The organism is Brevundimonas guildfordensis (genome assembly GCF_014836405.1).
Classification (GTDB): Bacteria; Pseudomonadota; Alphaproteobacteria; order Caulobacterales; family Caulobacteraceae; genus Brevundimonas; species Brevundimonas guildfordensis.
In genome coordinates, this window is record NZ_JACSQU010000003.1 from 167,013 (window position 1) to 221,086 (window position 54,074).

General features: G+C 68.7%; 57 protein-coding genes (2 of these 57 cut by a window edge). 32 read left to right on the forward strand and 25 right to left on the reverse strand.

Features of this window, described 5'->3' with window-relative positions; genetic code table 11:
* The 7 genes from rho to H9656_RS12380 form a co-directional block, all read left to right on the forward strand.
* On the forward strand, positions 1-704 hold the end of the coding sequence (gene rho, locus H9656_RS12350) for a transcription termination factor Rho (protein ID WP_191744567.1). It extends 793 nt beyond the left edge of the window; 704 of the gene's 1,497 nt are visible here — the last part of the coding sequence; its start codon lies off the left edge, out of view; the stop codon is at positions 702-704.
* A 127-nt stretch (positions 705-831) separates the two neighbouring features.
* The gene (locus H9656_RS12355) at positions 832-1,071 is read left to right on the forward strand and encodes a DUF6489 family protein (protein ID WP_003166554.1); all 240 of its coding nucleotides are present in this window, start codon (positions 832-834) and stop codon (positions 1,069-1,071) included.
* Between the two features lie 136 nt (positions 1,072-1,207).
* Entirely contained in the window at positions 1,208-2,521 is a 1,314-nt protein-coding gene (mnmE, locus tag H9656_RS12360) for a tRNA uridine-5-carboxymethylaminomethyl(34) synthesis GTPase MnmE (protein ID WP_191744568.1), read from the forward strand.
* A gap of 63 nt (positions 2,522-2,584) precedes the next feature.
* A complete protein-coding gene (gene mnmG / locus H9656_RS12365) occupies positions 2,585-4,498 on the forward strand; it encodes a tRNA uridine-5-carboxymethylaminomethyl(34) synthesis enzyme MnmG (RefSeq protein ID WP_191744825.1) in 1,914 nt (637 codons plus the stop codon).
* The gene (gene rsmG / locus H9656_RS12370) at positions 4,498-5,118 is read left to right on the forward strand and encodes a 16S rRNA (guanine(527)-N(7))-methyltransferase RsmG (protein WP_191744569.1); all 621 of its coding nucleotides are present in this window, start codon (positions 4,498-4,500) and stop codon (positions 5,116-5,118) included. The genes mnmG and rsmG overlap by 1 nt, the downstream gene beginning before the upstream one ends.
* A complete protein-coding gene (locus tag H9656_RS12375; protein WP_191744570.1) occupies positions 5,108-5,944 on the forward strand; it encodes a ParA family protein in 837 nt (278 codons plus the stop codon). Before rsmG ends, H9656_RS12375 begins: the two co-directional genes overlap by 11 nt.
* Positions 5,945-5,974: 30 nt before the next feature.
* Positions 5,975-6,862 (forward strand): ParB/RepB/Spo0J family partition protein, encoded by an 888-nt coding sequence (locus tag H9656_RS12380; protein ID WP_191744571.1) that lies wholly within the window; start codon positions 5,975-5,977, stop codon positions 6,860-6,862.
* A 291-nt stretch (positions 6,863-7,153) separates the two neighbouring features.
* Here H9656_RS12380 and holA read toward each other — a convergent pair whose 3' ends face one another.
* From holA to H9656_RS12400, 4 genes are all read right to left on the reverse strand, one after another.
* The gene (holA, locus tag H9656_RS12385) at positions 7,154-8,206 is read right to left on the reverse strand and encodes a DNA polymerase III subunit delta (RefSeq protein WP_191744572.1); all 1,053 of its coding nucleotides are present in this window, start codon (positions 8,204-8,206) and stop codon (positions 7,154-7,156) included.
* A gap of 10 nt (positions 8,207-8,216) precedes the next feature.
* Complete coding sequence (gene lptE / locus H9656_RS12390; protein ID WP_225212505.1) at positions 8,217-8,681, reverse strand: LPS assembly lipoprotein LptE; 465 nt, start codon at positions 8,679-8,681, stop codon at positions 8,217-8,219.
* 20 nt (positions 8,682-8,701) lie between these two features.
* Positions 8,702-11,281, reverse strand: a complete 2,580-nt coding sequence (gene leuS, locus H9656_RS12395; RefSeq protein WP_191744574.1) for a leucine--tRNA ligase — start codon at positions 11,279-11,281, stop codon at positions 8,702-8,704.
* A gap of 86 nt (positions 11,282-11,367) precedes the next feature.
* The gene (locus H9656_RS12400) at positions 11,368-11,820 is read right to left on the reverse strand and encodes a DUF3576 domain-containing protein (protein ID WP_191744575.1); all 453 of its coding nucleotides are present in this window, start codon (positions 11,818-11,820) and stop codon (positions 11,368-11,370) included.
* A gap of 351 nt (positions 11,821-12,171) precedes the next feature.
* On the opposite strand from H9656_RS12400, the gene H9656_RS12405 reads away from it, so the two are divergent.
* On the forward strand, positions 12,172-12,576 hold the full coding sequence (locus H9656_RS12405) for an NtrZ family periplasmic regulatory protein (protein ID WP_191744576.1): 405 nt from the start codon (positions 12,172-12,174) through the stop codon (positions 12,574-12,576).
* Positions 12,577-12,579: 3 nt separating this feature from the next.
* Here H9656_RS12405 and H9656_RS12410 read toward each other — a convergent pair whose 3' ends face one another.
* Positions 12,580-13,227: a thiamine phosphate synthase gene (locus tag H9656_RS12410; RefSeq protein WP_225212506.1), complete on the reverse strand. Its 648-nt coding sequence runs from the start codon at positions 13,225-13,227 to the stop codon at positions 12,580-12,582.
* Between H9656_RS12410 and H9656_RS12415 the strand changes: the two genes are divergently transcribed.
* The 4 genes from H9656_RS12415 (at position 13,226) to H9656_RS14235 (ending at position 15,863) form a co-directional block, all read left to right on the forward strand.
* The gene (locus H9656_RS12415) at positions 13,226-13,936 is read left to right on the forward strand and encodes a YggS family pyridoxal phosphate-dependent enzyme (protein ID WP_191744578.1); all 711 of its coding nucleotides are present in this window, start codon (positions 13,226-13,228) and stop codon (positions 13,934-13,936) included. The genes H9656_RS12410 and H9656_RS12415 overlap by 2 nt on opposite strands.
* Before the next feature lie 62 nt (positions 13,937-13,998).
* The gene (locus tag H9656_RS12420) at positions 13,999-14,685 is read left to right on the forward strand and encodes a response regulator transcription factor (protein ID WP_191744579.1); all 687 of its coding nucleotides are present in this window, start codon (positions 13,999-14,001) and stop codon (positions 14,683-14,685) included.
* Between the two features lie 18 nt (positions 14,686-14,703).
* Positions 14,704-15,645 (forward strand): transcriptional regulator GcvA, encoded by a 942-nt coding sequence (gcvA, locus tag H9656_RS12425; protein ID WP_191744580.1) that lies wholly within the window; start codon positions 14,704-14,706, stop codon positions 15,643-15,645.
* A 95-nt stretch (positions 15,646-15,740) separates the two neighbouring features.
* The gene (locus tag H9656_RS14235; RefSeq protein WP_263598626.1) at positions 15,741-15,863 is read left to right on the forward strand and encodes a hypothetical protein; all 123 of its coding nucleotides are present in this window, start codon (positions 15,741-15,743) and stop codon (positions 15,861-15,863) included.
* 7 nt (positions 15,864-15,870) lie between these two features.
* On the opposite strand, the gene H9656_RS12430 is transcribed toward H9656_RS14235, so the two are convergent.
* A complete protein-coding gene (locus tag H9656_RS12430; RefSeq protein ID WP_191744581.1) occupies positions 15,871-16,779 on the reverse strand; it encodes a hypothetical protein in 909 nt (302 codons plus the stop codon).
* 87 nt (positions 16,780-16,866) lie between these two features.
* On the opposite strand from H9656_RS12430, the gene H9656_RS12435 reads away from it, so the two are divergent.
* A complete protein-coding gene (locus H9656_RS12435) occupies positions 16,867-18,276 on the forward strand; it encodes an SLC13 family permease (RefSeq protein WP_191744582.1) in 1,410 nt (469 codons plus the stop codon).
* Positions 18,277-18,283: 7 nt separating this feature from the next.
* Here H9656_RS12435 and xth read toward each other — a convergent pair whose 3' ends face one another.
* The 3 genes from xth to H9656_RS12450 all read right to left on the reverse strand — a co-directional run bounded on the left by xth (position 18,284) and on the right by H9656_RS12450 (position 22,713).
* Positions 18,284-19,081 carry an exodeoxyribonuclease III gene (gene xth / locus H9656_RS12440; protein WP_191744583.1) on the reverse strand — a complete coding sequence of 266 codons (798 nt, stop codon included), beginning with the start codon at positions 19,079-19,081 and terminating at the stop codon, positions 18,284-18,286.
* Positions 19,082-19,299: 218 nt separating this feature from the next.
* A complete protein-coding gene (locus tag H9656_RS12445) occupies positions 19,300-19,941 on the reverse strand; it encodes a LolA family protein (protein ID WP_191744584.1) in 642 nt (213 codons plus the stop codon).
* Positions 19,942-20,238: 297 nt separating this feature from the next.
* Entirely contained in the window at positions 20,239-22,713 is a 2,475-nt protein-coding gene (locus H9656_RS12450) for an FtsK/SpoIIIE family DNA translocase (RefSeq protein ID WP_191744585.1), read from the reverse strand.
* A gap of 163 nt (positions 22,714-22,876) precedes the next feature.
* Here H9656_RS12450 and H9656_RS12455 point away from each other — a divergent pair, with 163 nt between their 5' ends.
* Entirely contained in the window at positions 22,877-24,130 is a 1,254-nt protein-coding gene (locus H9656_RS12455) for a UbiH/UbiF/VisC/COQ6 family ubiquinone biosynthesis hydroxylase (RefSeq protein ID WP_191744586.1), read from the forward strand.
* Positions 24,131-24,292: 162 nt separating this feature from the next.
* Here H9656_RS12455 and H9656_RS12460 read toward each other — a convergent pair whose 3' ends face one another.
* The 4 genes from H9656_RS12460 to H9656_RS12475 all read right to left on the reverse strand — a co-directional run bounded on the left by H9656_RS12460 (position 24,293) and on the right by H9656_RS12475 (position 28,161).
* A complete protein-coding gene (locus tag H9656_RS12460) occupies positions 24,293-24,487 on the reverse strand; it encodes a Trm112 family protein (protein WP_003166576.1) in 195 nt (64 codons plus the stop codon).
* Positions 24,488-24,590: 103 nt separating this feature from the next.
* Positions 24,591-25,250, reverse strand: coding sequence for an LON peptidase substrate-binding domain-containing protein (locus tag H9656_RS12465; RefSeq protein ID WP_191744587.1), 660 nt, complete (start codon positions 25,248-25,250; stop codon positions 24,591-24,593).
* A gap of 10 nt (positions 25,251-25,260) precedes the next feature.
* Positions 25,261-26,160 (reverse strand): thioredoxin, encoded by a 900-nt coding sequence (gene trxA, locus H9656_RS12470; RefSeq protein ID WP_191744588.1) that lies wholly within the window; start codon positions 26,158-26,160, stop codon positions 25,261-25,263.
* Between the two features lie 240 nt (positions 26,161-26,400).
* On the reverse strand, positions 26,401-28,161 hold the full coding sequence (locus H9656_RS12475) for a tetratricopeptide repeat protein (RefSeq protein WP_191744589.1): 1,761 nt from the start codon (positions 28,159-28,161) through the stop codon (positions 26,401-26,403).
* A gap of 413 nt (positions 28,162-28,574) precedes the next feature.
* On the opposite strand from H9656_RS12475, the gene H9656_RS12480 reads away from it, so the two are divergent.
* Positions 28,575-28,952 carry a hypothetical protein gene (locus H9656_RS12480; RefSeq protein ID WP_191744590.1) on the forward strand — a complete coding sequence of 126 codons (378 nt, stop codon included), beginning with the start codon at positions 28,575-28,577 and terminating at the stop codon, positions 28,950-28,952.
* Between the two features lie 89 nt (positions 28,953-29,041).
* Here H9656_RS12480 and H9656_RS12485 read toward each other — a convergent pair whose 3' ends face one another.
* Positions 29,042-29,509 (reverse strand): prolyl-tRNA synthetase associated domain-containing protein, encoded by a 468-nt coding sequence (locus H9656_RS12485; protein WP_191744826.1) that lies wholly within the window; start codon positions 29,507-29,509, stop codon positions 29,042-29,044.
* 191 nt (positions 29,510-29,700) lie between these two features.
* On the opposite strand from H9656_RS12485, the gene H9656_RS12490 reads away from it, so the two are divergent.
* Complete coding sequence (locus H9656_RS12490) at positions 29,701-30,441, forward strand: DUF6065 family protein (RefSeq protein ID WP_191744591.1); 741 nt, start codon at positions 29,701-29,703, stop codon at positions 30,439-30,441.
* A 134-nt stretch (positions 30,442-30,575) separates the two neighbouring features.
* Here H9656_RS12490 and H9656_RS12495 read toward each other — a convergent pair whose 3' ends face one another.
* From H9656_RS12495 to H9656_RS12510, 4 genes are all read right to left on the reverse strand, one after another.
* Positions 30,576-31,130, reverse strand: a complete 555-nt coding sequence (locus H9656_RS12495) for a CC0125/CC1285 family lipoprotein (RefSeq protein ID WP_191744592.1) — start codon at positions 31,128-31,130, stop codon at positions 30,576-30,578.
* Positions 31,131-31,207: 77 nt separating this feature from the next.
* Positions 31,208-31,840, reverse strand: a complete 633-nt coding sequence (locus tag H9656_RS12500) for a LysE family translocator (RefSeq protein ID WP_191744593.1) — start codon at positions 31,838-31,840, stop codon at positions 31,208-31,210.
* A 52-nt stretch (positions 31,841-31,892) separates the two neighbouring features.
* The gene (locus H9656_RS12505) at positions 31,893-32,453 is read right to left on the reverse strand and encodes a hypothetical protein (protein ID WP_191744594.1); all 561 of its coding nucleotides are present in this window, start codon (positions 32,451-32,453) and stop codon (positions 31,893-31,895) included.
* A gap of 104 nt (positions 32,454-32,557) precedes the next feature.
* Positions 32,558-33,025 (reverse strand): translation initiation factor IF-2, encoded by a 468-nt coding sequence (locus tag H9656_RS12510; RefSeq protein WP_191744595.1) that lies wholly within the window; start codon positions 33,023-33,025, stop codon positions 32,558-32,560.
* A 189-nt stretch (positions 33,026-33,214) separates the two neighbouring features.
* Here H9656_RS12510 and H9656_RS12515 point away from each other — a divergent pair, with 189 nt between their 5' ends.
* The 11 genes from H9656_RS12515 to H9656_RS12565 all read left to right on the forward strand — a co-directional run bounded on the left by H9656_RS12515 (position 33,215) and on the right by H9656_RS12565 (position 41,748).
* The gene (locus H9656_RS12515) at positions 33,215-33,790 is read left to right on the forward strand and encodes a NifU family protein (protein ID WP_191744827.1); all 576 of its coding nucleotides are present in this window, start codon (positions 33,215-33,217) and stop codon (positions 33,788-33,790) included.
* 66 nt (positions 33,791-33,856) lie between these two features.
* Positions 33,857-34,468, forward strand: coding sequence for a helix-turn-helix domain-containing protein (locus tag H9656_RS12520; protein ID WP_225212507.1), 612 nt, complete (start codon positions 33,857-33,859; stop codon positions 34,466-34,468).
* 59 nt (positions 34,469-34,527) lie between these two features.
* Entirely contained in the window at positions 34,528-34,896 is a 369-nt protein-coding gene (locus H9656_RS12525; RefSeq protein ID WP_191744596.1) for a helix-turn-helix domain-containing protein, read from the forward strand.
* A 60-nt stretch (positions 34,897-34,956) separates the two neighbouring features.
* The gene (tsaB, locus tag H9656_RS12530) at positions 34,957-35,655 is read left to right on the forward strand and encodes a tRNA (adenosine(37)-N6)-threonylcarbamoyltransferase complex dimerization subunit type 1 TsaB (protein ID WP_191744597.1); all 699 of its coding nucleotides are present in this window, start codon (positions 34,957-34,959) and stop codon (positions 35,653-35,655) included.
* Positions 35,652-36,089 carry a ribosomal protein S18-alanine N-acetyltransferase gene (gene rimI, locus H9656_RS12535; RefSeq protein WP_191744598.1) on the forward strand — a complete coding sequence of 146 codons (438 nt, stop codon included), beginning with the start codon at positions 35,652-35,654 and terminating at the stop codon, positions 36,087-36,089. The genes tsaB and rimI overlap by 4 nt, the downstream gene beginning before the upstream one ends.
* Positions 36,090-36,126: 37 nt before the next feature.
* Entirely contained in the window at positions 36,127-36,597 is a 471-nt protein-coding gene (locus H9656_RS12540; protein WP_191744599.1) for a Fur family transcriptional regulator, read from the forward strand.
* 64 nt (positions 36,598-36,661) lie between these two features.
* Positions 36,662-38,065, forward strand: a complete 1,404-nt coding sequence (gene miaB, locus H9656_RS12545) for a tRNA (N6-isopentenyl adenosine(37)-C2)-methylthiotransferase MiaB (protein ID WP_191744600.1) — start codon at positions 36,662-36,664, stop codon at positions 38,063-38,065.
* A gap of 110 nt (positions 38,066-38,175) precedes the next feature.
* On the forward strand, positions 38,176-39,183 hold the full coding sequence (locus H9656_RS12550; RefSeq protein ID WP_191744601.1) for a PhoH family protein: 1,008 nt from the start codon (positions 38,176-38,178) through the stop codon (positions 39,181-39,183).
* Positions 39,183-39,653: an rRNA maturation RNase YbeY gene (ybeY, locus tag H9656_RS12555; protein WP_191744602.1), complete on the forward strand. Its 471-nt coding sequence runs from the start codon at positions 39,183-39,185 to the stop codon at positions 39,651-39,653. The genes H9656_RS12550 and ybeY overlap by 1 nt, the downstream gene beginning before the upstream one ends.
* Before the next feature lie 32 nt (positions 39,654-39,685).
* Complete coding sequence (gene lnt, locus H9656_RS12560; protein WP_225212541.1) at positions 39,686-41,239, forward strand: apolipoprotein N-acyltransferase; 1,554 nt, start codon at positions 39,686-39,688, stop codon at positions 41,237-41,239.
* A 92-nt stretch (positions 41,240-41,331) separates the two neighbouring features.
* Positions 41,332-41,748, forward strand: coding sequence for a helix-turn-helix domain-containing protein (locus H9656_RS12565; RefSeq protein ID WP_191744829.1), 417 nt, complete (start codon positions 41,332-41,334; stop codon positions 41,746-41,748).
* A 78-nt stretch (positions 41,749-41,826) separates the two neighbouring features.
* Here H9656_RS12565 and H9656_RS12570 read toward each other — a convergent pair whose 3' ends face one another.
* The 3 genes from H9656_RS12570 to H9656_RS12580 form a co-directional block, all read right to left on the reverse strand.
* Positions 41,827-42,360: a carboxymuconolactone decarboxylase family protein gene (locus H9656_RS12570; protein WP_191744604.1), complete on the reverse strand. Its 534-nt coding sequence runs from the start codon at positions 42,358-42,360 to the stop codon at positions 41,827-41,829.
* 239 nt (positions 42,361-42,599) lie between these two features.
* Positions 42,600-43,154 (reverse strand): peroxiredoxin, encoded by a 555-nt coding sequence (locus H9656_RS12575; protein WP_191744605.1) that lies wholly within the window; start codon positions 43,152-43,154, stop codon positions 42,600-42,602.
* 159 nt (positions 43,155-43,313) lie between these two features.
* Positions 43,314-44,837 carry a catalase gene (locus tag H9656_RS12580; RefSeq protein ID WP_191744606.1) on the reverse strand — a complete coding sequence of 508 codons (1,524 nt, stop codon included), beginning with the start codon at positions 44,835-44,837 and terminating at the stop codon, positions 43,314-43,316.
* A 129-nt stretch (positions 44,838-44,966) separates the two neighbouring features.
* Between H9656_RS12580 and H9656_RS12585 the strand changes: the two genes are divergently transcribed.
* Positions 44,967-45,860 carry a hydrogen peroxide-inducible genes activator gene (locus tag H9656_RS12585; protein ID WP_191744607.1) on the forward strand — a complete coding sequence of 298 codons (894 nt, stop codon included), beginning with the start codon at positions 44,967-44,969 and terminating at the stop codon, positions 45,858-45,860.
* 274 nt (positions 45,861-46,134) lie between these two features.
* On the opposite strand, the gene acnA is transcribed toward H9656_RS12585, so the two are convergent.
* Positions 46,135-48,840: an aconitate hydratase AcnA gene (gene acnA / locus H9656_RS12590; protein ID WP_191744608.1), complete on the reverse strand. Its 2,706-nt coding sequence runs from the start codon at positions 48,838-48,840 to the stop codon at positions 46,135-46,137.
* A gap of 186 nt (positions 48,841-49,026) precedes the next feature.
* Between acnA and ccmA the strand changes: the two genes are divergently transcribed.
* Complete coding sequence (gene ccmA, locus H9656_RS12595; RefSeq protein WP_191744609.1) at positions 49,027-49,659, forward strand: heme ABC exporter ATP-binding protein CcmA; 633 nt, start codon at positions 49,027-49,029, stop codon at positions 49,657-49,659.
* A complete protein-coding gene (gene ccmB / locus H9656_RS12600; RefSeq protein ID WP_191744610.1) occupies positions 49,656-50,321 on the forward strand; it encodes a heme exporter protein CcmB in 666 nt (221 codons plus the stop codon). The genes ccmA and ccmB overlap by 4 nt, the downstream gene beginning before the upstream one ends.
* Here ccmB and H9656_RS14280 read toward each other — a convergent pair.
* Genes H9656_RS14280 through H9656_RS12615 form a run of 3 tightly spaced genes read right to left on the reverse strand, consistent with a single transcriptional unit; the run spans position 50,318 to position 51,717 of the window.
* On the reverse strand, positions 50,318-50,956 hold the full coding sequence (locus tag H9656_RS14280) for a Smr/MutS family protein (RefSeq protein WP_191744611.1): 639 nt from the start codon (positions 50,954-50,956) through the stop codon (positions 50,318-50,320). The genes ccmB and H9656_RS14280 overlap by 4 nt on opposite strands.
* A 2-nt stretch (positions 50,957-50,958) precedes the next feature.
* Positions 50,959-51,192: a helix-turn-helix domain-containing protein gene (locus H9656_RS12610; protein WP_024354407.1), complete on the reverse strand. Its 234-nt coding sequence runs from the start codon at positions 51,190-51,192 to the stop codon at positions 50,959-50,961.
* 24 nt (positions 51,193-51,216) lie between these two features.
* Entirely contained in the window at positions 51,217-51,717 is a 501-nt protein-coding gene (locus H9656_RS12615) for a DUF2975 domain-containing protein (RefSeq protein ID WP_191744612.1), read from the reverse strand.
* A gap of 555 nt (positions 51,718-52,272) precedes the next feature.
* Between H9656_RS12615 and rdgB the strand changes: the two genes are divergently transcribed.
* Together rdgB and hemW are read left to right on the forward strand one after the other, a co-directional pair.
* The gene (gene rdgB / locus H9656_RS12620) at positions 52,273-52,875 is read left to right on the forward strand and encodes an RdgB/HAM1 family non-canonical purine NTP pyrophosphatase (protein WP_191744613.1); all 603 of its coding nucleotides are present in this window, start codon (positions 52,273-52,275) and stop codon (positions 52,873-52,875) included.
* 48 nt (positions 52,876-52,923) lie between these two features.
* A protein-coding gene (gene hemW / locus H9656_RS12625) for a radical SAM family heme chaperone HemW (RefSeq protein ID WP_225212508.1) crosses the window boundary here: on the forward strand, positions 52,924-54,074 show its 5' portion. The gene runs 49 nt beyond the window's last position; the window shows 1,151 of its 1,200 coding nt (coding positions 1-1,151); the start codon lies at positions 52,924-52,926; its stop codon lies off the right edge, out of view.

A 54,074-nucleotide genomic window follows, 5' to 3' on the forward strand; every position in this document is an offset into this window, starting at 1 on the left:
CGGTGATGCTGCAGAACATCGCCAAGTCGATCGAACGCAACCACCCGGAAGTCTTCCTGATCGTCCTGCTGATCGACGAACGCCCCGAAGAAGTCACCGACATGCAGCGCACCGTGAAGGGCGAGGTCGTCGCTTCGACCTTCGACGAGCCCGCCTCGCGCCACGTCGCCGTCGCCGAAATGGTGATCGAAAAGGCCAAGCGTTTGGTCGAACACAAGAAGGACGTGGTGATCCTGCTGGACTCCATCACCCGTCTGGGCCGCGCCTACAACGCCACGGTCCCGTCGTCGGGCAAGGTGCTGACCGGCGGCGTCGACGCCAACGCCCTGCAGCGGCCCAAGCGCTTCTTCGGCGCCGCGCGCAATGTGGAGCAGGGCGGCTCGCTGACCATCATCGCCACGGCCCTGATCGACACCGGCAGCCGCATGGATGAGGTGATCTTCGAAGAGTTCAAGGGCACCGGCAACTCGGAAATCGTCCTGGACCGCAAGGTCGCCGACAAGCGCATCTTCCCGGCCATCGACGTGCTCAAGTCGGGCACCCGCAAGGAAGACCTCATCACGCCGAAGGATCAGCTGGCCAAGACCTATGTCCTTCGCCGCATCCTCAACCCGATGGGTCCGCAGGACGCGATCGAGTTCCTGCTCGACAAGCTGCGCCAGTCCAAAAACAACGGCGACTTCTTCCAGTCGATGAACACCTGATAGGGTCCCTAACGCCTCGCACGCGGTGCGAGGCTGCTTGAGGGCGAAATTCCCTCATGTAGTCGCACGCCGCGCGTGCGACGTTGGGGAGCGAAAACGTGTTTCACGTGAAACAGGAGCGTGGGTCATGAAGCTGAACATCGAGATCGACTGCACCCCGGCCGAGGCTCGCGCCTTTCTGGGCCTGCCCGACGTGACGCCGCTCAACGACCATCTGGTGGCCGAGATGCAGAAGCGCATGGACGCCAACATGGCCGCCATGCAGCCCGATGAGCTGATGAAGACCTGGACCAGTTTCGGCGTTCAGGCCCAGGACCAGTTCCGCCGTCTGATGGAAGCCGCCGTCACGGGCGCGGCCAAGCCATGATCCGGCTTTCCTCCCCACGCCGTGGGGAGGGGGACCGCGAAGCGGTGGAGGGGCTCTTCCCGGCCGGTGCAAGCCCCTCCGTCTCGCCGCCTTCGGCGCCGATCCACCTCCCCATTCCATGGGGAGGAGAAACGATATGACTGACACGATCTTCGCCCTCGCCACGCCGCCCGGACGCGGCGCCATCGCCGTCGTGCGCCTGTCGGGGCCGGGGACGGGAGCGGCTCTGACCGCGCTCGGGGCAGGGGGGCTGGCCCCACGTCTGGCCTCGGTGCGCAGCCTGCGCCACGACGGCCGCCTGATTGACGAGGCCCTGGTGCTGCGCTTCGTCGCGCCGCGCTCCTACACGGGCGAGGACTCGGCCGAGCTGCACCTGCACGGCGGTCGCGCCGTCATCGAGGCGGCCAGCGCCGCCCTGATCGCCCTGGGCCTGCGGCCGGCCGAACCGGGCGAGTTCACCCGACGCGCCTTCCAGAACGGCCGTATGGATCTGGCCCAGGCCGAGGCGGTCGCAGATCTGATCGACGCAGAAACGGAAGCCCAGAAGTCTCAGGCCCTGGGTCAACTCGACGGCGCCTTGTCGGCCGCCTACGGGGGCTTTCGCCGCGACCTGCTGAAGGCGCTGTCCCTGGTCGAGGCCGAGATCGACTTCCCCGACGAGGAAGTGCCCGACAACCTGGCGCGCAGCGCCGGGCCGGTGCTCGACGCCCTGGCCGCCGACCTGCGCTCAGCCCTGGCCGACAGCGATCGCGGACGACGGGTGCGCGAGGGCTATCGCATCGTCCTGATTGGCGAGACGAACGCGGGCAAGTCGTCTCTGTTCAACGCCCTGGTCGCGCGTGAGGCGGCCATCGTCACCCCCATCGCCGGGACCACGCGCGACGTGCTGGACGCGGACATCATGATCGGCGGTTACGCCGTCACCTTGTCCGACACGGCAGGCCTTCGCGAAAGCGACGATGTGGTCGAGGCCGAGGGCATTCGGCGGGCTCGGCTTCGGGCCGAGCGGGCAGATCTGCGCCTGTGGGTCCGCTCGCCCTCGACCGACGGGGCTGAGGACCCGGCCGCGGCCTTCGTGCGCCCCTCCGATCTTCAGGTGCTGAACAAGGCCGACCTGGGCGCCGTGACGCCGACGCCGGACCTCGAACCCGTCAGCGTCAGCACGACGACGGGGCAGGGGCTGTCCGAACTGCATGACTGGATCGCCGCCCGCCTGGCGCGCGACCTGTCCGGCGCTGACTTCCCCGCCGTGACCCGCGAGCGCCATCGCCGCCGTTTGACCGAGGCCTTGTCCGCTGTCGAGGAGGGGCGCCGGGCGCTCGATCTGGCGCCTGAGATGGCGGGTGAAGACTTGCGCCGCGCGGCCGACGCCCTGGCCCGCGTCACCGGGGCGATCGGCGTTGAAGACATTTTGGGCGAGGTTTTCTCGTCCTTCTGCATAGGCAAATAGGCCCGGCTTTCGCCTGTTTCACGTGAAACAACGGTTCCTCTACCGGTGGCGATTTCGGCCCGGATGCACTATGTGAACCCCATGAGTTCAAGCCTCGATCACACCTTCGACGTCGTCGTCATCGGCGGCGGCCACGCCGGTTGCGAAGCCGCGACCGCCGCTGCCCGCGCGGGGGCCCGCACCCTGCTTCTGACGCAGAAGCTGGAGACCATCGGCGAAATGAGCTGCAACCCGGCCATCGGCGGACTGGGCAAGGGCCATCTGGTGCGCGAGATCGACGCCCTGGACGGGTTGATGGGCCGGCTCGCTGACGTGTCGGGCATCCAGTTCCGGATGTTAAACCGGTCAAAGGGCGCCGCCGTGCGCGGCCCGCGCAGTCAGATCGACCGCCGACTGTATCGTGAAGCCATGCAGGCCGAACTGGCGGACTATTCGAACCTGGCCGTGATGGCGGGCACCGCTGAGGGCCTGATCCGGACCGGCGACCGTGTCGTCGGCGTGACGACGGGAGCAGGGGAGACGATCCGCGCTGGGGCTGTGGTGCTGACGACCGGCACCTTCCTCAACGGGGTCATTCATCGCGGCGACCTGCGCATTCCGGCCGGCCGCTACGGCGAGGACCCCTCGACGGGTCTCGCCGGCGATCTGCACGCGGCCGGTCTGATGATGGGGCGGCTGAAGACCGGGACGCCCGCGCGTCTGGACGGGCGCACCATCGCCTGGGAGCGGCTGGAGATGCAGGCCGCCGACGACCAGCCCGTGCCTTTCAGCTTCCTGACCGACCGTATCGAGGTGCCCCAGATCGCCTGCGGCGTGACACACACGACCGAAGAGACGCACCGCATCATCGCCGACAATCTGGGCGAAAGCGCCGTCTATGGCGGCAAGCTGGCCGGGCGGGGGCCGCGCTACTGCCCCTCGATCGAGGACAAGGTGGTGCGCTTCGCCGACAAGACCAGCCACCAGGTCTTCCTCGAGCCCGAGGGTCTGGACGACCCGACCGTGTATCCCAACGGCATTTCGACCTCGGTGTCCGACGCGACACAGCTGGCCTTCCTTCACACCATGCCGGGTCTAGAGAAGGTTGAGGTGTTCCGCTTCGGCTACGCCATCGAATACGACTATGTCGACCCACGTGAGCTGACCCCGGCGCTGGAGGTCAAGAAGCGGCCGGGCCTCTACCTGGCGGGCCAGATCAACGGCACGACCGGCTATGAAGAGGCGGGAGCTCAAGGCCTCATCGCCGGGCTCAACGCCGCCCGAGCCGCGGCGGGGTCGGAGCCCCTGATCCTTGGTCGCGACCAAGCCTACATCGGCGTCATGATCGACGACCTGGTGACGCGCGGCGTGACAGAACCCTATCGCATGTTCACCAGCCGGGCCGAATACCGCCTGACATTGCGCGCCGACAACGCCGATCAGCGCCTGACCCCGATCGGCATCGAGGCCGGTATCGTGGGGGCAGAACGCTGCAAGGTATGGCTCGACAAGTCTGACCAGTTGGACCGGGCGAACCGTGTTTCACGTGAAACGCAGTTCACGCCCAAGGAGGCGGGGGCGCTGGGCATCATCGTCAACGCCGATGGTCAGCGTCGCTCGATCCGCGATCTGCTGGCCTTCCCGAACGTGTCCCTGGAGCAGTTCGTAGCCATCCGGCCCGAGATCGCCGATTGGGCGCCTGCCGTGCGGGAGCAGGTGGAAATCGACGCTGTTTACGCTGGCTATCTCGATCGTCAGGCCCAGGACGCCGAGGCGTTGCGGCGGGAGGAGGGGCTGACCTTGCCCGCTGACCTCGACTACGCCGTCATCGGCGCCCTGTCGAATGAAGTGCGCGAGAAGCTGGCCCTGATCCGACCCCTGACGCTGGGCCAGGCCGGGCGGATCGAAGGCATGACGCCGGGCGCCCTGACCGCGCTTTTAGCGCACGTGAAGAAGGTGAAGGGCGTGGAAGCTGACCTCGCGGCGGTTGTCGCCTGATGCAGGACGCCATTGAAGTCTTCCGCGCCCAGACGGGGGCGAGCGACGCCAACATCGCCGACCTGAAGACCTTTCTGGCCATGCTGAGTGATGCCAACGAGGTGATGAACCTGGTCGGACCGGACACTCTTCCTGACTTTTGGAACCGCCACGCCTGGGACAGCGCGCAGTTGCTGAGCCTGGCGCTCGAGGCCAAAACCTGGGCCGATCTCGGAGCAGGGGCCGGCTTCCCCGGCGTGGTTCTCGCGATCATGCTGAAGGAGCGGCCGGGCGCCCATGTCTGGCTGGTCGACAGCCTGGGCAAGCGCTGTCGCTTCCTGCAGACCATCGTTGATGCTCTGGATCTGCCCGCCACCGTCGTCAATGGGCGGGCCGAGGAGCAGACGATTACAGTCGACATCGTCACGGCGCGGGCCGTGGCGGCGATGGAGAAGCTGCTGGGTTATGCACAGCCCTACTTCCAACGCGGTGCAAAAGGCCTGTTCCTCAAGGGCGAGAAGGCCGAGGTTGAGTTGAAAGAGGCCCGTCGGGTCTGGCAGTTTGAAGCTGAGCTTACCGTCTCGCGCAGCGATCCGCGCGGCCGCATCGTTTCACTGGGGAGCCCTCGCCGTGTCCGTTGAGTCCGTAAAGCCGCCCCAGGTCCATGACACCCGCGTTCTGGCGGTTTCGAACCAGAAGGGCGGGGTGGGCAAGACCACGACCGCCATCAACCTGGGCACAGCGCTGGCCGCCATCGGCGAGAAGGTGCTGATCGTGGACATGGACCCGCAGGGCAACGCCTCCACAGGCCTGGGTGTTCCACGTGAAACACGGCGCGTGACCATCTACGACGTCATTGTCGATGGACGCCCCGTGGACGAGGCGGCGATCGAGACCGCCGTGCCTGGCCTGTTCATCGTTGCCGCCGACCCCGACATGTCGGGGGTCGAGATCGAACTAAGTCAGTCGGATCGTCGCTCCTATCGTCTGCGTGACGCCCTGGCGAAGCAGGGAGGGAATGGTCATTCTCGGTATGACTATGTGCTGATCGACTGTCCGCCGTCGCTGAACCTTCTGACGTTGAACGCCATGTCGGCCGCCGACGCCGTTCTGGTGCCGCTTCAGTGTGAATTTTTCGCTCTGGAGGGGCTGACCCAGCTGATGCGGACCATTGAAATGGTGCGCCAGAGCCTGAACCCGGCGTTGGAGATTCAGGGCCTGGTCCTGACCATGTACGACAGGCGCAACGCCCTGTCGGGCCAGGTGGCGGCCGATGTGCGCGCCCACTTCGGCGACAAGGTCTACGACAGCGTCATTCCCCGGAACGTGCGGGTGTCCGAGGCGCCGTCGTTCGGCAAGCCGGCCCTGATCTATGATCTGAAGTGTGCAGGCAGTCAGGCCTATCTGAAGCTGGCGCGTGAACTGGTGGCGCGCGAGCGCCAACGTCGTCAGGCCGTCGCGGCCTGATCAAACTGATAAGTAAACGGAAACAGCATCTTGTCCGAACGTCAGCGTGGTCTGGGCCGGGGTCTCTCGGCGCTTCTGGGAGAAAACGCGCAGGAAGCGGTCGCCGTCGATGCGGCGGGTCCGGCTCCTGCGGGCGTGCAACGCGCCCCGATCGAAGCGCTGAAGCCCAATCCGGACCAGCCACGCAAGATCTTCGCCAAGACCGACCTGGACGAACTGACGGCGTCGATCCGCGACAAGGGCGTGCTGCAACCGATCCTCGTGCGGTCGCAGCCAGGCGAGAGGGGCGTGTGGCAGATCATCGCCGGGGAGCGTCGCTGGCGGGCGGCCCAGGCCGCGCGTCTGACGCAGGTGCCGATCGTCGTGCGCGAGATGGACGACATCGAGGTGCTGGAAGTTGGCGTCATCGAGAACGTCCAGCGCGCCGATTTGAACCCGATGGAAGAGGCTAACGCCTACGCGGTGCTGATGGAGCGCTTCGGCCGCACCCAGGACGCTCTGGCCGGGGTCGTGGGCAAGAGCCGCAGCCATGTCGCCAACACCCTGCGTCTGTTGCAACTGCCGGAAACGGTGCGCGAGCACGTGGTGCGCGGGGAGCTGTCCGCGGGTCACGCGCGGGCGCTGATCACCGCGCCCGACGCTGTGCAGTTGGCCGCCGAGGTCATCGCCAAGGGCCTGAACGTGCGCCAGACCGAGGCCCTGGCCCGTCGTGCGGCCGAGGGGCCGAAGACGCCCAAGGCCCGGCCCGCGCCGAACGGGGAGGGCGCGGCCGACATCGCCGCTCTGGAGCAGGATCTGTCCGACGCCCTGGGGCTGAAGGTGTCGCTGGCCGACAAGGGCGGCAAGGGCGAGATCACCGTCAAATACGGCACTCTGGAGCAGCTCGACGACCTGTGCCGTCGTCTGATGCGGGGCTGAGCGACTGGATAAAAAAGCCCGTCCGCGGCCGAGCCGGGACGGGCAAGTCGGGGATGAGAGCGGAGCCGACCCGCCAGCAGGTGGGAGCGCGTCGGCTGGGTCCGATCAATGATCGAAGAGCGATCCTCTTTATAGAAAGCCGCTATATACGTTTATGTCAATATTGCGTGTTTGACGTGATCGGTGGCCGTTGGGGCCCTGACGAGAGCGGCCGATGCATCGACTGAGGCCTCTTTCCGGCCTCACGCTCGGGGGCGCGCCGCCGACCTAAAAGGTGAGAGAGCGACGGCGTTACAGCCCCATGCGCTTGGCGCGGGCGGCGATCTCCAGCAGGAGGCGTTCGGCGATCAGCGCCTCGGGCATCCCCGTGGTCTTGGTCATGACGTCGGCCGTGTTGACGCTGTCCATCACCTCATCGAGCAAGTCGAGCCGCCAGCCGCGCGCCTGGCGCAGCATTTCGGCCTCCTGCTTCCAGAAGACGCCAGCGGACTTGGCGGCCTCCTTCGCGCCCGCGCCGTTCGCCTGCAAGACGTTGATCCGGCGTAGCTTTCCGAGGTGGATCGAGGCCATGCGTACGGCCATGACGGCGCTTTCGCCCTCGGCCAGGGCGCGGCGCAGGCCCGCCTGGGCGGGGCCAGGGCGGCCGCCGAAGGCCTGTAAGGCGGCGTCGGATAAGGAGGCGTCCGGCTCGACCCCCAGATGGGCGTCCAGTTCTTCCACGTCGATGGTGCGGCCCGCTCCAGGACCGATATAGAGGATCAGCCGCTCGATCTCCTGACGCATCAGGCCGCGCTCGCGGGGCAGGCGGGCGACAAAGCGGTCCAGGGCGTCCGAGGTCAGGCCCACCTTGTCGACGCCCAAGGCTTCGCGCGTCATGCGGGCGACGTCGCCGACCTCGTCCTCGTAGCAGGCGATGGCGACCGCGCCCTGGGCCTTCTCGGCGGCCTTGCGCAGGGCGGATTCGCGGCCGAGCGCCCCGGCTTCGATGACCAGCATGGCGTCGGGATTGTAGGCGCCCTCGGCGTGGGCGCTCAGGGCGGCGGCGACGGCCTTGTCGACTCCGCCCTTGGCGTCGCCCATCCGCACCCGCACCAGGCGCCGCCCTCCGATCATGCTGAGCGCTGTCAGCGCCTCTTCCAGCCGCACCGGGTCGCCGTCGATATCGGCCTCGGTCAGCAGGGTGACGTTGAACGGGTCGTTCAGGTCCGGGGTGATCGTCTTGCACAGGGTCAGGGCGCGCTCGGTCACGCCCGAACGGTCCTTGCCGTGGATGACGGCGGCGCGAACGCCGGCGTCCGGGGCCTTCAGGAAGCGGTCGACGTCAGGCCGCCGGGACAGGATCATGCGGCGGCCTTCAACGCTCCGCCAGGACGCGCATCATGTCCAGGCGGATCAGGCGCGCCAGGTCGGCGGCGGCGCGGTCCTCGCCGTCCTGTTGGGCGGCGATGGCGGCGTACGGCTGGTCGGCGGCGGCGTAGGTGACCGTGGTCGTCTGTACGCCGGTGATCGGCTCGCCGCCCGCTACAGGCGCCAGCGACCAAGCGGCTTTGACCGTCAGCTCATAGCGGCTGGCGGTGTCGTCGATGCGCCGGCCCAACGGGCGGCGGCTCTGCTCGACCTCGGTCGCCAGACGGTACAGCGGCGCCTGGGCGCCGTCGCGGCCGAAGGCGTCTTCCAGCTGTTCGCGCAGGCGATAGCCCAGGCGGTCGTCCGGCGTCGTCACCGCGATGCGCGACAGGGCGCCGCTCACCCCGGCCTCGCCGTACAGGGGCGTAAAGCCGCAGCCGGACAGCAGAACCGTCCCGGCCAGAGCCAGCATGAGACGCCGGCCGCCGCGCATCAGCCGGCCACCAGATTGACGATACGATCAGGCACGACGACCACCTTGCGGATGCTGAGGCTGTTGGCGGCAAGGTAGGCCTGAACCGTCGGATTGGCGAGGGCCGCGGCCTCGACCGTGGCATTGTCCGAACCGCGCGGCAGGACGACCTCGCCACGCCGCTTGCCGCCGATCTGGACGGGCAGGGTGACCTGATCGTCGGCGGCCAGAGCCGGGTCATAGACGGGCCAGGGCGCGTCCAGAACCATTCCGGCCTCGCCCAGCTGGGTCCAGCATTCCTCGGCTAGGTGCGGCGTGAAGGGCGCCATCAGCCGCGCGAGGGCCGACAGGGCGGTCTTCTTGGCCTCGGCGCCCGCCTTGTCGTGGTGGCGGATGGTCGCCAGGAAGGCGTAGAGCTTGGCCACGGCCGAGTTGAAGCGGAAGTGCTCGACGCCCTCGCTGACGGCCTTGATGGCCTTATGCGTTTCGCGGATCAGGGCGGCGTCGGCATCGGCGTCGGCCGGCGCAGCGGCGTTGAACGAGGCGTACTCGCCCCAGACCCGCTGCACGAAGCGGGCGGCGCCCTCGACCCCGCCGGTCGACCACTGGATGTCGCGTTCAGGCGGGCTGTCCGACAGGATGAACAGGCGGCCTGCGTCCACGCCATAGGCGGCGATGATGTCCTGGGGCGCGACCACGTTCTTCTTGGACTTCGACATCTTTTCGATGTCGCCGATCGTCACCGGGGCGCCGGTCGACAGGCGGGTAGCGACGCGCTGGCCGTCCACCGTCTCGATGCGCACGTCCGACGGCTCGACCCAGCGCGGCTTGCCGCTGTCTTCATGGCCGTCGAAATAGGTTTCGTGGACCACCATGCCCTGGGTGAACAGGCCGGCGAACGGCTCCTTCACGTCCATCAGGCCGGCGTCCGACAGGGCGCGGGTGATGAAGCGGGCGTAGAGCAGGTGCAGGACGGCGTGCTCGACGCCGCCGATGTACTGGTCGACCGGCAGCCATTTGGCGGCGGCGGCCTTGTTGATCGGCTCGGCCGCCTTGGGATCGGCGAAGCGGGCGAAATACCAGCTGGAGTCGACGAAGGTGTCCAGGGTGTCGGTCTCGCGTCGGGCGGCGGCGCCGCACGACGGACAGTTGACGTGTTTCCACGTCGGGTGACGGTCCAGCGGGTTGCCCGGTACGTCGAAGGTGACGTCCTTGGGCAGTTCGACCGGCAACTGGTCAGCCGGGACCGGCACCACGCCGCAGGCCTCACAGTGGATGACCGGGATGGGGCAGCCCCAGTAGCGCTGACGGCTGACGCCCCAGTCGCGCAGGCGATAGATGGTCGCGCCTTCGCCCGTTCCGGCGGCCTCGATGCGGCGGACGGCCTCGGCCTTGGCGGTCTCGATGTCCAGACCGTTCAGGAAGTCGGAATGGAAGATGGCGCCGGGTCCGGTATAGGCCTCGTCGGCCACGGCGAAGTCGTCGCCCGCGCCTTCGGGGCGGACGACCGGGATCACCGGCAGATCGTATTTGCGGGCGAAGTCCAGGTCGCGCTGGTCATGCGCCGGGCAGGCGAAGATGGCGCCCGTTCCGTAGTCGGACAGAATGAAGTTGGCGATCCAGACCGAGACCTCGGCCCCGGTGAAGGGGTGGATGACCTTCAGCCCCGTGTCCCAGCCGATCTTCTCGGCCTGTTCGATGTCGGCCTGGCTGGCGCCGCCCTTGCGGCATTCGGCGACGAAGGCGGCGACCTTGGGGTCGGCCTCGGCCAGTTGCTTCGAGATCGGATGATCGGGGGCCAGACCCATGAAGCTGGCGCCGAACAGAGTGTCGGGGCGGGTGGTGTAGATCTCCAGCCCGTCCTCGAACCCGGCCGGGGCGACGCCCGCCCAGGCCCATTTCATCTGCAGACCCTTGGACCGGCCGATCCAGTTTTCCTGCATCAGGCGGACCTTTTCAGGCCAGCGGCCTTCCAGTTCGGCCAGGCCGTCGATCAGATCGTCCGCATACTGAGTGATGCGCAGGAACCACTGGTTCAGCTTGCGTTTTTCGACCACGGCGCCCGAACGCCAGCCGCGTCCGTCGATGACCTGTTCATTGGCCAGGACGGTGTTGTCGACCGGATCCCAGTTGACCACGCCGTCCTTGCGATAGACCAGGCCGCGCTTGAACAGCTCCAGGAACCAGGCCTGCTGCTTGCCGTAGTAGTCGGGGTCGCAGGTGGCGAATTCGCGGCTCCAGTCCAGTGACAGGCCCAGCAGCTTCAGCTGGTCGCGCATCGTCGCGATGTTGGACCAGGTCCAGTCGCCGGGGTGGACGCCGCGTTCCATGGCCGCGTTCTCGGCGGGCATTCCGAAGGCGTCCCAGCCCATCGGGTGAAGCACGTCGAAGCCTTGCGCCCGCTTCCAGCGCGCCACCACGTCGCCCATGACGTAGTTGCGGGCGTGGCCCATGTGGATGTTGCCCGACGGATAGGGGAACATCTCCAGCACATAGTATTTCGGGCGGCCGGTGTCGGCGTTGGACACCGAGAAGGCGTCGGCCTCGGCCCATCGGGCCTGCTGGCGGGGTTCGGCGGTCTTGGGCTCGTAGCGGGCCACGGCGTATCCTGAGGCGGCGCCTCAGGCGCAAAGCTTGAGGCGGGCCTGAGGACGCGTTTGAGACGAAAGGTGAGGCGGGGCCGGTCTTAGCGACGGGCCGCGTTGGCGAGGTTGAGCTGGCGCGCCTTGGTCAGGATGGCGTTCTCCAGATCGGTTTCGGTCTGGGCGGCGACCGGGGCGGAGACCCAGCCGCCCGCGGCGTCCTTGACTTCCTTGGTCACGGCGACGTTCAGGGCGTCGGCACGCAGGCGGCGGTCCAGGATGAAGACGGTGGCCTTGAAGCGCTCGTTCGGCGTCTGCGGATTGACGTACCAGTCATAGTTGACCACGCCGCCCCACGGATCGGCGCTGGCCAAAGGCATGAAGGAGAGGGTGTCGAGGGTGGCGCGCCACAGATAGGCGTTCACGCCGATGCCCAGCTGGGCCTCCATGGTGGGCGCCTTATCCTTGGAGCCGCCGACGAAGGGCAGGCTGGAGCAGCCGCCGAGCAGCAGTCCCGAGGCGATCAGGGCGACCGCAGCGCCGCGAACAAGAGCCATTCCATAGTCTCCGTAAAGGGATCGACGACATACGACGGAACCTGCAACGGGACCCGATAAGGGGACCCGTCGAAGAGACCGCACGCGCACGCGTCGCAGCGACGCTCTATAACACGCTGAAAAGGGGCTATGACAAGGCGAAGCGGCGTTCCGTGTCGCCAATAACGAGCGTAAAAGATCGTAACGGCGTGACGAAGGCGCCACAGGCGGGCCCGGAGTCGCTTCAAACCGCTATCGTTCAGCTTCCTTGCGTTGACCCGGACGCCCCAGTCCATATCTTATCCCCAGGTCGCCTTTGCGGCCGGTCAAAAAACGATCGACGGCTCAAGTCGGTCTTCTCAGGTGGGTTGAATGCGTTTCGTCGCCGTCATCGCTGCATGCGTGGGCGCCCTGGCTTTGGCCGGGATGACGAACGACGCCTCAGCGCAGACGCGCGCCCGCACGCCGTCCGTCAGTCTCAGCGATATCGCCGCCCAGTCCTCGACGGCGCCAGCGACCCCGGCCCAGCGCCGCGGCCTGCGCTGGAACGAGAACGGCCGTTGGGGTCTGAACTTCAACCTGAGCCAGCCGGTCGGCCGTGAAGCTGACTGGGGCGACGTCGAGGCCGGGGCCTATTACCGCCTCAGCCCGCGCTTGCGCGTCGGCGCCGCCGCCAACCTGGCCTCGCCCGAAGTCGACCCCGCCCGCGCCCCTGAAAGCGCCGCCGACCGTCGCGCCGCCCCGCGCGTGCGGCTCGAGACCATCTTCAAGTTCTAAGCCCTAGCCGGCGAACGCCGTCTGGATCGCCCCCACGCCCGCCAGCCCGCACGCGCCCGTCGACGCCAGCCGGGAGGCGTTGGCCGCCGTGATTCCGCCCAGAGCGTAGACCGGGCAGGGGGCCAGGGCCGCCAGAGCTGAAAACCCCTCGACCCCCAACGCGGGCTTGGCCGCCGAGGCGCCGCCTGCCGGAAAGACCGGCGACAGAACCAGGGCGTGCAGATCCCGCGCGCCCTGCACCGCCTCTGCAGAATGCGCGGCGCCGGTCAACAACCAGTCCGGCCGCCGTCCCGACAGGGCGTAGGCGGCCGACAGCGCCCGTTCGGGCAGATGCACGCCGTCCGCCTCGATCCGCTCGGCCAGTTCGGCGTCCAGACCCACCAGCAGCCGCACCCCGGCCGTGTGCGTCGCTTCGCGCAGACGCCGCCCGGTCTCCAGTCGATCGCTCGCCCCAAAGTGACGGAAGACGACGCCTGCGCCGGCGGGCAGGCGGGCGGCCGTCTCCCACGGGCGGGGCGTACGCGCCGGGTCGGTGAAGAACAGCAGGGGCGGCAGGGGGCGGCCGGCCTGCGGCCCCGTCCGGGCCAGGGAGCGTGCTGCGTCCCACAGGCTTTGCGCTTCTTCGGACAGGGTGTCAGACAGGGGCATCATGACCGTCCCTAATCCTCCATCAGCCGTTTCGTCCATCGCTGAGCGTTTCGACCAGGTGCGGGGACGCATCGTCGAGGCGGCGATGGCGGCGGGGCGCGACCCGGCTTCGGTCGTCTTGACCGCCGTGTCCAAGACTCAAGGGCCCGAGGCGTTGCAGGCCGCGCTGGACGCTGGGCAGCGCGTGTTCGGCGAGAATCGGGTGCAGGAGGCGCAAGGCCACTGGGCGGCCCGGCGCGCCGCCCTGCCGGATCTGGAACTGCGGTTGATCGGGCCGTTGCAGACGAACAAGGCGCTCGAAGCGGTCGAACTGTTCGATGTCATCGAGACGCTGGATCGCGAACGCCTCGCCGCCGCGCTCGCCGCCGCCATGGCGCGAACGGGGCGCCGCCCTGGCGTGCTGGTTCAGGTCAACACCGGCGCCGAGCCGCAGAAGGCCGGGGTCCTGCCCGCCGACGCCGACGCCCTGATCGCCGTCGCTCGCGATCAATATGGCCTCAAGGTCGAGGGCCTGATGTGCATTCCGCCTCTTGAAGACGACCCCGCGCGGCATTTCGCCCTGCTGGCGGCTGTCGCCGCACGCAACGGCCTGAGCGTGCTGTCGATGGGCATGAGCGGCGACTACCAGGCGGCCATTGCGGCGGGCGCGACCCATGTTCGGGTCGGTTCAGCCCTGTTCGGGGAACGAAATAAAGCGCCGGCGCCCTCTTAGGACGCAATATCCTGTCCGGCGCCCTTGGCGTTCGGCCCAAGCCTCGCCATTCTAAAGAGACCATGCGCACGCCCAAGACCATTCTGATCATCGACGACGACGACGACCTGCGCGAGGCCCTGGCCGAGCAACTGGCGCTTCACGAGGAATTCCGCCCGGCCCAGGCCGCGACGGCGACCGACGGCGTGCGTCAGGCCAAGGAGTCGCGCGCCGACCTCATCCTGCTGGATGTCGACCTGCCCGACATGGACGGCCGAGAGGCCTGCCGTCTGATCCGCAAGGCGGGCGTGTCGACCCCGGTCATCATGCTGACGGCGCAGTCGTCGGACTCCGACGCCATTCTGGGCCTCGATTCCGGCGCCAATGACTACGTCACCAAGCCGTTCCGCTTCGCCGTCCTGCTGGCGCGCATCCGCGCCCATCTGCGCAGCCACGAACAGTCCGAGGACGCCGTCTTCCAGGTCGGCCCTTATGAGTTCCGTCCGGCCTCCAAGCTGATGGTCGACGACAAGGGCAAGAAGGTCCGGCTGACGGAAAAGGAAACCAACATCCTCAAGTATCTCTATCGCGCCGGGGCCAAGCCGGTGTCCCGCGAAGAGCTGCTGACCGAGGTGTGGGGCTACAACGCCGGGGTCACCACCCACACGCTGGAAACCCACATCTACCGCCTGCGTCAGAAGATCGAGGCCGAGCCGGGTCAGGCGCGGCTGCTGCTGACCGACGCCGGCGGTTACCGCCTGCAACCTTGATCCTGGCCTGACCTGCCCATGAGCGAGCGTCGCCCGACCCCGCCGCTGGTGGCGCTTCGGGCGTTCGACGCAGCGGCGCGCCACGGCAGTTTCCGCGAGGCGGCCGAGGAGCTGGGCGTGACCCCCGGCGCCGTCAGCCGCCATGTGAAGGCGCTGGAGATGCGGCTGGGCCTGCGCCTGTTCGATCGCTTCAACCGGTCGGTTCGGCTGACCGCCGACGGCGTGCGCCTGGCCCAGGGCGTCGCTGACGCCTTCGAACGGCTGGAAAGCGCTCTGGACGCCGTGCGGCCTGGCCGGTCGCGTCAGCTGCGGATCAGCGCCCTGCCGTCCCTGGCCAGCAAATGGCTGTCCCCGCGTCTGCATCGGTTCAGCGAGGAGAACCCCGACCTGGACCTGATCGTCTTCGCCGAGGACCGTCTGGTCGATCTGTCGCACGGCGAGGCCGACGTGGCGCTGCGCTACGGCGAAGGACCGTATCCCGGCCAGACGGCGCGGCGATTGCTCGATGAGCGGCTCATCCCGGTCTGCGCGCCGTCCTTCGCCGCGGCCCGACAGCTGAACCGGCCCGCCGACCTGCTGGACGTGGTGCTGATCCATGAGACCTGGCACGACATGCCCTACGCCGACCGCCTGGGCTGGAGGGCCTGGTTCGAGAGCGCCGGCGTCGATGATCCGCGCGTGCATCACCTGCGCGGGCCGCACTTCAGCCATAGCCATCTGGCCTTGGAGGCGGCCCTGTCGGGTCGGGGCGTGGCCCTGACTTCCGCCCCGCTGGCGGCGGACGACTTGCGCGAAGGGCGGCTGATCCAGCCGGTCGATCACGCCCTGACCAACAATCTGGCCTATTGGGCGGTGGTCCTGCCCGAGCGCGCCGACGAACCGAAGCTACGGCGTTTCCTCAACTGGATAGCGGCTGAATCACGGCCGGATCGCGACGCGAATGCGGATCGGGTGACTTAAGATCACTCGAGGCGGCTGAACCGTGGTTTGTCCTCTGCGGCCGCGCTTCCTATCTTGAGACCATTCGGAACTCCCCCGCCGAAAGGAACTCAATCATGAAACTCGTGCATCCGCGCGTCTCGAGCTTTTCGTTCGAAGGCGTCGTCGTCTTCACCGGCAGCGTCACCCTGATCCTGCTGGGCGTCCTGGCCGGCGCCGCGCTGGTCGGCGCAGCCTGAGCCTAGATCAACGCGGGCGCCATTCGCTGAGAAGGGCGCCCGTGGCTCCATCCTCGAAGGCCAGCCGGTCCAGCCGCAGGGCGGCGACGCAGACCGGACGGCTTTCAGCGTCCTGCTGGACGCAGTGGACGGCCTTGCCGTCCGAGAAGGCGGTCAGCCGGCCTTCCAGCCGCAAGGCGTAGCCGCCCGGCGCCGGCGTCGGCGCCACGCCCTTTTCCCCTCGAATGACATGCACATAGGCCTGGCCCGGACGGCGGCCCAGGCGAGAGCCGCCGGTCTCGAACACGGCGGCCAGTCCCGCGCTGCGTTCCGGTTGGACCATGGACGGCGACGCGACGGTCTCAACGGTCTTGATCTCGACCGCCTCTCCTTCGGCGGGCGTCTTGTCCGCCATTGGAGCCGGGGAGGGCGCGGAGGCGGCCGCACCGACGGTCTGGCGTGACGCGGTCGGGCAGCCATCCAGGCTGCTCCATGGCCGGGCGATCCAGAAGCCCTCGACCGCCTCCCACTTTTCGCCGGCGCCTTCGCGGGCCGCCGGAACCAGGGCTGACCCGCTCAGATCTTCTGGCGTGACCGTCAAGGTCAGGCTTCCATCCGCATTGCGCGCCAGGCGGGGCGTCCCGGCGCCTGCCCCATCGACCTTCGCCTCGCCGCCGCAGCCGAACGGCAGGCGCACCGACACGGTTCGGCCGGTCAGGACCGCGTCGCGCTTCTCGCCGTCGGCCAGAGCCGTTCCGGCTTCGGTCAACGCCGCCAGCAGGGCGGCGCGGTTCAATGTGGAATCCAGTACGACCGTCGGCGGCGGAGCCGGCTCGGTCGGCGCAGCCGGCTCCGGCTGGCGCTGGCACCAGGTCAGAAGCGGCAGGGCCGCCGCCAGGGCGAGGGGCGCGGCGAGGCGGGTCGTTGTGATCGACATGGAACCAGCCTAACACGGGAAACGCTGATTGGCGCCCCGACCCGTGACTGCGGTCGAGGCTGGGCTGCAAAAGGGGGTCTCGCGCGGGTGACGCTGGACCAGATTATCGCTCTCATCGTTCTGGTCGCTGTGGTCGGGGTGATGATCCACGGTCGGATGCGGTCCGACGTGGTCGCGCTCAGCGGCGCGGCCGCCCTGTTGTTGTTCGGCGTGGTGCGGCCGGTCGAGGTGCAGAGCGCCTTCGCCAGCCCGGCCGTCATCGCCCTGGCGGGCCTGTTCGTCATCGCCTACGCCATCGAGCTGTCGGGGCTGCTGGGCCTGATGATCCGCAAGGCGACGGGGCTGTGCCGGCGCTTCGGCGCCACCGGCATCTGGGTGGTGATCGGACTGTGCGGCTCGGTCGGCGGCTTTCTGAACAACACGCCGGTGGTGGTCCTGGCCGCGCCGGTGGTGCGCGACATGGCCAAATCGCTGAAGCTGTCGCCCAAGCGCTTCCTGATGCCGCTCAGCCATGTGACGGTGATGGGCGGCCTGCTGACCCTGATCGGCACGTCGACCAACCTGCTGGTCAACGACATGGCGCGCAATGCGGGCCAGCCGGTGTTCAGCCTGTTCGAGATCACCCCTGTGGGCCTGGTCATCGCCCTGGTCGGCGGGCTTTGGCTCTATTTCGTCGGCGCGCGCCAGCTGGGGCGAACGGCGGGGGCGGAAGAGGCCGCCGAGGCCGAGCGCGAGCGTCTGGCCGCTGAAGCCGAGGCCGCGCGCCGGTCGGGCCGCAGTCGGTGGCGACTGCCCTTCAGTCTGCCGTCGCTGACCGCCTTTGGCGAAAGCCGATCGCGCGACGGCACAGGCGACGCCCATCTGGGGGATATCGACCTCTACGCCTCGGCGGACCGTCCGTTGCAGTGGAAGCGGGCGCTGATCGCCCTGGCGGTCTTCGTCCTGGTGGTGGCGGCGGCGGGCCTCGGCGTCGCGCCGATCGCGGCGGCGGCCTTCGCAGGCGCGGTGGCGCTGATCCTGCTGGGCGTGCTGACGCCGGAAGAAGCCTACTCAGGCCTGAAGCCGGACATCCTGCTGCTGATCGCCGGCATGGTGGTGGTCGGCACGGCGATCGAGGTGACGGGGCTGGCGGCGCAGGGCGCGGGCCTGCTGATCGAGGTGATCCGTCCGTTCGGGCCGCTGGGCGCCCTGATCGTGCTGTACGGCGTGACCCTGTTCGCCACCGAGCTTCTGTCCAACGCCACGGTGGCCGTGCTGGTGACGCCGATCGCCGTCGCCCTGGCGGACAGCCTGGGCGTGGATGCGCGGCCCTTCCTGGTGGCGGTGATGATGGCCGCCTCGGCCGCCTTCGCCACGCCCTTCGGCTATCAGACCAACGTCCTCGTCTATCAGATGGGCGGCTACAGCTACATGGACTTCGTCCGCGTCGGGGCGCCGCTGAACCTGATCACCTGGGCGGCGGCCATGGTCGCCATCCCGATCTTCTTCCCGTTCTGAGGCGGGATCAGACGTCCAGATCCATGACGACCGGGGCGTGGTCGCTGGGCCGTTCCCATTCGCGCACGGTGTCCAGAATGCGGGCGCTGCCCTTGACCACGGCGGGCGTCAGGCCCGGCGACGTCCACAGGTGGTCGAGCCGCAGGCCCCGGTTGGACTTGCGGAAATCCTTGGCGCGGTAGCTCCACCAACTGGCCAGCTTGACCGGATCGGGGATCTGGTCGCGGAGCACATCGGTGAAACCGCCGGCGTCCTGCAGCCGGTACAGGGTCTCGACCTCGCCGGGGGTGTGGCTGACCACCTTGGACATGAAGCGGTGGTTCCAGACGTCGTTCTCGCCCGGCGCGATGTTGAAGTCGCCGGCCAGGACCAGAGGGCGCTGGCGGTCGCGGGTCTTCATCTCGGCGGTCAGCCGTTCATAGAAGTCCATCTTGTGATCGAACTTGGGGTTCAGCGCCCGATCCGGCAGGTCGCCGCCCGCCGGGATGTAGAAGTTCTGCACCTCCACCCCTTCGACCACGGCCGAGACGCAGCGGGCGTGGCCTTCGCGGCAGACGTCTAGCTTGGGGCTGTCGAGGATGGGCAGGCGGCTGGCGATGGCCACCCCGTGCCACCCCTTCTGACCGCCGACGCGCAGGTAGGGCAGCCCCATGTCGATGAAGGCCTGCCGCGGAAACTGGTCCTCGGTGCATTTGATCTCCTGCAGGCACAGGACGTCCGGGGCGTGTTCAGCGACGAAGCGGGCGACCTGATCGATGCGCAGGCGGACCGAGTTGATGTTCCAGGTGACGATGCGAAGGCTCATGACCGGGCCTTAGCAGGTCATGGCGCCGGGGTCTAAGCGCCACGAAAAAAGCGCCCGGAGCAGCGTCCGGGCGCATGAAGTTCGTCTCTCTCGCCGCCAGGCGGGGATGAATCCGTGGCGGGCGGGACGGCCGCCGCCGTCCTGTGCTCAAAGTGTCACGGCCTATGAAAAAGGTCAAACCGTCACAAATTCGCCCTGCTTCCTTGTCTGGCGATGGATCAGTTGCGACGGTTTCGCCGTGTCGGGTCGCGCAACTGGAACAGGCTGGCGGCCAGGCCAGGCGCGGGCTGCAGGGTCGTCAGCTGCACCCGCGTGCGCGACCCTTGCGCGTCGGTGATCGTCCACTCCTGCAGGCGCACAGGCGATCCGGCGAAGGCCAGGATGACCGACCCCTCGTTGGGACGACGCGCGTCGCGGGCGGTTATGGCGAAGGCGCCGGAGTCCATGCGCGTCACGCGGTCGATCTTGACGCCCTGATCCAGTCGGACCTCGCGCGCCAGGAAGGTCGAAAGCGGCGTCTGGCCCAGCGGCGCCTGGCGGAAGACGTTTAGGCGCGGGTCCCAGCGGCTGACGTTGTTGCCGTCGGCCACCACCAGCAGGCCCGCGGGCTCGGTGTATTCGAACCGCATCTTGCCGGGGCGTTGCAGATAATAACGGCCGGTGCGGCGTTGATTGTTCGGCCCGGTCTCGACGAAGGCCCCCTGAGCCGTCGTCATGGCGGTCAGATAGGTCTGGGCCTGACGCAGCACGGCCTGATCCTCGGCGGACAAACCGGCCTGCGCCAGGACAGCGGCGGGGGCGGCGGCGAGCGCCACCACGGCGGCGGAGCCGAGACCAAAGGCGCGGCGGGAAATGCTCATGTCTTTTCTTCTCCCGTTCTGAACGGTTTTGGACCCGATCAGGTTGAGCGCTGCATCCGGCAGGCTGATGACGCCAGCCTGACCATATTCCGGCGCTCCGATGAAGCGGCGTTCATTGATTAAGTGTCCTAGCGCTCGCCGCGCGGCGGCTCGCTGCTTGAGGACGTGAGGCGTTTAAGCGTCGATTGAAGCGCACGGTTCCCAAGGGGGCGCTCGTGGTTAGCGCTGAAGCAGCGAGCGAACGCGTCGCGAGCGATAGCGCTGGCGGCGCAGCCGCCGCTTCGGCCGCCAGGCCGATCACACCATGGGAGGAGGACCGGCCAGCACCTCGCGCTTTCCGGCGTGGTTGGCCGGGCTGACGACGCCTTCCTGCTCCATGCGTTCGATCAGGGTGGCGGCGCGGTTGTAGCCGATCTGCAGGCGGCGCTGGACGTAGGAGGTCGAGGCCTTGCGGTCGCGCGTGACCACGGCCACGGCGCGGTCATACAGGTCGTCGCCGGTGCCGCCGCCTTCATCGCCCATGGCGCCGTCGCCGTCGCCGTCGGGCTCGTCGGTGATCAGGTCGAGGTATTCCGGCTCGGCCTGGGCCCGCAGGTGTTTGCAGACCTCTTCGACCTCCTGGTCGCCGACGAAGGGGCCGTGCAGGCGGGTGATGCGTCCGCCGCCAGCCATATAGAGCATGTCGCCCTGGCCCAGCAGCTGCTCGCCGCCCTGTTCGCCCAGGATGGTGCGGCTGTCGATCTTTGACGTGACCTGGAAGCTGATCCGGGTCGGGAAGTTGGCCTTGATGGTGCCGGTGATGACGTCCACCGACGGGCGCTGGGTGGCCATGATCAGGTGGATGCCCGCCGCGCGCGCCATCTGGGCCAGGCGCTGGACGGCGCCCTCCACGTCCTTGCCCGCGACCAGCATCAGGTCGGCCATCTCGTCCATGACTACGACCAGATAGGGCATGGGTTCGGGGCGGATTTTCTCGGACTCATAAACCGGGCGGCCCTGTTCGTCGAAACCGGTCTGGACCGTGCGCTCGAAATGCTCGCCCTTTTCCTGCGCCTCGCGGGCGCGCTCGTTGTAGCTGGCGACGTTGCGGACGCCGAGCTTGGACATCCGGCGATAGCGGTCCTCCATCTCGCGCACGGTCCACTTCAGGGCCACGACCGCCTTCTTGGGATCGGTCACGACCGGCGCCAGCAGGTGCGGGATGCCGTCATAGACCGACAGCTCCAGCATCTTGGGGTCGATCATGATGAAGCGGCACTCGGCGGGCGAGTGGCGATACAGGATCGACAGGATCATGGCGTTGACCCCGACCGACTTGCCCGAGCCGGTGGTGCCCGCGATCAACAGGTGGGGCATTCGCGCCAGATCGGCGACATAGGGCTCGCCGCCGATGGTCTCGCCCAACGCCAGCGGCAGCAGATGGCTCTTCTTGTCGTATTCGCCCGACGCCAGCAGGTCGCGCAGGAAGACCGTCTCGCGCTTGGCGTTGGGCAATTCGATGCCGATGGCGTTGCGGCCCTGAACCACGCTGATGCGGCAGGCGCGGGCCGACATGGAGCGGGCGATGTCGTCGGCCAGGGCCACGACGCGGCCGTGCTTGACGCCGGGCGCGGGCACCAGTTCATACAGGGTGACGACGGGGCCGGGGCGGATCTGGTCGATCTGGCCGCGCACGCCGAATTCCTGAAGCACGCCCTCCAGCATCTTGGCGTTGGCCTTCAGCGATTCCTCGTCGACGGCGCCGCCGCGCTGGCCCGGCTTGGCCAGAATGCCCAGCGGCGGCAGTTCGAAACCGCCTTCGCCCGCGAAATCGAAGGCCTGCTGGTCGGCGTCGCTGCGGACGGGCTTGGGGGCCTTGACCGCCGCGACCTTGGGCTCGGCCGGGCGGCTGGGGCGGGCGGAGGGCGGGGCGATGGGGGCGGGCGCCGCGTCCTCCCACGGCGGAGTATAGGCGTCGGCTTCGTCGGCTTCATCATAGGCGGCTGCAACCGAAGCCGCCGGGGCGGGCGTAGTCAGAGGACCGTCGGCCTCCATCTCGTCCGCCTCGGGCAGGCGATGGCGCGGCTTGCGGGCCGGGGCGGCGGCTTCGGCGACGGCGCGCGGGGTCTTGCCGGGCTTGGCGGGTTTCGGCTTCTTGGCGGCGCGGGCTTCGGCGCCCTTCTGGGCGGCCCAGCCGGCGGTGTCGGTGAAGTCGCGCAGGCGCAGGCCCACGGTGTAGGCCAGGCTCCACAGCGCCAGCGCCAGGAACAGCAGGCCCAGAATGATGCGCGCGCCGGGGACCTTCAGCGCGCCCAGACCATTGGCGGCCAGGCCGGTGACGGCGTCGCCCCACAGTCCGCCCATGCCCGCCGCCAGCGGCCATCTGGCGGGCGCCGCCGGGGCCGATAGGGCGGCCGACAGCAGCAGAACGCCAGCTATGGCGCAGAAGATCTTGAACGGCGTCGGCTGCAGCCGGTGCTGCAGAGCGTCGCCGATCGCCACCGCCAGCCCGAAGGCGATCAGCAGCAGGACAGCCGGCCATGCGGCCAGCCCCAGCGACTGCATGACCAAATCGGCGAAGGTCGCGCCCGCCGCGCCCAGCCAGTTGGTCGGGGCCTGGGCGGATGCAGCGTTCCAGCTGGGGTCCGCCGGGTTCCACGAGATCAGCGCCACCAGCAGCAGGGAGGCCAGCATGGCCTGCAGCGCCCCCCTGAACCGCACGGCGAAAGGCGCCGCCCAGACGATGCGGGCGGTGCTCCAGACGCGTTGACCGAGCGCAAGGGCGGCGGACATGAAGGCGGACCTCCGAAAACGGGACTCTGGCCCCTTGTGCCGCCCAGAAGGTTAAAGCGGCATTTACCAGCTTGGCCTTTGCAAGCGGCGATGAGCCCTTATGTCCCAGGACGCTCGCGGGCTTGCGGTGGCGTGATGCGCGATAGGGGCCTAGAACATCACCATGAGCGGATCGGACGACTACGACATCATCATCGCCGGCGCCGGGCTGGTCGGGGCGACCTTTGCGCTGGCGGCGGCGCAGGGCGGCCTGCGCCCCGTCATGGTGGACCCTCAGCCCTTTGACGCCCAGATGGCCCCGACCTTCGACGGGCGGGCCACGGCGATCTCCTACGCCAACTTCCGCATGTTGAAGGCACTGGGCCTGGGCGAGGCGTTGGAGCCGCACGCCTGCCGCATGGACCGCATTCTGGTGACCGACGGCCGCCGCCCCGGCGCCGCCAGCCGCAAGCCTTCGGCGTCCTATATCCGCTTCGACGCCGACGAGATCGGCGATCGCAACGGCGGCGAGCCGCTGGGTTATATGGTCGAGAACCGCCGCCTGCGCGCCGCTTTGGCCGAGCTGGTCAAGGCGCAGGGGCTGGAGGTCCGCGCCCCCGCCGCCGTAGATGACGTGGCGGTCGGGCCGGGCCGTGCGACGGTGACGCTGAAGGACGGGTCGACCCTGTCGGCGCCGCTTGTGATCGGGGCCGAGGGCCGCAACTCCACCGTGCGCCGGGCGGCGGGCATCGACGTCTTCGGCTGGACCTATCAGCAGAGCGGCGTGGTCTGCACCGTGCGCATGGAGAAGCCGCACGGCAACGTCGCCCATGAGTATTTCCTGCCGGACGGCCCCTTCGCCATCCTGCCCCTGACGGAGAACCGGGCCAATCTGGTCTGGACCGAAAGCACCCGCCGGGGCGAGGCCCTGCGCTCGGCCTCGGACGAGGCCTTCCACGCCCATCTGACGCGCCGCTTCGGCGACTTCCTGGGCGGGCTGACGATCGAGGGACCCCGCTTCGTCTACCCCCTGTCGCTGCAACTGGCTGAGAGCCTGACCGCGCCGCGCATGGCCATCATCGGCGACGCGGCCCACGGGGTGCACCCGGTGGCGGGGCAGGGGCTGAACATGGGGCTGAAGGACGTCGCTGCCCTGTCCGAGGTGCTGACCGAGGCCGCCCGCATCGGCGAGGACATCGGCTCGGAACTGGTGCTGGAGCGTTACGCCCGCTGGCGCCGGTTCGACACGGCGGCGCTGGCGGCGGGCTTCGACGGCTTCGTGCGGCTGTTCTCCAATGACATAGCCCCGGTGCGGCTGGCCCGCGACCTGGGCATGGCGGCGGTCAACCGCATCGCCCCCCTGCGCCGCGCCTTCATGCATGAGGCGGGCGGGGCGACGGGGGATCTGCCACGGCTTCTCCGAGGAGAAGCGCTTTAAGAGAGGCCCTAGCGCTCGCCGCGCGGCTTCTCCTCCCCATGAAATGGGGAGGTGGATCGGCGGCGCAGCCGACGAGACGGAGGGGCCGCTTGGTTCCGCCGTCCTGGCCCCTCCACCACTTCGTGGTCCCCCTCCCCATTGCATGGGGAGGAGAGCAGGGGCTCAGTCCAGCGGGCGGGCGTCTTCGGCCAGCATGATCGGCACGCCGTCGCGGATAGGGAAGGCCAGTTTGGCGCCCGCCGAAACCAGTTCGTTGCGCTCGCGGTCATAGGTCAGGCGGCCGCGCGTGACCGGGCAGACCAACACCTCCAGCAGGCGGGGATCGACCGAGACGGGGGTGTTGAAGGCGTCGCTCATGATTTTAAGTGCCCTATCGCTCGCGCCGCGGGCGCTCGCTGCTTGAGGGCGCCGGGCGCCCCACTCTGTTGGCCGTGTGTTTATCGCGTCGAGCTTGCCGAGACTACTGCATCGCCGGACCCGGCTCGTCGTCGTCGGGGGCGATGGCTTCGATGCGGAGGAGGGCGGTCAGGGCGGCTTCGCGGTCGGTCAGGGTCAGTGCTTCCAGCAGGGCCTGTTTCTCGGGCGCCTCGAAGGGCAGGCCCATCGCCAGGCTGTTGACCAGCGCCTCCTGAGGCGCAGCGCGGGCGGTGTCCCAGTCGATGTCCAGACCGCGCCCGGACAGATAGGGCGCCAGGGCCGAGAGGAAGGGCTCGCGGTCGAAGGCCTCGTCGGGATCGGGCGCGCGCAGGTCCGACTCATAGGGCAGGAAGTCGGCGCGGACCTGGCGATAGGGGGTGCGCACCTGCATCTCGGTCGCCACGGCGAAACGACACACCCCGGTCAGGGTGATCAGATAGCGCCCGTCCGAGGTCTCGGCGAAGCTGGTGATCCGCCCGGCGCAGCCGACGCGGGTCAAGGGCGGGTTCTCGCCCGCGGCGCCGACCGGCTGGATCAGGCCGATCATCCGGTCGCCCGCCATCGCATCGTCCACCATGTTCAGATAGCGCGGCTCGAACACGTTCAGCGGCAGCTGGCCCCGCGCCAGAAGGATGGATCCCGGCAGAGGAAAGACCGGGATCACCTGGGGAAGTTCGCTGGCCTTGACGTAGCCCTGAGCCATGATCGCGCCGTTACGAGAACAGGATGGAGGACAGGCGCCGTCGTCCGTCGCGGGCGACTTCGCTGTTGGGGCCGGCGGCCTCGAATACGGTCAGCAACTGCTTGCGGGCGGCCTGTTCGTTCCAGTCGCGGTCCGCCTGGACGATGGTCAGCAGGTGGTCGACCGCCCCCTTGAGGTCGCCCGCCGAGGCGAGGGCCTGGGCCAGGTCGAACCGGGCCTCGTGGTCGTTCTTGTCGGCGGCGAGCTTGGCCTCCAACTCGGCGGTCGCGCCGGTCGGGGCGGCCGAGGCGAGCGCCAGCTGGGCGCGCACGGCCTGGACTGCGGGATCGGCGGAGTCGGCCGGAGCCATGGCGATGGTCTGGGCCGCCTGTTCGGCGTCGCCCTCGGCCAGATAGACGCGCGCCATGCCGGCGATGGCCTTCTGGTTGTCCGGCTCCATCGTCAGCACATGGGCGAAGGCCTGGGCGGCGCCGCCCAGATCATTGAGGGTCAGGGACTCCTCGCCCAGCGACAGCAGCTGTTCGACGTCGGTATTGACGCCTTCGCCGCCCGTCAGCTTGTCGATGAAGGCCTTGATCTGGCTGTCGGGCACGGCGCCCTGAAAGCCGTCGACCGGCTGGCCGTTGACGAAGGCGTAGACGGTCGGGATCGACTGCACGCGCAGCTGGCCCGCATAGGCCGGGTTGGCGTCGACGTCGATCTTGACCATCTTCACCGCCCCCTTGGCGGCGCGCACGGCCTTCTCCAGCGCAGGGCCCAGCGTCCGGCACGGCCCGCACCAGGTCGCCCAGAAGTCGACGATGACCGGCTGATGCTTCGAGGCCTCGACCACGTCCTGCATGAAGGTGGCGTCCGTGCCGTCCTTGATCAGGTCGGGAGGCGTGGTCAGCGACGGGTCGGCGAAGGTCATGGTCGGGTCCGCATAGGAGTCGAAGGAAGATAACGGATCAGATGGCGTCGGGATGCGTGCGCATCAAGCCGCAAGCGCGCGCTGCCGCACGCGAAGGCGACGGAAGCGAAAAAATAGAGTCCAATTCGTCTGAATCGTCTGAAATCTCCCGGTGAGAAGACCAGTCTACCACAGACGCAGAGGGGGGATGGTCGATGGCGGCCCGGTATCCTTCTTCCGAAAGGGAGAAGGGCGGCAGACCTACAGCCGGTCCATCCTCAGCCAGCGGGCGTCGCCCAGCCAGGCAGTCTTCAGCGCCTGATCGGCGGCGGCGGCTTCGGCGGCGCGGCCCTGGGCGGCCTCGGCGCGAGCCAGGCCATACAGCGCCCAGCCGTTGTTCGGGGTCTGGGCCAGGGCCAGGCGGAAGGCTTCGGCGGCCTGATCCGGGCGACCGGCCTGATACAGGGCGGCGCCCAGCGACTGAAGCACCGGATAATACCAGTAGGCCGGTTCCGTGTAGGGCAGGGCCGCTTCCAGATCGGCGGCGCGGCGATAGTGGCCGGCCGCCTCGGCCGAGCGGCCGCGCGCCATCGCCATCCGCCCGCGCGCCACGGCCTCGGCCAGGGTCAGCAACTCCGGCGCCGGCACGCCCTGTTCGACCATGGCGGTAAAGGCGCCCGAAGCTTTCAGCGCGTTCATCGCCGCCAATTCGCGCTCGAACCGTCTCTGATCGCGCAGTCGGGCATAGGCGACGGCGCGGGCGTAGTGGCGCATGGCGACGGCGTAGGGCAGGCGGGCGTCGGCCTCGGGCTCCGCCAGGATCGCGCGTGGTTCGGCGAACTGGGCCAGGGTCTGATAGGGGGCGGCGTCGATCAGCTGGACCCAGGCGATGCGGGCTGAAGTGTCGGGGTCCAGCACCGTGCGCAGACGCCTCGCCTCGCTCAGGGCCGTGTCCATGTCGCCAGCCATCTGGGCCGAGGCGACGATGAAGTGGATGTTGTGCGGATAGTAGCCGTAGCGGACTAGGCTCTCGTCGCCCGTGTCGCGGATGAAGGCCTCGTCCGCCCGCGCCGCCGCGACGTTCAGGCGGATGGAGTCGGCGTAGCGGCCGCGTCGGACGTAGATGTGACCCGGCATGTGCACCAGATGGCCGGCGCTGGCGGGCCGGGAGGCGGCCAGGCGGTCGGCCGCCACCTCGGCGCGCGCGGGATCGGCGGCCTCCATCAGGTGGATGTAGAGGTGAGCCGCCTGCGGGTGATCGGGGGCGCGCGCCAGCACCGTTTCGATCAGGCGGATCGCGTCGCCGATGCGGCCGACGGGGGTGCGCTGGTCCGCCGCCCAATAGTTCCATGGCGTGGTGTCCATCGCCGCCTCGGCGGCCAGGACGGCGATGTCGTCATCGGTGGGAAAGCGGGCGGCGACCGCCAGCATGGCGTCGGCATAGGCGGCGTCGAGCGCGCTGCGGTCGGCCGCCGGGTCGTCCGAATAGCGCAGGGCCAGGGCCTCGATCAGCGCCTGTTCGCGCGGCCCGGCCCGGTCGCGCAGGGCGAGGGCGCGGGTCATGGCGGTCAGCGCCGCCTCCCGGTCGCGCGCGTCCATCGGGGCGTTGATGTTGGGGCCCAGCGCCATCGCCTCGCCCCACCAGCAGGCGGCGCACTCGGGGTCGCGGCCTTGCGCCTCGCGGAACGAGCGCACGGCCCCGGCGTGATTGAAGCCGTAGGCCAGCATCAGTCCCTGGCTGAAATAGGCTTGGGCCTCGGCGTTGTCGGTGGTCGCCTTGAACGGCGAGGCGGTCAGGTCGGGATAGAGGGGGATGGGCTGCGCCCGGCTGGCGGGCGCGGCGACGGCTGAGGCGACCAGCAGACTGCGGGCCAGGGGGCCGCCGGTCGCCGCGCCGCAGACGCCGAACAGACGGACGGGACGCAGCGCGGCCGCTGTGTCCGACGACGGCAGGGCGGTCATCGGCCCCGCCAGAACCAGACCGGCGCCGCCCACGGCGAAGGTTTTCCACAACACGCTCATGCACCGTCCCCCTTTAGCGGGTCCGAGGCCGCGAACATGCATTGGGCGCGACGCGGCGCAGAGATGAAGAACGGCGATATTATTCGCTATCGCGCCGCTTAGACAGAGCGATTCAGGGAAACGGAACTTTCTCGCGCTGGAGGCCGCAGCAGCGGGCGGGTGAAGGGTCTGCTAGGGGTGGACAGCGGAAGGTCAGCGCCGCACGGTGAGGTATGCGGTCTTCAGCCATCACAACCCTCGCAGCCTCCATCGCAGCCCTCGCGGCGTGTTCTGCGCCGGCTGCCAACGCGCAACCAGCTTTGGAGCAAGGCTTCTCTGGCGCCCTGCGTGGCTGTGAGGAATGGATTCTAAATCCAGAAAGCTGGATCGACGGCCCCGCTCCCTTTATCGCAACAGTAGGCCTGGGCGACACGATGGGGCTGGTTGCCAAGGTCGACGAGGCGTCGCTCCCGCCTCCGGCCTTGCGTCGCGGAAACCGCTACTGGCGCATCAACTCGACCGAGACCGCCGGCTATGTGTTGGTCGTCTCGGACCAGACGCCCATGTGCCACATCACCGGCGGCGGAAATGTTGATCTGCAGCCCGCAGTGGAAGCCGTCCTGACGTCTGCAGGCTTCGCCAGCCGCTGGGAAACGGTCCGGAAGACCGAGCGGCGCGACATGGCGACGACCACGTTTAGGAACCGGACTGATCCGTCCCTGTCCGCAGTCGTCAGTCGGGCGAAACGGCCGGGCGAGAGGCTGGACCGCGTCCAGGTCTTGGTGACGGCGACGTACGACACGCAGAACTAAGACTCTGCTTTCGATGCCGCGCGCGAACGTCCGCAACGGGTCGAAAGCAGACTTAGGGCCAAATCCTTGAAACGGACGCCCGCCTCCACTCAGTCCAGGGCGTCAAAGTCCACGATGATCGGCTCCCGCTTCAGCAACGCCAGCACCTGACGGAAGCTGTCCTGGCTCAGGGCGGTGGTGGCGGTGTTGGTCAGGGGGTGGAAGTTGACGACAGCCGCCTCCCACAGACGCCGGTCCAGCACGAAGGTCACGCGGCGGTCGGTGTCGTTGATGAGGCCCAGCGCCGTGACCGAGCCGGGACGCACCCCCAGCGTCTCCCACAGCAGGGTCTCATTGCCGAAGGACAGGCGGTCCGAGCCCATCGCGCGGTGCGCCCGCTTGAGGTCGATGAACGTGTCCTGAGCCGCCGAGATCAGCCACAGCCGGCCCTTCTTGTCCTTGAGGAACAGGTTCTTGGTGTGGACGCCGGGCAGGGCGGCCTTCAGCTCCAGCCCTTCCTCGACGCGGAAGACGGCGGGGTGGTCGTGGGTGGTCTGCGCGATCCCGTGTTCGGCCATCCAGTCCAGCAGGCGGGCGCGGTCGTAAGCGGGTTCGGGCGCGGGTTCGGGGGCGGGCGAAGTCGGGGTTTGCGCGGCGGCGTCGGGGATGGCGGTCATCTCGGTCTTGTCGGGCGGGCGGCGAGGGCGATAGGGGAGAGGGGCGACCCTCAGGGTCGTCACTTCATTCGTCAAGCTTGGGGAGCCGCGTCTTGGAACTGGAATGCTATCCGATGAATGCGCGTCCGTGCGACCTGGCGCCGGGCCGCCAGTCGCGCAACTGGATGGACGCCTTCGCCAGTCGGCACCCCTATCGCTGTCTGCCGCTGACGATGGCCAACACCACGGGCTGGGAGATCCTGTGCCCGTTCGGCTTCACCGCCGAGTGGAACGGCGGGCCGTCGCAGAACGACATCACCATCACGCCCGACCGGCATCAGCCGGAGATGGACCACTTCGTCAGCTCGCACTTCTCGCGCGGGGTGCTGACCATGCACCCGCAGTATCTGTTCCGCACCCCGCCGGGTTGGGGCCTGATCGCGCAAGGGTCGCCCAACCACGTCAAGGACGGCATCCAGCCGCTGAGCGGCCTGATCGAGACCGATTGGCTGCCGTTCCCCTTCACCATGAACTGGATCTTCACGCGCCCGGGTCGCATCCGCTTCGATAAGGGCGAGCCTTTCTGCTTCATCCTGCCGGTCGAGCACCGCAAGGTCGAGCAGTTCGAGCCGGTGATCCGTTCGCTGGAATCCAATCCCGGCATGAAGGGGCAGTTCGACGCCTGGAACCGGTCGCGGACGGACTTCAACACCCGCCTGGCCTCGGGCGATCCGGATGCGGCCAAGGAGGCGTGGCAGCGCTTCTACTTCAAGGGCGAGGTGCCCGAGGCCCTGGGCAAGGCGCCAGCCACCCACGCGAACAAGCGCCGCCTGAAGAATCCGCGGGTGGGGTAAGGCGCGGGCTTCACCTCCCCATTGCACGGGGAGGAAAGAAAACGCCCGCCTCCGGTGACGGAAGCGGGCGTTGTCATCTTTGCCGTCCGTCGCCGCTCAAGCAGCGAGCGACCGCGTCGCGAGCGTAGCGGCCCTTAAGAAGTCGGCCGCATCACGCGCGGTCCGAGGTTGGTGATGACTTCGCGGGCGTCGAAGGCGTTCATGTCGCCGGCGGGCTTGGCGCCTCGCCCCATGACGATTTCAGCCGTGGCCTCGTAGCGGTCGACCTGGCGGATGTCGCGATCCCGGCCCCAGAAGGGGTCCCAGGTGCTCCAGTAGCCGCGCTGGTAGAAGCGCCAGGACGGACTCCAATACGGACCGTAGCGGTTGTAGTAGAAGGGGTCCGGCGTCGTGTAGAAGCGCGTGTCGCGGTCGGTGGCGCGGGTGACGGTGGCGAACCAGTCATAGCCGTTTTCGACCGTCAGTTCGGCCGAGCGCAGCAGCAGGGACATCTCGACCTGATCACGCGAGGTGACGGAGTTGCCCGAGAAGCTGACCGCGTAACGGTTGGCTTCCAGGCGCTGCTCGGCGTAGCCGCCGCGCTGGCCGTTCATGCCGGCAGGTTGGTAGGGGGTGGCCGTCGCGCACGCGCCGAGGGCAAGCGCGCCCGCCAAGGCGATCAGCACCGGGGTCTTGCGAAGCTTGATCATGGACATCTCTCCTTGAGCGTTCAGTGAACGCCCGTCGGTCTGAACGAGGGGTGAACGGCCAAGTTCCAAAACGCACTTCACAGACGCGAGACGATCAGGACGGCGGCCAACAGCAGAAGACACCCGACGACTATGCCGAAGCCTTTGCGGAAACGCGGCGCGGTCATCTGTCGCGCCAACGCCGCCCCGCCCAGGCCGTAGCCGCTCATCGACAGTCCATCCATGCCGACCGTGGTCACCGCGAACAAGGCCAGCTGAGGCGCCAGCGGTCGATTGATGTCCAGGAAGGGCGGCAGGACGGCGGTGAAGAAGAGGATGGCCTTGGGGTTGGCGATCTGGACCATGAAGCCGTCGATCAGGGCGCTGCGCCCGCGCTTGACCTCGATGTGCGAAGGCTCGGCGGCGGTGGCGAAGGCGCCGCGCAGGGCCTTGACCCCTAACCATGCGACGTAGAGGGCGCCCAGGACGGCGATGATGCGGAAGACCTGGGGGAAGGCGATCACCAGTGCGCCCAGGCCCAGGGCGGCGGCGCCGAACCAGACCAGGGTGGCGCAGTTCATGCCGACGACGGCGGTCAGGGCGGCGGCCTTGCCCTTCTCCATGCCGGTGGCGACGGCGAAGATGTTGGCGGGACCGGGCGTCACCGCCATCACGGCCATGACGCCGACAAAAGCCAGATACAGATGCGGATCGACAGGAAGCGCGGCCATGAGGCCCTTTCGAGCGCATCGGCCGCCGCGTCAAGCCGTCGCAGTCGTCGGCTCAGGCGCCAGAGGGAATCGGCGGGACGGGCGGCGCGGGGGGCGTGGCCAATGCGGCCGCCCCGACCTCGTCCAGGGCGTCCAGGGCCTGGTCCACGCCGTACTGGGCGACCAGCCCATAGGTGACCATGTGCTCCGGGTCGGCCTGGGCCCAGGCGCCGTTGCTCGACAGGCCCTCGATCAGCGGGGCGATACCGTTCGTGGCCTCGCGCACGATGGCCTCGACATCGACTTCAGCCAGGGCGGCCTCGGCGATCAGCCCGGCCTGGCGCGTCGCCTCGGCGGTGAAGTCGGCGACGTGGGGCTGATACTCCGACCAGAGGGCGGCGACGCGCAGTCCCTTCTGGGTTTCGCTCAGGCTCTCGTCGGCCTGGATGCGTTCAGCCCTGGCGTTGAACTCTTCCATCTTCTGCTCGAAGACGCCGGCGGCGGACTCCAGACGCAGTTCGGCCGAGGTTTTCTGGGTTTCGGCCACGGCGGCCGAGACCGGCAGCAGCGCGAGGGCGGCGGCCAAGGACAGGGGGATCAGAGGGAGGGGGGCGAGAGAGAGGGCGCGGACCATAGCGAGGCTCCTTCGGCGGACGCCGGCAAGGTCCGCCCAAGGGCCCGCGCGCTCAAGTGAAATCGCGGTAAGGCGCCGGGGCGGGCGCCTTACCTGCCGTTCGATCAGTCCGCTGCGGCGGGAGCGGTCGGGGCGGCCACGGCCTGGGCGACGGCCTGGCGGATCTGGGCCGGAACGGCGCGGATCTGGGCCGGGGCGGCCTCGGCGGCGGCCAGGATCTGGTCCCTGTTCTCAGCGTTCTCGGGCTTCTCGGCGAAGGTGCGGAAGAAGGCGCCCAGTTCGTCGGCGAAGGCGTTGAAGGTCGGCTCGTAGCGCGTGATGATGGCGTCGGCGCGCGTCTGCTTGGCGGCCGCATCCAGAGCCGGGTCCTCGATCACGGCGTCCAGTTCGGCCTTCATGCGCTCGGCCTCGGCGTTGAACGCTTCGCCCTTGGCCTGGAAGGCGGCCTCCTCGGGCGAGGGGGCGGGCTGGGCGGCGGGCGCAGCGGGGGCGGTCTCCTGGGCGGAGACGATGGCGGGGGCGGCGCAGACGGCCAGGGCCGCAGCAGCGGCAGCGAAGGTCAGGCGAGACATGACGGGGGCTCCGGCAGGCGACGGGCGCGCGCCCGTCAAATAAGAACTCGCCGGCCGGGAGCGACCGGAGATGGTCGTCACGGTGAGGCCGCCGAAGTCAAAGCGCAAGCGAGACCTTGCATGAAGCCGCGTCTGGGCCCGGGCGCGCGACCTCTTGAACCCGCGCGCCGCAGGGCGCATCTGCGGGTCATGTTCATCCAGACCGAAGCCACTCCCAACCCGAACGCCCTGAAGTTCCTGCCCGGCCGCGACGTCGCGGGCGAACAGGCGCTGGAATATCGCACCATCGACGAGGCGGCGGCCTCGCCTCTGGCCGAGGCGCTGTTCGAACTGGAGGGCGTCGAGGGCGTGTTCTTCGGCGCCGACTATGTTTCGGTCACGCGCGCGGCGGACGGCCCGGACTGGACGGCGATGAAGGCGCCGATCCTGTCGGTGGTGATGGATCACTTCGTCTCGGGGGCGCCGCTGGTGCGCGCCGGCGCCGAGACAGGGCGGGACGGCGCCGCTCAGGATGATGGAGCGCCCGACAGCGAGATCGTGGCCGAGATCAAGGGGCTGCTGGACACCCGCATCCGTCCGGCCGTGGCCCAGGACGGCGGCGACATCCTGTTCGACCATTTCGACGAAGCGACCGGGGTGCTGCGCCTGCGGATGCGCGGGGCCTGCGCCGGTTGCCCGTCCTCCTCGGCGACGTTGAAGGCCGGGGTCGAGCAGATGATGCGCCACTATGTTCCCGAAGTGACCAGCGTCGAGCAGGTGCTCTGAGGCCCCCACCGATCTGTTTCACATGAAACGCTCGCACCCGCCCGCCCTGCGGGGCATGATGGCGTCATGGACGGGATAAGCGAGACATCACAGGCGCGCGCCCTGGGCGAGGCGCTGGCGGCGTTGCGGCGCGACTGCGGCCTGAGCCAGGCGGAGGCGGGCGCCCGGATCGGCATGACCGGCCAGGGCTGGGGCCTCTATGAAGCCGGCAAGCGATCCAGCCTGTTCCGTCCCGATGTTCAGCGGCGTCTGACCGGAGCCCTGAACGCCACGCCCGAGGCTTTGATGCTGCAGGCGCCGGGCGGTGCACAGGTCTCGACTGACCGCCCGAGGACTTCACTTCCAGACAACGCGCCCCCATACGGCCTCTCAGCGCGCGGTCGGGCGTTCGACGGCGCCCCCTCAGACGTGCGACGGATGCGGCTGGAGACCGACGAACTGGCCCCCTGGGCATCGGCGGGCACGGTGCTGGAGTACGCTCTGGGACGTTGGCCGAGACGAGGCCAGGGCTGCATCATCCAGCTTCAGGACGGCCTGCGCAAGGTCCGGCTGTATGACCGCGCCGACGAGGCGGAGATGGTGGTCTTGGGCGCCGGCGCCTTGGATCGATCCGAACGTATCGCGCGATCAGACGTCCAGTCCGTATCAGCGGTCATCAGCCGTCTCGACGACGATTGAAACGAAATAGTTGTATTTCAGGGGCGAACGTGAAACTCTCTAGTTGAAACGGAGGGGTCATGTCGCGTCGCAGTCATCACATCGACCAGGTCGTCGGCATGCGCATCGCCGCGCGGCGGTCGGCCTTGGGTTGGTCTCAGTCGGCTCTCGCACGGGCGCTAGGCGTCAGCTTTCAGCAGGTCCAGAAATATGAGACAGGGGCCAACCGGATCTCCGCGTCCCGCCTGCATGAGGCCGCCGCCGCCATGGGGTGTTCGGTCGCCGATTTCTTTCCCGCGCGCCCGGACGCCGAGGGTTCGGAACCGCTGGTTCATCCGGTCATGGCCAGCGCCGAGGGGCGAAACCTGGCTGAGGCCTTTGTCCGCATCTGCGACGCCGAGGCGCGCCGCGCCCTGACCCGCGTGGCCCAGGCAATGGCCGGCGCCTGATGAGGCTCAGCGGGGCCGAAACGGTCGCATCCGCGCCGATTTCGCATTAGGGACAGGACCATGAAGGTCATGGTCATTGATACGGCGCTGGGCGCCTGCGCCGCCGGGGTGTTCGCGGACGATGCGGCGAGCGCGGTCTTGCGCGCCCTGGGTCTGCGCCGGGAGCTGATGACCAAGGGCCATCAGGAGCGTCTGGGCGGGCTGGCGCGCGATGCGGCGGCCGAGGCAGGGGGCTTTGACGGGCTGGACCGGATCGGCGTGACAGTGGGGCCTGGATCCTTCACCGGGTTGAGGGTCGGACTGGCCTTCGCCCTGGGGCTGGGGGCGGCGCTGGATCGGCCGGTGGTCGGGGTCTCGACGCTGGACGCCCTGGCGGCGTCCGTTCCGGCGCAGGGCCTGGTCGCCGCCGTGATCGACGCCCGCCGGGGCCAGGTCTATGGGCGGCTGTTCCGCGACGGCGCGCCGCTGGGCGAGGCCGAGGCCTGGCCGCTGGAGACGGCGCGCGACCGCATTCTGGCCGAGGCGGGGCAGGGGGGATTTTCGCTGGTCGGCAGCGGAGCGGCGCTGCTGGCCGAGACCTTCTCCGAACTGGCGGGCGCCGAGATGGAACCCCTGGCCGCGCCGAGCGCGGAGGCGCTGGCGCGTCTGACGATGGCCGCTGATCCCGCGACCTCGCCGCCGTCGCCGCTCTATCTTCGCGCGCCGGACGCCACCCCGCCCAGCCGACTGCCGGGCCAGCCGCGTCAGCCCGCCGCGTGAGCGAGGCGACGATCTTTCCCACGGTCGACCCGGCGCATCTGGCCGCCGTTCACGCCGAGGCGTTCGAGACGCCGTGGGACGCGGCGGCGCTGGCCGAGCTGTTGGCCGCGCCGGGCGTGCTCGCGGTGGTCGAGGACGACGGTTTCATCCTGGTCCGCGTCGTGCTCGATGAAGCTGAGATCCTGACCCTGGCGGTGCGTCCGGCGGCGCGGCGCGCGGGGCTGGGCGGCCGTCTGGTCGAGGCGGCGGTGGTGCGCGCCGCCGCCCTGGGGGCCGAGCGGATGTTCCTCGAAGTCGCCGAGGGCAACGCCGCCGCGCGCGCGCTTTACGCCCGCTGCGGCTTCGTCGAGATGGGCCGTCGGCGCGGCTATTATTCGCATGCGGACGGTCGCCGCGAGGACGCGCTGACGCTTGTCCTGAACTTTCCTCGATAGCTTCCATAAGGCGGCGGTACAGCCTATCTTCACCGCCATGGACCGGATCGAAAAACTTTGCGCAGAGCGCGGCATGCGCATGACCGAGCAACGTCGGGTGATCGCCCGCGTCCTGTCGAACGCCGAAGACCATCCCGATGTGGAAGAACTGTATCGCCGCGCCTCGGCGATCGACCCGCACATCTCCATCGCCACCGTCTATCGCACCGTGCGCCTGTTCGAAGAGGCGGGCGTGGTCGAGAAGCACGACTTCGGCGACGGCCGCAGCCGCTATGAAGAGGCCGGCGACGACCACCACGACCACCTGATCGACACCAAGACGGGCGAGGTCATCGAATTCTTCGACGCCGAGATCGAGCGGCTCAAGACCGAGATCGCCAAGCGTCTGGGCTTCGAGCTGGTCGGCCACAAGCTGGAGCTGTACGGCCACGTCATCCCCGGCGCCGAGCCGGTCGAGCGCGAGGGCCTGATCTACAAGCGCCGCCCGCGCGACGAGATCGAAGACTGATCCCGCCTGAGCCTGACCGGGGCGCCCGCTTGCCGTCGCGGGTTTCGGCGATCATAAGCCGGGCATGACCGATACGCTCGACAAGCCCGTCCTGGAGGATGGCGGCGCGCCGGAAGGCGGGGCCGCGCCCAAGCGCCTGTTCATCAAGACCTACGGCTGTCAGATGAACGTCTATGATTCCGAACGCATGGCCGACGTGCTGCGGCCGCTGGGCTATGCGCCGACGGACACGGCGGACGGCGCCGACTTCGTCATCCTGAACACCTGCCACATCCGCGAGAAGGCGGCCGAAAAGGTCTATTCCGAACTCGGCAAGCTGCGCGAGATGAAGGAGCGGCGGGCGGCGGCGGGGCAGGGCGGCATGACCATCGCCGTGGCGGGCTGCGTCGCCCAGGCCGAGGGCGAGGAGATCATGAAGCGCCAGCCGGCGGTCGATCTGGTCGTCGGACCGCAGGCCTATCACCAGCTGCCGGAGCTGCTGACCCGCACGGCGCGGGCGCGCGGCGAGCGCATCGGCGCCGACTTCGCCCCCAATGAAAAGTTCGACGCCCTGCCGGCGACGCGCGGGACCGAAGGGGTCACCGCCTTTCTCACGGTGCAGGAAGGCTGCGACAAGTTCTGCACCTTCTGCGTGGTGCCCTATACGCGCGGCGCCGAATGGTCGCGGCCGGTCGCGGCGGTGTTGGACGAGGCCCGCGCCCTGGCCGATCGGGGGGTGCGCGAAGTCACCCTGCTGGGCCAGAACGTCAACGCCTACGACGGCGAAGGGCCCGACGGAAAGCCGTTCACCCTGGCGCGGCTGGCCTATGCCCTGGCTGAAATTCCGGGACTGGATCGCATTCGCTATACGACCAGCCATCCGAACGACATGTCGGACGACCTGATCGCGGCGCACGGCGATCTGGACGCCCTGATGCCCTATCTGCACCTGCCGGTGCAGGCGGGCTCGGACCGCATTCTGCGCCTGATGAACCGCAAGCATGGGCGTCAGAAATATTTCGACCTGATCGACCGCATCCGCGAAGCGCGGCCGGACATGGCGATGGCGGGTGACTTCATCGTCGGCTTCCCCGGCGAGACGGACCGCGATTTCGAGGACACCATGGATCTGGTGCGGCGGGTGAACTACGCCAGCGCCTTCTCCTTCATGTATTCGCCGCGCCCCGGCACCCCCGCCGCGACGATGGCGGCTCAGGTTCCGGACGCCGTGGCCAAGGAACGGCTGCACGCCCTTCAGGCTCTGCTGACCGAGCAGCAGGTGGCCTTCAACCAGTCGCTGGCCGGGCGAGTCCTGCCGGTGCTGTTCGAGAAGAAGGGCCGCCACGGCGCCCAGGCCATCGGTCGCTCGCCCTATCTGCAATCGGTCCACGTCGACGACGCGGATCAACTGATCGGCCGGATCGTTCCGGTCGAGATCATCAGCGGCCAGCAGAACAGCCTGTCCGGTCGCCTGATCCAGACCAACTGACGGATATCTCTCAACGCATGCGGCGCGAGCGGCGTTAGGGACACTCACAATCCCCCTCAAGCAGGCTCGCACCGCGTGCGAGGCGATAGGGGACCCAAAAAGGAGACCTCATGGCGCGAGAGTCCGAGTTCCTGTCCCTTAGCGATGCGGCGTTGCGCGCCGTCATCGGGCCGCAGAGCCGCCACCTGGCTTTGATCGAGGACGCCTTCAAGGTGCTGGTCGAGACGCCGGGCGGCGGGGTGTCGATCAACGGCTCGACGCGGGACCGGGCGCAGGCGCGCCGCGTCATCGAGGCCCTGTCGAACCGGGCCGAGGCGGGCGCCGAAATTACCGAGGCCGACGTGCGCACCGCGCTCGGCGCCGCCGTCACCCAGCCGCGCGCCGAACCGGCGGGCCGCAGCACGGGACGAAGCGTGCCCGAAGGCGCCGCCCTGCCGGTCGGCCGTCGCGGCGCCATCGCCCCTAAGACGGCGTCGCAGGCGCGCTATCTCGAGATGCTGGGCCGCTGCGAACTGACCTTCGGCGTCGGCCCGGCGGGCACGGGCAAGACCTTCCTGGCGGCGGCCTATGGCGCCTCCCTGCTGAAGCGGGGGCAGGTGGACCGGCTGGTCATCACCCGCCCGGCGGTCGAGGCGGGCGAGAAGCTGGGCTTCCTGCCGGGCGATCTGAACGAGAAGGTCGACCCCTATCTGGCCCCGATCTGGGAGTCGCTGAACGACATCCTGGGCGTCGACGACGTGCGCCGTCGTCGCGAGAAGGGCGAGATCGAGGCCGCCCCCATCGCCTTCATGCGCGGCCGCACGCTGAGCCACGCCTTCATCATCGTCGATGAGGCGCAGAACACCTCGCGGATGCAGATGAAGATGGTGCTGACCCGTCTGGGCGAGGGCGCCCGCATGGTGGTGACGGGCGACCCGTCGCAGGTCGACCTGCTGAACCCGCGCGATTCCGGCCTGGCCCACGCCCTGCGCATCCTGAAGGACGTTGAGGGCGTCGGCGTCCAGCAGTTCAAGTCCGAGGACGTGGTGCGCCACGCCATGGTCGAGCGCATCGTGCGCGCCTATGACAGCGACGCGGCGCGCAGCCGCCCCTTCCCTGACCTTGAGGACGACGCCTGATGATCGAGGTCGAGATCGACAGCGACGGCTGGACGCAGGCCCTGCCCGAGGCGGCGGCGATCGTCGAGCGCGCCGCCGCGGCGGCCCTGGCGACGGTCGAGGGCGATGTCGTGGTGCTGCTGGCCGACGACGCGGCGGTGCAGGATCTTAACGCGCGTTTCCGCGACAAGGACCGGCCGACGAACGTGCTGTCCTTCCCGGCCGCCGAAAGCGCCTTTCCGCATCTGGGCGACGTGGTGCTGGGCTACGCCTATTGCGCGGCGGAGGCGCAGGCGCAGGGAAAATCCCTGTCCGATCATCTGAGCCATCTCGTCGTCCACGGCGTGCTGCACCTGCTGGGCCGCGATCACGAGGACGACGCCGAGGCCGAGGAGATGGAGGCCGAGGAGCGCGAGATCCTGGCCGAACTGGGCGTCGCCGATCCCTATGCCAGCGAGAATGGGGCGGCCGAGCATGAGGGCGCCGCGTGAGCGGGGCGCTGGCCGCCCGCTTCATCTGCGTGATGTACAACCGCTGGGGTCGGATCGCCCTGGCGCTTCTGGCCGGGGCGGGCGCCGCCCTGGTCCATCCGCCGTTCGGCTTCCTGCCGGGACTGCTGGGTTATCCGCTGCTGTTGCTGCTGGCGGATCGGGCCGGGGGGCTGAAGGGCGGCTTCTGGGTCGGCTGGCTGGCGGGTTTCGCCTATTTCTTCATCGGCTGCTGGTGGGTGGCCGAGGCCTTCCTGGTCAACCCGGCCCAGGCGTGGATGGCGCCGTTTGCGGCCAGCCTGCTGCCGGCGGGCATGGGGCTGTTCTGGGGGCTGGCGGCGATGGCCTATCGCTGGTCGAAGCCCAACGGCGTCCAGCGCGTCCTGCTGTTCGCCGCCCTGTTCGCCCTGCTGGAATGGACGCGCGGCCATGTGCTGACCGGCTTTCCGTGGAATCCGGCGGGCGCCGGCTGGGCGGCCGGATCGGCCATGTCGCAGTTCGCCTCGGTCGCCGGGGTCTATGGGCTGGGCCTGATCACGGTGGCGGCGGTCAGCGCCTTCGCGCCGCTGATGGACGCCGGGCCGCGACGCCCGCGTCTGATCGCGGCGGGGCTGGGCGTGCTGACGCTGGCCGGTCTGTTCGCCTTCGGAGCCGTGCGCCTGTCCTCGGCGAAGGTGGTGGAGACGCCGACGCTGGTGCGGCTGGTTCAGGCCGATATTCCGCAGGACTACAAGTGGAGCCCGGAGGCTTATCAGGCGATCCTGGGCCGCTATCTGGAGCTGACCGCGCGCCCGGCCGAGGCGCTCCCCGACGTGGTGATCTGGCCCGAGGGCGCCCTGCCGACCACGGCCAACGACCTGTTCGCCTCGTCCGACGCCCAGGCGGTGGCGGCGGCTCTGCAGACCGGCCAGACGCTTCTGGCGGGCCTGAGCCGAGGCGAGCCTGATCCGAGCGCGGAGACCGGCGCCCGTTACTACAACAGCCTGTTCGCCCTGCATGACGAAGGGGCGGCGGGCCTGCGCATCGGTCCGATCTACGACAAGCATCGGCTGGTGCCGTTCGGCGAGTACCTGCCGCTGGGCGACCTGATGAGCAGGATCGGCGTGCGCAGCCTGGTGCATGTGCCGGCCGACTTCACCGCCGGTCCCGCGCCGGCGCCGATCAGCCTGGTCAACGCCCCGCCGGTGCAGCCGCTGATCTGCTACGAGGCCCTCTATCCCGGCTTCACGCCCGCGACGGCGCAGACGCGCCCGGCGTGGATCGTCAACGTCTCCAACGACGCCTGGTTCGGCAAGACGTCGGGTCCACGCCAGCACCTGAACCTGGCCTCCTATCGGGCGCTGGAGACGGGCCTGCCGGTGGCGCGGGCGACGCCCACGGGCGTCTCGGCGATGATCGACCCGTGGGGCCGGATCGTCGAGGGCAGGCGGCTGGATCCGGGTCAGGCGGGGATCATTGACGTGCGGCTGCCGGAGCCTGCGTCGCCGACGCTCTATGGCCGCTGGGGCGACCTGGGGTTCGCCGTGGGGCTGATCCTCATGCTCACGGCGGGGCGCCGTCGCGCCGGAAACACGGGACTGGCGCGTTAATCTTGACGTGCGGCGCCCCTGAGACGCGAAAACGCATGACAGCGGCCCGCAGCGACGGCATGCCGCTAGGACGAATGGGGAAGGGTCTGGACATGGTCAGGAGTGCGGGGGCGGAGGGCCCCCATCTGGTGGACCGGCATGTGGGTCGGCGCGTGTGCGAGAAGCGTATCGCCCTGGGCTACAACCAGACCGATCTGGGCCAGGCGCTGGGGGTCACCTTCCAGCAGGTGCAGAAGTACGAAAAGGGCGCCAACCGCATCTCGGCGTCCAAGCTGTGGGACATCGCCCGCTTCTTTGGCGTCGAAATCGGCTACTTCTTCGAGGGGCTGGCCACGGCGGTTCAGCCGGGCATGGCGGAGGACGCGGCCGAGCCGTTCGTGCACGACTTCCCCGCCACCCGTCAGACCATCGAGATGGGGCGTCTGGCGCCGCGGCTGTCGGCGCGCCAGCAGAAGCTGGTGGTCGATCTGATGCGCGAGTTGGTGGAACAAGGCGCCGACGCCGACTGAGCTCGTCGGCCGACGACAGGACAAGAAAAAAGGCGCGGATCGCTCCGCGCCTTTCTCTTGTCGGACCGGGACCTTCGATCAGGCGCGCAGCGCCGTCTCCGAGGCGATGATCCGGCTGGCGGCGTGGACCACGGCGCCGATACGCAGGGCGGCCTGGATCTGCACGTTCGGCACGGCGTGCTTGCGCAGTTCGCCCTCGTGGGCGTCGATGCAGGCGCCGCAGCCGTTGATGGCCGACACGGCGGTGGACCACAGCTCGAAGTCCAGCTTGTCGACGCCGGGGTTGCCGATGACGTTCATCCGCAGCTTGGCCGGCAGGGTGGTGTATTCCTGGTTCTTCATCAGGTGCAGCGAACGATAGTAGATGTTGTTCATGCCCATGATGGCGGCGGCGGCCTTGGCGGCGTTCATCGCCTCGGGCGACAGCACCGTCTCGGCCTGGGCCTCGATCAGCTTGACGACGGGGCCGACGCCGATGGCGTGGGCCGAGGCCAGGAAGCAGCCCCACTTCTGCTGGTCGTTCAGCACGGTCTCATTGGCGAGCGAGGACAGGTTCAGCGAGATGTCCTTGCCATAGGCCGGGATCAGGTCGCGAAGGGCGTCGATGGACATTTTCGTGTTCCTTTCAGGAAGCGGCGCTTTGAAAAGCGGCTATCGCTCGCGACGCGGTCGCTCACTTCTTGAGCCGCATGATTAGGATAAGCGCTCAAGCCGCGAGGCTCCGCGAGCCGAGCATAGCGCCCTAAAAACCAACAAAGGCGGCGACAGTCGCCCGCCGCCGCCTCTTTCGAGGGGTGGCCCGGACCCTACTCACGCGGTCCGGGCCTGGTCGTCTCGACCTTGGCCAGTACTTAAGCGGCCAGGGTGTCGCCGCCGACCGGGCGGTTGCAGGCGCACAGTTCGTCGGTCTGCAGGGCGTCGACGACGCGCAGGGTGTCTTCCGGCGAACGGCCGACGTTCAGGTTGGTGACGTAGACGTGCTGGATGACGTTGTGCGGGTCGACGACGAAGGTCGCGCGCAGGGCCACGCCTTCTTCTTCGTCCAGCACGCCCAGGGCGCGGGCCAGCTTGCCGCCGTTGTCGGCGAACTGCCAGATCGGCAGCTTGTTCAGGTCGGCGTGGTCACGACGCCAGGCCAGCTTGGTGAACTCGTTGTCGGTCGAGCCGCCCAGAACCACGGTGTCGCGGTCCTCGAAGTCCTTGCCCAGCTTGGCGAAGGCGGCGATTTCGGTCGGGCAGACGAAGGTGAAGTCCTTCGGGTAGAAGAAGATGACCTTCCACTTGCCCTCGAAGCTGTCCTGGGTGACCGTTTCGAACGCCGAGGCGCCGTTTTCTTCGTGGCTGTTGAAGCCCGGCTTGACGCCGATAATTTTGAAATCAGGCAGTTTTTGACCGACGCCGAGCATCGCGCTTCTCCTAAGAGCTTGGTTGACGAAATGGGTCGGCGGATCGGGGTGAGCGACCCGCCGTGGGTCTCAGATGGGCTCTGGGGCACGCAAAGTCAAATCGATCATTTTGCTATGTTGAATAGATTTGATTTATGGGCGCGGCAGGGCCGATGGAACCTAGCCGGCGCCCTGCAGACGGGCGGCGACCTCCAGGTGCATGGGCAGGGCCGAGGGCTCTTCGCCGGCCCGACGACGGTCTGCTGCGACCGCCGCGCGGACCCCGGCGCCATAGTCGGGATGGACGCGATCGAAGTGGGCGAACTGACGCTCCAGGATGAAGTCCGGCACGCCCTGCATGGCGGCGGCCAGGTTGGCGAACAGGCGGGCCTTCTGATCGGCGTCGAACAGTTCGAACAGGGCGCGCGGCTGGCTGTAGTCGTCGTTGCCCGAGCGGTGATCCCAGCGGTCGGCGTCGCCCGACAGGCGCAGCGGCGGCTCGCGATACTGCGGCGCCTGCGCCGGGCCTGAGAAGGAGTTGGGCTCGTAATAGGCGTCAGGATTGGGGTTGTTCGGCATGAAGTTCATGGCCCCGTCCTTGTGATAGGTGTGCACCGGACAGCGCGGCCGGTTGACCGGCAGGGACTCGTAATGCGCGCCCAGGCGATAACGCTGGGCGTCGGCATAGGCGAAGATCCGACCCTGCAGCATCTTGTCCGGCGAAAAGCCGATGCCGGGCACGATGTTCTTGGGGCTGAAGGCCGCCTGTTCGATCTCGTTGAAATAGTTGTCGGCGTTGCGGTTCAGCTCCATCACCCCGATCTCGATCGGCGGATAGTCGGCGTGCGGCCAGACCTTGGTCAGGTCGAACGGGTTGTAGGGCGTCTTCTCGGCGTCCAGCTCGGGCATGATCTGGACCTGGACGGTCCAGCGCGGGAAGCGGCCGTTCTCGATCGCGCCGAACAGGGCCTCCTGATAGCCTTCGCGGCTCTGACCGATCACGGCTTCGGCCTGGCCGTTGGTGTAGTGGGCGTGGCCCTGCTGGGTCTTGAAGTGGAATTTGACCCAGAACCGCTCCCCCGCCTCGTTCCAGAAGGAATAGGTGTGCGAACCGTAGCCGTTCATGTGCATCGGCGAGATCGGCAGGCCGCGATCCGAGAACAGGGTGGTCAGCTGGTGCAGGCTTTCCGGGCTTTGCGACCAGAAGTCCCACATGGCCGTGGCGCTGCGCAGATTGGTGCGCGGGTGGCGCTTCTGCGTGTGGATGAAGTCCGGAAACTTCAGCGGGTCGCGCACGAAGAAGACCGGCGTATTGTTGCCGACCAGGTCCCAGTTGCCTTCCTCGGTGTAGAACTTCAGCGAGAAGCCGCGCACGTCGCGTTCATGGTCGGCGGCCCCGGCCTCGCCGGCCACGGTCGAGAAGCGCGCCAGCATCGGCGTCACGGCGCCCGGCTGCAGCGCCTTGGCGCGGGTGTACTGCGAAATGTCGCCGGTGATGGTCAGCGTTCCGAAGGCGCCCCAGCCCTTGGCGTGGACGGTGCGCTCGGGGATGCGCTCGCGGTTCTGATGCGCCAGCTTCTCGATCAGCTGATAGTCTTGCAGCAGAACCGGGCCGCGCGGGCCGGCGGTCTGGCTGTTCTGGTTGTCGGCGATCGGGGCGCCGGCCGTGGTGGTCAGGATGGGGGACTTGGGATCCGTCGACATGGGGTCTCCTGCGTAGCGTTGGACCCGAGTAAGCGCCACGATTTGCTATAAGGCCAATCGATTGTTTTTGGCAGATCGATAAAGGTGTCCTATATGTAGGTCTGCCTTTTCCGCTTTCCACGAAGTGCCATGTCCGTTCTGCCCACCCTGCGTCAGCTGCAGTATCTCAAGCTCCTGGCCGAGCACGGCTCCTTCAGCCGCGCCGCGGAGGCCGCCCATGTCAGCCAGCCCGCCCTGTCGTCAGGGGTGCAGGAGCTGGAGCGGATTCTGGGCGCGCCGGTGGTCGAGCGCACGCGCGGGGCGGTGATCCTGACCGCCGTGGGCGCCGAGGCCGTGCGCCGGGCCGAGGACGTGCTGGCCCGCACCGAGGACCTGGTCGAGGCCGCCCAGAACGCCGGCAAGCCCCTGTCCGGCCGGTTCCGGCTGGGGATCATCCCGACGGTGGCGCCCTTCCTGCTGCCGCGGACCCTGCCGGGGCTGAAGACCCTGTATCCGGGCCTGCGCCTGTTTATCCGCGAAGACCTGACGCCGCGCCTGATCGCCGGACTGAAGGCGGGCCAGCTGGACGCCGCTGTGATCGCCCTGCCTTACGACGCCTCCGGGATCGACCACGCCCATATCGGCGACGACGAGATTCTGGCCGCGGCCCCGGTCGATCATCCGCTGGCTGGCGCCGGGCCGATCCCCGAGGGGATGCTGAAGGCCGACGACCTGATCCTGCTGGAGGACGGGCACTGCCTGCGCGACCAGGCCCTGGCGGCGGTCAATATCGAGGCGCCGCGCGGCGAGGACGTCTTCGCCGCCACCTCCCTGCATACGCTGGTGCAGATGGTGTCTTCGGGGCTGGGGGTCAGCTTCCTGCCGCAGATGGCGGTGAAGGCGGGGCTGGCCGACAGTCCGGGCGTCGTCGTGCGCCCCATTTCCGAAGACGCCCCGCGCCGCGAGATCGTCGTCGCCTGGCGCGCCGGCTCCAGCCGCGCGGCCGAGGCGCGCCTGCTGGCCGAGGCGCTGAAGCTGGATTGAGGCGGGCGGCGAGGCGCCGGGGCCGATTGGCTCGCCAGGCCTCCTTCACGCCCGCTCTATCCCTCGCCGTCATCCTCGGGCTTGACCCGAGGATCGGGTTGTCCGCCTGCGAGACGTCGGCAAGGGCGAGCGCGCCGCAGCGCTCGATCCTCGGGTCAAGCCCGAGGATGACGGCAGGAAGAAGGGGGCGGTTGGGCGAGAAAAAAGGCCGGCGGATCGCTCCGCCGGCCTTCATTCTTGTTTGGTCTAACGCGCTTACGCGCTGCTTGAGACCTTACTTCTCGTCGCCGCGCGCCAGGTTGCGCAGGACGTAGGGCATGACGCCGCCGGCCTTGAAGTAGTCCAGCTCCGTCTGGTTATCGATGCGGCAGCGGACCGGGAAGCGGGCCATCTTGCCGTCCGACGGGCGGAACAGCTCGACCCACAGGTCCTGACGCGGCTTCAGCTTGCCGACGTTGGCGTCGGTCAGGCCGCGGATGGTGACGATCTCTTCGCCCGTCAGGCCCAGCTTCTGCCAGCCGTCTTCCTTGAACTGCAGCGGGACGACGCCCATGCCGACCAGGTTCGAACGGTGGATGCGCTCATAGCTTTCGGCGATGACGGCGCGGACGCCCAGCAGGCGGGTGCCCTTGGCCGCCCAGTCGCGCGACGAGCCGGTGCCGTATTCCTTGCCGGCGAAGACCACCAGCGGACGGCCTTCCGACTGATAGCGCATGGCCGCATCGTAGATCGACATCGTGTCTTCCGAGGGGAAGTGCTTGGTGACGCCGCCCTCGATGTCGGGGGTGATGCGGTTGCGGATGCGGATGTTGGCGAAGGTGCCGCGCATCATGACTTCGTGGTTGCCGCGGCGGGCGCCGTAGCTGTTGAAGTCCAGGGCGTCGACGCCGTGGTTGGTCAGGTACTGACCCGCCGGCGAGGCCTTCTTGATCGAACCGGCCGGAGAGATGTGGTCGGTGGTGATCGAGTCGCCGAAGATGCCCAGGATGCGCGCCTCGACGATGTCGCTGACCGGGGCCGGCTCCATCGACAGGCCCTCGAAGTAGGGCGGGTTCTGGACGTAGGTGGAGGTGTCTTCCCACTCATAGGTCTGGCCGCCGGTGACCTTGATGGCCTGCCAGTGCTCGTCGCCCTTGAAGACGTCGGCGTAGCGCTTGGCGAACATCTTGGGCGTGACGGACTTGCGCTGGATGTCGGCGACTTCTTGCGCGGTCGGCCACACGTCCTTCAGGAAGACGTCGTTGCCCTTCTTGTCCTGGCCGATCGGCTCCTTGGTGATGTCGATGCGCATCGAACCGGCGATGGCGTAGGCCACGACCAGCGGCGGCGAGGCCAGGTAGTTGGCCTGGACGTCCGGGTTCACGCGGCCTTCGAAGTTGCGGTTGCCCGACAGCACCGAGGTGGCGACCAGGGCGTTGTCGTTGATCGCCTTGGAGACGGCCGGATCCAGCGGGCCCGAGTTGCCGATGCAGGTGGTGCAGCCGTAGCCGACCAGGTTGAAGCCCAGGGCGTCCAGATCCTTCTGCAGGCCGGCGTCGGACAGGTAGTCGGTGACGACCTGCGAACCCGGGGCCAGCGAGGTCTTGACCCACGGCTTGGCCTTCAGGCCCAGGGCGTGCGCCTTGCGCGCCACCAGACCGGCGGCGATCAGCACGCTCGGGTTGGAGGTGTTGGTGCAGGAGGTGATGGCGGCGATAACGACGTCGCCGTCGCCCAGGTCGAACTTTTCACCCTCGACGGCGACGCGGGCGGCGTCGGTCGGGCGCGAGAAGACCTCGCCCAGGGCCGTTTCGAAGGCCGGGGCGGCGGTGGTCAGCTCGACGCGGTCCTGCGGACGCTTGGGACCGGCCAGCGACGGCACGACCGTCGAGATGTCCAGCTCCAGTACGTCGGTGAAGATCGGGTCTTCCGAGGTTTCGTCGATCCACAGGCCTTGCGCCTTGGCGTAGGCTTCGACCAGGGCGACGCGCGCCTTCTCGCGGCCGGTGGCCGTCAGATAGTCGATGGTGGCCTGCGACACGGGGAAGAAGCCGCAGGTGGCGCCGTATTCCGGGGCCATGTTGGCGATGGTGGCCTGGTCTTCGATGGTCATGCCGGCGATGGCGGGACCGAAGAATTCCACGAACTTGCCGACCACGCCCTTCTTGCGCAGCATCTGGGTGACGGTCAGCACCAGGTCGGTGGCCGTCGCGCCTTCCGGCAGCTTGCCGGTCAGCTTGAAGCCGACGACTTCGGGGATCAGCATCGGGATCGGCTGGCCCAGCATGGCGGCTTCGGCCTCGATGCCGCCGACGCCCCAGCCCAGAACGGCCAGGCCGTTGATCATGGTGGTGTGGCTGTCGGTGCCGACCACGGTGTCGGGATAGGCGACGGTCTTGCGGCCTTCCTCGGCGGTCCAGACGGTCTGGGCCAGGTGCTCCAGGTTGACCTGGTGGCAGATGCCGGTGCCGGGCGGCACGACGCGGAAGTTGTTGAAGGCCGACGAGCCCCAGCGCAGGAAGTTGTAGCGCTCGATGTTGCGCTCATACTCGCGCTCGACGTTCTGGCCGAAAGCCTTGGAGTCGCCGAAGTGGTCGACCATGACCGAGTGGTCGATGACCAGATCGACCGGGACCAGCGGGTTGATCTTCTTGGCGTCGGCGCCGAGCTTGTCCATCGCGTCGCGCATGGCGGCCAGGTCGACCACGGCCGGAACGCCGGTGAAGTCCTGCATCAGCACGCGGGCCGGACGGAAGGCGATCTCGTGCTCGACGGCGCCCTTGTTCTCGATCCAGGCGGCGACGGCCTTCAGGTCGTCCTCGGTGACGGAGACGCCGTCTTCGTTGCGCAGCAGGTTCTCCAGCAGCACCTTCATCGAGCGCGGCAGGCGGGAAATCCCGGCCAGACCGGCTTCCTCGGCGGCGGGAAGGCTGTAATAGGCGTATTTCTTGCGCCCGACCGCGAGGTCCTGGCGGGTTTTGAGGCTGTCGATCGACGGCATGGAGATGAGTCCTCTGACAAACGCCGCCCGACAATTCGGTTGCGCCTTCGCGCGCTGGACGTCGGGGCGCACAGGTCCCCGGCGCGCGCGGCGAAAGCCTGCTGCGGCGCTTGCGCATATAGTCCCGCGCGCGGGGGTCGTCCATGTATCCACACCCCTGACGTGGACATTGAGAGAGACTCGCAAGTGCTGACCCGGCTCGACATCGAGGCCCTGAGCCTGTCGCGCGGCGAGCGGCGGCTGTTCGACGGCCTGAGCTTTTCGCTGTCGGCGGGGGAGGCGGCGGCCCTGACGGGGGCCAATGGGGCGGGCAAGACCAGCCTTCTGCGCGCGGTCGCGGGATTCATCCGCCCGGATGCGGGGACGGTCGCCTTTCATGACGCCGAGGGTGAGATGGAGGCCGAGACCGCGCGCCGCTTGGCGCTGCATCTGCTGGGCCATCACGAGGGTTTGAAGCCTCAGCGCACCGCGCGGCAGGAGCTGGGCTTTCAGGTCGAGTGGCTGGGCGGTTCGGGCGAAGCGATGGACGCGGCGGTCGCGCGGCTGAAACTGGCGCCTCTGTTGGATCTGGAGACGCGAAAGCTGTCGGCGGGGCAGAGGCGGCGGCTGTCGCTGGCCCGCCTGATCGCCGCCCCGCGCGCCCTGTGGTTGCTGGACGAGCCCTTGGCGCCGCTCGACGAGGCCTGGCGCGGCGTCGCCGCCGAACTGATGGCCGAACACCTGGCGAGGGGGGGCATGATCCTGGCCGCCGTGCATGATCCGCTGCCGGTTGCGGCGCGGTCATTGGATCTGGCTCAGACTTTGGGGGGCGTGCGATGAAGGCCGCCCGGGCCCTGTTCGCGCGCGAGCTGTCGCTGGCCTGGGGGGGCGGCGGCGGGCCGTTGCTGGCCTGCGGCTTCCTGTTGTGCCTGACCGCCATCCTGCCGTTGGCGGCGGGGGGCGACCCGCGCATTCTGGCCCCGGCGGCGTCGGGGGCCAGCTGGATGGCGCTGGCGCTGGCGTCGCTGCTGTCGCTGGAGCGGATGTTCGAGCGCGATCTGGAAGACGGGGCGCTGGATATTCTGGCGACCGGCCCTCTGCCGCTGGAGGCGGTGGTGGGGATCAAGGCGCTGGCGCAGTGGCTGGCCACGGGTCTGCCGCTGGCGGTCGCGGCGCCGGTGGCGGCTCTGGCGTTGGGCCAGCCGCCTGAACTGATCGGTCTGACAGGCGCCTCGGCGGCGCTGGGCGGGCTGGGGTTCGCCTTTACCGGCGCGCTCGGCGCGGCGCTGGCGCTGGGCGCGCGGCGCGGCGGACTGCTGATCGCGGTGGTGGTGCTGCCGCTGTTCATTCCGCCGGTGGTGTTCGGGGCGGGCGCCCTGACCCGCGCCGCCAGCGGCCAGAGCCCCGCCTCGGCGCTGGCTCTGCTGGGCGCCTATGTGCTGTTCGCCCTGGTGATCGCGCCCATAGCCGGGGCGGCGGCGGTTCGGAACGCGCAGGGCTAGCGCCCCTTCAGCGTCACATACAGCGCCCCGTCGCCGCCGTGGCGGCGGTGAGCGGGGGCGAAGCCGGAGACGACGCCGCGCAGGTGCGGTCCGGTCAGCCATTCATGCACCGAGGCGCGGATGATGCCGTCGCCGCGCCGGCCCTGCCCGGTGATCACCAGAACCGAGCGCAGGCCGCGCATCTGGCAGCCGATCAGGAAGCCGCGCAGCTGGTCTTCGGCTTCGAAGCGACCGAAGCCGTGCAGGTCGATGCGCGCCTCGATCGGATCGCGCTCGCGGGTCAGGCGGCGCTTGCGGCCGGGCTCAAGCTCTTCCGGCGCGGGCTGGGCGCGCCGGGCGATGGGCGGCCGCGCGGCCTCGGGCGCGCGCGGCAACGACGCCGGGGTCGTCGAGCGCCCGGCGGAGGCTGGGGTCAGGGCGGCGGTGCGCTTCTTGCCCGCGATGCCGCGCGCAAGGGCAGGCGCGACCGGCTCGGGCTCGGCGTTGGGCAGGACGGCGCCGGGCGTCACGCGAGCGGCCTTGCGCTGAGCGGGCGGGGTCACCGTGGCGGTCACCCGGCCCCAGATGCGCTTGTCGTCCTCGCTGGTCGCGGAGCCGGCTTTAGGCGCTCCCTTGCCCGAAGGGGGGCGGGCCACCCTCAGTCCTCGTCGTCGACGGCGTCCGGCGGACCGGGCTCATGGGCCAAAAGGTCGCCGGGCTGGCAGTCCAGCTCGCGACACAGGGCGTCCAGCGTGGTGAAGCGCACGGCCCGCGCCTTGCCCGTCTTGAGGATGGACAGGTTGGCGACGGTCACGCCGACGCGGTCGGCGAGCTCCGTCAGCGACATGCGGCGCTGGGCGAGGATGCGGTCAAGTTGGACGCGGATGGCCATAAGGTGAGCTTTAGCGTGTCCCGGTCAGATCGTCAGTTCGGATTCGCGACGAAGGCGCGCGCCCTCGCGGAACACCTCGGCCAGGACGAAGACGACCAGGACCGAGAAGACGGGGGTGAGCAGGTCGCTGATCCCTTGCGGCTCCATCACGCCGGGCGCCAGACGCGAGGCGACGAGGCCCTGCACGATCCAGACGCCGCCAGTGACCACGGCCAGGATCAGGCCGATCTGGCGCAGGCGACGGACGTTGTCGGGCTGGAAGGGATCGCCAAGGGTCAGGGTGCGGAAAATCTTGCGCAGATAGCGCAGGATCAGCAGGAAGCCGCCGAAATAGGCGGTCAGGGCGCCCAGGCCGAACAGCAGCAGCGGACGCGACAGCGGCATCTCGCGGCCGTCGGCTCCGTCCGAAACGGTCACGTTCAGATTGTCGAGCGGAATGAAGATGGATGCCGCCCACAGCAGCAGCAGCAGGCCCGTCACGAGGATCATCACCACATAGGCGACGTCCAGGGCGATCTTCAGCACGCTGGCGACAGAGCCTGGGCCTAAAGTCCGCAGATTGGGCGTAAGGAGATGGGGGTTGCGCCGATGGCGCGGCTTCGACTTCCCGGCGGGGGTCAGGTTTGCGAAGCGCATCATGAGCGGCGTCTCAGGCCGGAGGAGAAGGCGCCGTCGCCGCGGCGGGTCCGGCCGACCCGCACGCGGCGGTATTCTTCGCGGCGTTCATGGCGATCGTCAAAGTCCCCCTCCGATCCGACAGGATCAGAAGCCTTGAATGATCAGGGCGATCGCCGCGACCGGCAGGGCGGCCAGGAGGAAGGCGTTGCCCAGGCTGTGGGCCAGACGGTCCATCATGTTGGTCTTGCGCATGGCTTGCATATCGGTCTCTCCGTCAAAGCACGTTTTTTGTGCGTTTATGTTGCACCGCTGGTTGCTTGTTGCGATTTGTTTCTCGCATTTGAACGGTGCGGCCTCCGTTCTTGATAATGAAGATAGGCCCTGCCCTGACGAAAGCCAACTTACATATCGTTTAACGATGTTACCATTTCGCAATGGATGGGACGGGAGTAAGGTCGCGCCATGAATCTGAAGCTGATCAAGGGGATGCGGCTCGTGGCCGCCACCCACAATCCCGGCAAGGCGCGCGAGATCGAGGCGCTGCTGGACGGACATTACCGGATCGTCACGGCGGGCGAGCTGAATCTGCCCGAGCCGGAGGAAACCGAGAGCACCTTCGCCGGCAACGCGATGCTGAAGGCGCGCCATGCGGCCCAGGCCTCGGGCGAGGTCGCCCTGGCCGACGATTCCGGCTTGTCCGTTGCGGCTCTGGACGGGGCGCCCGGCATCTATTCGGCGCGCTGGGCCGGGCCGACCAAGGACTTCGCCCTGGCCATGCAGAAGGTCGAGCAGCGGCTGGAGGAGACGGGCTCGCGCGATCGTTCGGCCTGGTTCACCTCGGCGCTGGCGGTGGCCTGGCCGGACGGGCCCTGCGTGGTGGTCGAGGGCCGGGTCGACGGCCAGCTGGTGTTCCCGCCGCGCGGCGACGGCGGCCACGGCTACGACCCCATGTTCCAGCCGGAAGGGTCGGACAAGACCTTCGCCGAGATGGACGCCGCCGAAAAGGACGCCGTCAGCCATCGCGGCCGGGCCTTCGACAAACTCAAGGCGGCGCTGATTGATTGACCGGACGGATGAGGGGGCTGTCGGCTCCTGACATTACGAAAGCCTGTCATGCTCAACCCGCCCCCTCATCCGAGCGGCTCCGCCGCCCACCTTCTCCCCCGAGGGGAGAAGGGCGCCATCGCGATTTATGTCCACTGGCCTTACTGCGCCCGCATCTGCCCCTATTGCGACTTCAACGTCGTGCGCGACCGGGGGCGGACCGAGGAGCAGGCCGGGCTGGCGCAGGCGATCCTCGACGACCTGGAGGCGCAGGCGGCGCTGGTCGGCCCGCGCGCACTGGCCTCGATCTTCTTCGGCGGGGGCACGCCGTCGCTGATGCCGCCGGACGCGGTGGCGGCGGTGGTGGAGCGCGCCCACGCCCTGTTCCCGCCGACGAGCGCCATAGAGGTCAGTCTGGAGGCCAATCCGACCGACGCCGAGGCCGGGCGCTACGCCGCCCTGGCGCAGGCGGGGGTCAACCGGCTGTCGATGGGGGTGCAGTCGTTCGACGACGCTGCGCTGAAATTTCTGGGCCGCGACCATTCGGCCGAGGAGGCGCGCCGGGCGATCGGTCTGGCGGGGCGGGCGTTCTCGCGCCTGTCGATCGACCTGATCTACGCCCGGCCAGGACAGGGCCTCGCCGACTGGCGGGCGGAGCTGTCCACCGCGCTCGATCTGGGGTTCGAGCACGTCTCGCCCTATCAACTGACCATCGAGGGGACGACGGCGTTCGGGCGGGCCGTGGCGCGCGGCGCCTGGTCGCCGCCGGATGAGGATCTGGCCGCCGAACTCTATGAGACCACGCAAGGAACGCTCGAAGCGGCCGGGTTCGAGGCCTATGAGGTGTCCAACCACGCCCGCGACGTCGCCGCCCGTTCCAGCCATAACCTGCACGTCTGGCGCGGCGGGGATTACCTCGGCCTCGGCCCCGGCGCGCATGGCCGGATGACGCTGGCGGAAGGCCGGATCGCCACCGTCGCCCGGCGCCGCATCGGCGACTATTCGCAGGGCGTCGCCGATGGCTCGCCCTGGGCCGAGCGCGAGGTGCTGGACCCTCGCGACGCCGACGAGGAACGGGTGCTGCTCGGCCTGCGCACCGTCGAGGGCGTGCCCCTGTCCCTGCTGCAGCGGCTGGGGCTGTCGGCGGACGAGGGCAGACTGGCCGACCTGCGGGCCGACGGCTTCGTCGCTCTGAAGGATGGCCGCATCGCCGCCACGGC

What these genes read in the sequence shown, in the direction of transcription:
- H9656_RS12445 (WP_191744584.1), bottom strand. Translation starts at nt 19,941, where the DNA reads ATGAGCATTTCCCGCCGCGCCTTTGGTCTCGGCTCCGCCGCCGTGGTG.
- H9656_RS12485 (WP_191744826.1), bottom strand. Translation starts at nt 29,509, where the DNA reads ATGGCCGAACACGGGATCGCGCAGACCACCCACGACCACCCCGCCGTC.
- H9656_RS12520 (WP_225212507.1), top strand. Translation starts at nt 33,857, where the DNA reads ATGGACGGGATAAGCGAGACATCACAGGCGCGCGCCCTGGGCGAGGCG.
- miaB (WP_191744600.1), top strand. Translation starts at nt 36,662, where the DNA reads ATGACCGATACGCTCGACAAGCCCGTCCTGGAGGATGGCGGCGCGCCG.
- H9656_RS12455 (WP_191744586.1), top strand. Translation starts at nt 22,877, where the DNA reads ATGAGCGGATCGGACGACTACGACATCATCATCGCCGGCGCCGGGCTG.
- H9656_RS12505 (WP_191744594.1), bottom strand. Translation starts at nt 32,453, where the DNA reads ATGGTCCGCGCCCTCTCTCTCGCCCCCCTCCCTCTGATCCCCCTGTCC.
- H9656_RS12430 (WP_191744581.1), bottom strand. Translation starts at nt 16,779, where the DNA reads ATGTCGATCACAACGACCCGCCTCGCCGCGCCCCTCGCCCTGGCGGCG.
- H9656_RS12410 (WP_225212506.1), bottom strand. Translation starts at nt 13,227, where the DNA reads ATGATGCCCCTGTCTGACACCCTGTCCGAAGAAGCGCAAAGCCTGTGG.
- H9656_RS12515 (WP_191744827.1), top strand. Translation starts at nt 33,215, where the DNA reads ATGTTCATCCAGACCGAAGCCACTCCCAACCCGAACGCCCTGAAGTTC.
- H9656_RS12585 (WP_191744607.1), top strand. Translation starts at nt 44,967, where the DNA reads ATGTCCGTTCTGCCCACCCTGCGTCAGCTGCAGTATCTCAAGCTCCTG.
- holA (WP_191744572.1), bottom strand. Translation starts at nt 8,206, where the DNA reads ATGATCCTGTCCCGGCGGCCTGACGTCGACCGCTTCCTGAAGGCCCCG.
- H9656_RS12500 (WP_191744593.1), bottom strand. Translation starts at nt 31,840, where the DNA reads ATGGCCGCGCTTCCTGTCGATCCGCATCTGTATCTGGCTTTTGTCGGC.
- H9656_RS12465 (WP_191744587.1), bottom strand. Translation starts at nt 25,250, where the DNA reads ATGGCTCAGGGCTACGTCAAGGCCAGCGAACTTCCCCAGGTGATCCCG.
- H9656_RS12450 (WP_191744585.1), bottom strand. Translation starts at nt 22,713, where the DNA reads ATGTCCGCCGCCCTTGCGCTCGGTCAACGCGTCTGGAGCACCGCCCGC.
- H9656_RS12525 (WP_191744596.1), top strand. Translation starts at nt 34,528, where the DNA reads ATGTCGCGTCGCAGTCATCACATCGACCAGGTCGTCGGCATGCGCATC.
- H9656_RS14235 (WP_263598626.1), top strand. Translation starts at nt 15,741, where the DNA reads ATGAAACTCGTGCATCCGCGCGTCTCGAGCTTTTCGTTCGAAGGCGTC.
- H9656_RS12565 (WP_191744829.1), top strand. Translation starts at nt 41,332, where the DNA reads ATGGTCAGGAGTGCGGGGGCGGAGGGCCCCCATCTGGTGGACCGGCAT.
- tsaB (WP_191744597.1), top strand. Translation starts at nt 34,957, where the DNA reads ATGAAGGTCATGGTCATTGATACGGCGCTGGGCGCCTGCGCCGCCGGG.
- xth (WP_191744583.1), bottom strand. Translation starts at nt 19,081, where the DNA reads ATGAGCCTTCGCATCGTCACCTGGAACATCAACTCGGTCCGCCTGCGC.
- H9656_RS12420 (WP_191744579.1), top strand. Translation starts at nt 13,999, where the DNA reads ATGCGCACGCCCAAGACCATTCTGATCATCGACGACGACGACGACCTG.
- H9656_RS12495 (WP_191744592.1), bottom strand. Translation starts at nt 31,130, where the DNA reads ATGATCAAGCTTCGCAAGACCCCGGTGCTGATCGCCTTGGCGGGCGCG.
- H9656_RS12460 (WP_003166576.1), bottom strand. Translation starts at nt 24,487, where the DNA reads ATGAGCGACGCCTTCAACACCCCCGTCTCGGTCGATCCCCGCCTGCTG.
- H9656_RS12580 (WP_191744606.1), bottom strand. Translation starts at nt 44,837, where the DNA reads ATGTCGACGGATCCCAAGTCCCCCATCCTGACCACCACGGCCGGCGCC.
- H9656_RS12570 (WP_191744604.1), bottom strand. Translation starts at nt 42,360, where the DNA reads ATGTCCATCGACGCCCTTCGCGACCTGATCCCGGCCTATGGCAAGGAC.
- H9656_RS12405 (WP_191744576.1), top strand. Translation starts at nt 12,172, where the DNA reads ATGCGTTTCGTCGCCGTCATCGCTGCATGCGTGGGCGCCCTGGCTTTG.
- H9656_RS12355 (WP_003166554.1), top strand. Translation starts at nt 832, where the DNA reads ATGAAGCTGAACATCGAGATCGACTGCACCCCGGCCGAGGCTCGCGCC.
- ybeY (WP_191744602.1), top strand. Translation starts at nt 39,183, where the DNA reads ATGATCGAGGTCGAGATCGACAGCGACGGCTGGACGCAGGCCCTGCCC.
- H9656_RS12400 (WP_191744575.1), bottom strand. Translation starts at nt 11,820, where the DNA reads ATGGCTCTTGTTCGCGGCGCTGCGGTCGCCCTGATCGCCTCGGGACTG.
- mnmE (WP_191744568.1), top strand. Translation starts at nt 1,208, where the DNA reads ATGACTGACACGATCTTCGCCCTCGCCACGCCGCCCGGACGCGGCGCC.
- H9656_RS12610 (WP_024354407.1), bottom strand. Translation starts at nt 51,192, where the DNA reads ATGGCCATCCGCGTCCAACTTGACCGCATCCTCGCCCAGCGCCGCATG.
- gcvA (WP_191744580.1), top strand. Translation starts at nt 14,704, where the DNA reads ATGAGCGAGCGTCGCCCGACCCCGCCGCTGGTGGCGCTTCGGGCGTTC.
- H9656_RS12510 (WP_191744595.1), bottom strand. Translation starts at nt 33,025, where the DNA reads ATGTCTCGCCTGACCTTCGCTGCCGCTGCTGCGGCCCTGGCCGTCTGC.
- trxA (WP_191744588.1), bottom strand. Translation starts at nt 26,160, where the DNA reads ATGACCTTCGCCGACCCGTCGCTGACCACGCCTCCCGACCTGATCAAG.
- H9656_RS12540 (WP_191744599.1), top strand. Translation starts at nt 36,127, where the DNA reads ATGGACCGGATCGAAAAACTTTGCGCAGAGCGCGGCATGCGCATGACC.
- rsmG (WP_191744569.1), top strand. Translation starts at nt 4,498, where the DNA reads ATGCAGGACGCCATTGAAGTCTTCCGCGCCCAGACGGGGGCGAGCGAC.
- H9656_RS12575 (WP_191744605.1), bottom strand. Translation starts at nt 43,154, where the DNA reads ATGCTCGGCGTCGGTCAAAAACTGCCTGATTTCAAAATTATCGGCGTC.
- lnt (WP_225212541.1), top strand. Translation starts at nt 39,686, where the DNA reads ATGTACAACCGCTGGGGTCGGATCGCCCTGGCGCTTCTGGCCGGGGCG.
- mnmG (WP_191744825.1), top strand. Translation starts at nt 2,585, where the DNA reads ATGCACTATGTGAACCCCATGAGTTCAAGCCTCGATCACACCTTCGAC.
- lptE (WP_225212505.1), bottom strand. Translation starts at nt 8,681, where the DNA reads ATGCTGGCTCTGGCCGGGACGGTTCTGCTGTCCGGCTGCGGCTTTACG.
- rdgB (WP_191744613.1), top strand. Translation starts at nt 52,273, where the DNA reads ATGAATCTGAAGCTGATCAAGGGGATGCGGCTCGTGGCCGCCACCCAC.
- H9656_RS12475 (WP_191744589.1), bottom strand. Translation starts at nt 28,161, where the DNA reads ATGAGCGTGTTGTGGAAAACCTTCGCCGTGGGCGGCGCCGGTCTGGTT.
- H9656_RS12550 (WP_191744601.1), top strand. Translation starts at nt 38,176, where the DNA reads ATGGCGCGAGAGTCCGAGTTCCTGTCCCTTAGCGATGCGGCGTTGCGC.
- ccmB (WP_191744610.1), top strand. Translation starts at nt 49,656, where the DNA reads ATGAAGGCCGCCCGGGCCCTGTTCGCGCGCGAGCTGTCGCTGGCCTGG.
- acnA (WP_191744608.1), bottom strand. Translation starts at nt 48,840, where the DNA reads ATGCCGTCGATCGACAGCCTCAAAACCCGCCAGGACCTCGCGGTCGGG.
- H9656_RS12415 (WP_191744578.1), top strand. Translation starts at nt 13,226, where the DNA reads ATGACCGTCCCTAATCCTCCATCAGCCGTTTCGTCCATCGCTGAGCGT.
- H9656_RS12480 (WP_191744590.1), top strand. Translation starts at nt 28,575, where the DNA reads ATGGGGCTGGTTGCCAAGGTCGACGAGGCGTCGCTCCCGCCTCCGGCC.